Raw genomic sequence first — 56,681 nt, forward strand, 5'->3', positions numbered from 1 at the left:
AACGCGGTTCGCCGCCACCATTCATACCTTTCACAGCCCACTCGGGAGAGATATCTCTCCCGAGTGGGCTTTCCGTATTTATAACCAGTGCGTAACTAGGTAACTGGGTCGAGAAACAATGGCATGACCCGCGAAGTCAAACTGAACGAACTCACGGCGCTTCTTGAAACGGCGACGTATCCACTGTCGGTCGCGACTGCTCAGCAGGAGTTCGACGATGTACGACTCATGTATGCAGACGGTACTGGATCGGATCGATGACAAGCAGTTCGATTCTCCCGACGAGGCGCAATCGTCAATCTACAATACTATCCCGGTCGAAGGAGTCGGCGAGCCGGGCCAGTCAGAGGGTGAGGGCTGATCGAATTCGCTACGCTTAAACGACCGAGTTGACTACCACTATTCGCGCCAAGGTGGCAGAGTCTGGCCTAACGCAGCGGCCTGCAGAGCCGCCCATCGCCGGTTCAAATCCGGCCCTTGGCTTCTCGATCTCTCATACACCGATGTTTCCCGGTCAGTAACCTGAATTCACGCTCTTTTTCATGTGGAGATGACGTCACAGGAGTGCCCAAGACCAGTCGGGCACAGAACACGGGCCCCAATCAACGACTGTAGAAATGTACTAGCGGCTGTGATCCACATTCCCAGTTCAGTGTATTGAGGATCACTACGAAGCTACAGCCAACAGTATTGGACACCGGATTGATCGAGTGTTTCAGTCATCTCCGGTGGCATGCGCTTCGGGTGTCGCAGCAAGTTCCGGGATCAGCCGGTACCCAGTACCCGTCCCGACTGCAGCGGAGAACGCGATCGCCGTACCCAACTGTGCGACCGGGCCGAAGCCAGCGCTCGAAACCGCTGACACGACAAGAACTGTGAGCACGATTCCCACAAGACCGATCACCGCTTCGCGGACAGCGACGCGACGGAACCGGCGACGGCGGTCACTCGGTTGTGTTTGGAGGACCGGGAGCACATCGTGATATCGCGTCTGCACGAGGTAATTCGTCACTACAGCGAGCAGGCCAGCGATGAGCGTCCATGGTCCCCAGCCAATACCGAATGCCGGGTCAAAGTCGAGCGCAAATCCACTCGGCTCAGCTGGCTGTTGGCTTTCGGGTGTCGGCGGCACGGCCCCGCCGCCACTCACGGTTTCAGTCTCTTCCTGGCTGTCGATAGATGTGCCGGTTGGCTCGCCAGTCGATGTTTCGATGCCAGTACCACCGCTGCTTTCCCCAGCGGGTGCTTCAGTCGGTTCTCCAGTTGGCGTCACAGTTCCAGGCCTATCCGTACTCTCCTCGCCGGTGCCGCCATCGCTCGTATTAGTATCGCCACCACCACCTGTACCGGCGTCGTCGCTACCACCACTACCCGCATCTGTGCCGTCTCCATCGCCCGTGTTAGTGTCATTGCCGCCGCTACCTGTGTCAGTGTCATCACCGTTGCTGCCGCCCGTATCAGTGTCTGGCTCGGCATCCGGAACTTCCATCGTGTACGTCACTGTCTCGGAGAGGGACGATGGGCTGTCGGCGTCTGTCGCCACGGTGAACCCGAGTATTGCTTGCTCGCCCGGGGCAAGCGTAAGCGTGTTACTCACTTCATCGACCGACTCGCGTGTACCTGTGTCTGTGTTCCGGTAGATGTCCAACCACTCACTTTCGTGCTCGATCTGGATCGTCGCCGCTTCATCGCTACCGTTGATTCCCGCAAAACCAACGACAAACACGTCGTCGAATACGGTCTCGGTGCCGGAAAAAACGTCAACAGAAATAACAAGCTCGCCACTGCTGTCAAACGATGCGTAGCGGTCGCCGTTGGGCGTGTCAGCTGGAGCCAGCGCAACTCCGGTGTCCTCCGCCGGAGCGAGTTCATCAACGGGTTCTGAGAGCGGGACCGCGGCCGTGGACATGACTGTCCCGCAGACGACGAACACGAGTCCAAGGGCGAAGTACCATTTCATATCGTGGCATGTGAGACTGCATAACGCTACCGTGAGCCCGTCCGCCTACTGTTCAACAACAGACATCAGCTGGTACCGCTTGCTCCTGCTGTTCGTGCCGCAAAGACGATTGCATTGATCGAACTGATATCCTCTCCTTTGTTGCCGTTTCGAAGGTCAACGACAACTGTGAAGTCCTTGGAGTTGCCTGCGCTCAGGGAAACAGCATTATCACCGTCGCTGGAGCCATCGACGATTGTGTCTCCGTTGTACCGGATATCAAGCACGTCTCCGATGAGGTCGTTCGGGTCTGGCGTGATCGAACTGCTCCCCCCATCATCGTTCACCGAAACACTGAGTTCTTTGTCTGCGTTGTTTGTTATGCGAAGGACATCCCTAAATCGCGTTGTGGCCCGTTTATGTAGATCACTCTGCTGAATCTCAATCGTCCCGTTACTGTTGGAGCCGTCGGTAGTGATTAGATCAGTAGCATAGCTCTTGTCTGGATTTTGTTTAAAACTCACAAGCGCGCTTGCATCGTCACTAGTACTAAGCGTAACCGTCCGTGTCGCTTCAACTGAGGAGAATGCACCGGAGCCAAACGCGCCGCCGACAGTCGCACTGATTGTCCCGAGTCCGAGCAGGACACTTCGTCGATTTAGCCTCATCTGTTGTACTACAGAACGCTAGCCCACCAGTTACTATTGACGTGCCTGAGCGGGGTTAATGCCGTCCATTAACGCCTCAAGCACGGCTATAACCCCGCTCAAGCAGTACAATAGTAAGTCCCCGGAAACTGTTGTGGCTGGTACGGCACGACCATAACGTGCTGACTAACATATGAATCGCAGAAACGTACTTACGGGACTCGGCGGATTGGCAATCAGTGGTGGGGCGCTCTTCGGTACGGGCGCATTCACGAGCGTTACCGCGACGCGTTCAGTCGAAGTGAACGTTTTCGGTGCAGATAGTGGCACGGACGGGCTCGTAGACGGTGTAGACCAAACTACCGAAGACGATATCGCAGACACAATCACAAGCAACGCTGTCGATGTGCTTGTCGATACGTCGTCAAGTGACGTCTCAGTCAAAGGCCCTGACGGTAACTCCGCTACTGCAACAGACCTGTTCCCCGCTAACCCGGGGGCTTCAGACGGAGCAAACCCGGGCACAGATGGAACGTATGACAATGTGAGCCACGAGTACGTGAGCCTCGTTGCTAATGACGTGACAATCGTCTTTGGCGAAAATAACGGCCTCCCGCCGAACTCTACTCTCGGGTACACTGATCTATTTAAATTCGTGCCAAACGCTGACAGTAACAGTACGTTTGACGTTACGTTCGGGGGGGACAATGGCGGCAATGTGCTTACGCAGGTCGACGGAAAATCGGTTACCGATGGAGCAGTTATCTCAGTCTCCTCGAGTAGTTCTTCCGGTGCCGAAATCACGACAGAAACCTCGGCTAATAACGAAGACCTCGACATCAGCATTACAGAACAATAAAACTCAGACGTGAATCGCAGACTGGCTTTGACAACTCAGGAAGCTATTTAGCTCACTTCTACCTGTCAATGACTGCTATGATGTAGATATCGGGTAATTGCAGACAGCGCAGGTACCAGCTCCGGAGCGTCTTGCCACTGATGAACTGTAACATTGCCTCTATCTTAATTACTTACTGTAGCTAGTACACCGCGTCGCCTACTCACATCTTGGCACCCGACAGTATTCAACGCTCATAAGATCATAGACTCATCTGCTGTATTATCATAAATTCTATATATAAATATCTGCACCATCGTCTCTGAAGCTGTCAACACCATGCCCCGTCTGCTAACGGCCTAATATACATACAATTTTGTTACCATTGACATTCCAGAACGCTTTTACATATTATAAACTAATATGTCGACAATGGCAGTGGGTGGGAAGCAGCGCAACCAGACAGAGACTGGTAACGCGATTACACGGGACGAGGTGTTTGACTTACTCAGTAATCACCGCCGCCGATACGCATTACACGTAGCGAAGCAATCAGACGGTGACACAGAACTTTCGGATATTGCTGAACAGGTGGCGGCGTGGGAAAACGAGAAACCACAGAGTGAGATCACGTCCAGCGAGCGCCATCGCGTGTACACGTCAATGCAACAGACGCATCTGCCCGCGATGGACCGTGCGGGCGTGATCGAATACGACAATGGGACAGTCTCGCTGACCGAACAGGCAGCGGATCTTGACGTGTACATGGATGTCGTGCCGGAAGACTCCATCCCGTGGGGACAGTACTACCTCGGGTTGTCAGTTCTGTCGGGAGCTGTCGTTGGCGCTGCTGGGCTGGATGTGTTCCCAGCCAGTATTCCCGACCTCGCGTGGGCTGGTCTCGTCGTCATGCTGTTTCTCTGCTCCGGACTGTATCACGTCTGGCAGAGCCAGCAACTCCGTCTGGGAGCGGGCGAGACGCCCCCGGATGTTGAAACATGAGCAAGAAGTGGACTCGCCGGAGTGCACTTGCGCTGATCGGTAGCGGTGCCGGCCTCCTGACGTGGGGTACTGGTGGGTTCACAGACGTGACCGCTGACCGTCAGGTGAATATTAATACGACCCCTGACAGCCTGGATCATCCGCGGCTTGGAATTAACACCCTGGGCGACGGGGGTGGCCCCGGTCAGAGGGTGTCGTTGATAACGTTCCAGAACAACCTAGACGAAGAAATTGGAGTAAACCTGAATGCGGCCACAGTCGACAGTGATGATACCACTGAAGTGGCCGATCTGTTCAAAGGTGAAGGAATAGACCCTACTAATTACTTTGATGCGCCTGATAGCGTTGGGCCGGAAGAACAAGGGATAATCGAGGCAACACTTGACCTCCTCCCGGATGTGTCTATTGGTTCCGACCGCGAATATGACCTTCTGCTCGATTTTACTGCTGGAACTAAAAACGAAAACCAAACAATAACGCTAAGCCGAAAAGCGACAGTTACATACGAAGACCCACGAGTTTCGTACTGGGATTTTGAACAAATAGAGGGACAAACTGTCCCAGATCTCTGGAGCGGCAACGACGCCAGTCGTAAATACGTAGGGAAGATTGGCCCTTTCAGGTACGGCTATGAGCCAGACCCGGCAGACGGTGGTAATCGTGGCACCGTGCTCGATTTCCGTGGCGACAGATTCCGTTCCGGCGATGATGACGTTATTACGACATCTGACACCTCTAAGTTAGATTTCACCGACGACTTTTCACTTTCCGTCTGGATCAAACCGACTTCGATTCCGAATTTGTACGCGCGACTGTTCAGTAAATGGGATTCCCCTAGAAACAATCGAGAGTCTGACGCGGAGAAGGGATACCAGTTCTTCCTCGGTGAAACTGACGATAAATTTGATAACGAATTTGAAATCGGAATAGAAACCGGGCAGAGAAATGGCAAGACGACCAAAATAAAGACAGGTGCAACAGTAGATGAAGGCAAGTGGAACCATGTTGTCTGGACTCATACGTCGTCTAAGGAATCTGAAGATAGGGTATATGTAAATGGAGATCACGAAGGCAACGGATACAGTGGCAATCTGCCAGACCCGTATGGGTCCAATGAACCACTCCGGATAGGCAATGGGATTGGTGGTAATGACCGTCTCAGGTATCCGTTCAATGGTCTCATGGATGAGGCAAAAGCCTATGACACTGCACTGACCAGCGAGCAGGTAAAAAATCTCTACGAGACAAGCAAAGGCGGCGATGGCGGCAGCATAGGCGGCTAAGTCCCATGAGCGTATCTATCCGAAAATCACACTGTATGTAGTGCAACAAAACAATATGGCCAACAGCGACTCAAATGAAGCAGAAAACGATAGTGCATCAGTCCTGACGGGGCTGGTGACCACGCCGTACCGCAGGTTACCGGATATAAATGGTAAAAATAGATAACGTACTTTCAGCGTCTGTTCGCTCCGCCCTCAATCGCTGGTTTGTCCTGATATTACTCGTTACACTTACGCTAACGCTTGCTGGCGGCTACGTCACCTACGACAGCCATATCGACGGCGCGGAAACAGTTACTGAACAACAGACCGTCGGCACGTGGACGGTGGAAAGCGAGTTCGAACACGGGGCAACAGTGACGCGTGATACCGAGGTTTTCAGTTCGGGTGAGCAACTCAGCAACCGGTCGCTGTATTTTACGACGGCATCGCCCGAACTCGATGGCACGTACACGGTCTCACACGACAACACCGACGGGAACGCGGCAGTTACCTCGACGAACCTGTCGCTAGTGATCCGTGCGGTCGAGGAGCGAAACGGGAATCAGGTGGTCCACTGGCAGACACGCGACTCGCTCGACACGCTCGATGCTGTCGAGGTAGAAGACGGTGAAGCGGCAACCACCACAGTCAGCGTGGACATCCCGACAATCCTCAACCGTACCGAAGCGATACAGAACGATCTCGGGGCTGCCCCCGGACAAACCGAGGTTCTCCTCGTCGCCGACACAACTGTCGAGTCGTCAGTCGACGGAGAGACGTTCACCGACACTCGCACTGACCGCATCGAGATTGTGCCCGGACGGAGTGTCTACCGCGTCAGCACTACCACAGCGGGTGCGAGTCCCTACGACGCGACCGAGCAGGTGACCCGGACCATTGAGCCGACACGGCTGGAACTGTACGGGGGGCCTGTGCTCTGTATGCTCGGACTGCTCTGTATGGCTTTCCTCGGGACAGCACGCAGGCGTGGCTGGCTTGAAGTCACTGACCGTGAGCGAGCGCGCAACGAGTTCGAGCGTGCACGTGACGACTTTGATGAGTGGATCTCGACGGCACGAATCCCGGATACCGACGACCGGACACCTGTCCCGACGGACTCGCTGGTGGACCTCGTTGACATTGCTATCGATAGTGACAGGCGCGTCCTCGAAGATGGTGATCAGTATGCAGTCCTCGTCGACAGTGAAATCTACACGTACACGGCGCCACCGGCTGTCGACCCGCTTGCGTCACCAGCGACACGCAATACTGAGTCCGCTTCGGAAGACAGAGAAGGAGCGACGGCGTCGCTTTCAAGCCTGCTTTTCAACGACTCGGGCGAGGACGCTGATGCAACACACCCTGATGAAAACGAGATGTCTGATTCAAACGACGGGTGACGCCGTTGATCGGTCACTTTCTACAATCGCTGGTCGCCCCGGCATAGTTTGTGCTGCGTATGTCCCTCTGTGGCCACGACAGGTGTTAGATATTGATTTCGGGAGACACTGCTTGTGACTGTAATAAACGGTGGTCCGGAACGTGGTAGCCCATGATGACAGGGGGATCGCGCCGTCCCCTTCGACTCAGCAACACCGATTTATATTCTGCTGGTCTACATCGCGTAGCGACACATTGGCATGCTCCGAACGTATGTGACAAGAGGTCTGACAATCGGCGGGTTTGTGTTGGTTCTGGCACTCATCGTGGGTGCACTCGTCGGGCAGCCAGTGCTTTTGAGCTTCGTCGTGTCCGGAAGCATGTCGCCAACGATTCAGGAAGGCGACGGCTTCGTTGCGATTCCGGAGCAGGTTGCGGGCGACATTGAGCAGGGTGATGTCATCGTATTCCAGTCACAGGAGATTCGTGGTGGGGAGCTGACGACACACCGAGTTGTCGGCGAGACTGACCGGGGATACATCACCCGTGGGGATGCGAATCCGTTCACAGACCAGGACGGGGCCGAACCGCCCGTGACTGAAAGCCAGATCGTCGCGGTCGCCTGGCAACCTGGTGGACAGGTGGTGACAATCCCGAATTTCGGCACGGCCATCCTCGCCGGCCGCGTCGTCGTCACGAACATTCTAACTGCGGTCACGACGGTCCTTGGGGTTGAGCAGGCAGCCGAGTCCTGGCAGGCAGGATCAGTGATGCTGGTCTCCGGCGTGATACTGTTTGCAATAAGCATCGGCAGCGGGATCGTGAATAGGTCCTCGCGTGAACGGGCCCGTTCGCGTGGGCAGGATACCTTCGACCCGCGCTACGCCGCGCTCTTTCTGACTGCAATCATTATTGTGCCAGCCAACATCGCAATGGTCGCTCCGAGTTCGACCCACCAGATCCCAGCGGGTGAAATCGCAGCTGGGAACAACATCGCCCCCGGTGAACCGGTTGAAGCCACGCTTGTAGCTAACAACGAAGACGCATTGGTGACTATGCTCGTCGTGTTTAACGGGTCTGGTCGGACGACTATCGAGAACCGGTGGCTCGATGTGCCGGGTGGCGAAACGGACTCAACAGCGCTGTATGTACCTGCACCGCCACGAGGCGAACAGAAGGTTGTGACCGTCTCCGAGTACCGTTATATCGTTTTGCTGCCCCCTTCGGTCATTATCGCAATGCATGACATCCACCCATTGGTAGCATTAGGTGTGATTAATGCGGCGCTCACTGTTGCTGTGCTAGCATTCATTATTGGGTTGCTTGGGACAAGCAAACGACGTGTCCGCGACACTGACCGGGATATCCCGCTGTATTTGCGATTAAAGCGTAAATTGTTGTGACTAGGAATGGGATTGTTCAACGCAACGCAGCGTACTTGACGGCGCATCGTCCAAACACGTCGCAAACGGTAGTCGTGGTAGCTGTCGTTCCTCCGGGAAAATAGACCGCACAACAGGCCAATTTCGGCCGACAATACCACTGACCGCCTCGATTACTCTCTTTCGACAGGTATCGTGTGGACCTGCCGGAGCGGTTCGATGTGTGTTTTCGCCACCTCGTCCAGCGGAAAGGTCCCGTGGATATCGGCCGGAACTTGGCCGTGGACGAGACGCCCGAACGGCGCAGCGGCGGTGAGATACACCTGCTCGGCCAACCGAGCGACGGGGGCCGCGACATCGAGCCCTTCCAGCGCTTCCTTCACGGCCGCTTCGCCGACGTGGACGGACTCACCCTCGATCAGAATGAACGCGAACGGTGGGTCGTCGAACTGTGCCCGGAGAAACGCCTGAATCGCGTCGGATTCCCAGGGGACAGGCGTGATATCCGTGGCACAGCGGGTGATCGTCTCGGCAGCGCGCCGGAACAGGTCGGTACTGCCGTCGTAGACGAGAAGCGACTGAGTCACATCCACTGTAGGGGTTTGGACCGTTTGAACGTTGTGTCGTGTCACAACGGCTTATGCGTCTGCGCTCCGATGTTTCTGTATGGACGTACGGGACGAACAGACGGCCAGACTCCGCCGGCGACTCGAAACGGCACTGGAAAGCGCGCTTACCGATACTGTGTCGTGGACGGTCGCTACTGATGGCCCGGTCGTTGCTCGACTACCTGACCGCGAAATCGCGTTTGAACGGGCTGATGGTCCGGACGGCTACCGGTGGACGGTCGTGTTACGCGCGAATGGGTCGGTCGTGAGCAAGTTCGGGCAGTTCGAGACGATCGACAGCGCTGTCGAGAAGGTTGAGTCGCTTGTCCGGGCTGACGTTCGGTATACGGTTTGCTGTGACGGCTAGCTGTCACAGTTCTGAACCCAACCCGTGTGGCTAACTCGGCGGCTCCGTATCAGTCAGCAAACACCGCTTGGAGGCCAATCTCTATACGAACCCCGCACCAACAGACAGGCGTATGAGTCTGCTCAAGAACAAGCACCTCCTCAACGGGATCGTCTCACTAGTCGTCAGCGTCGGTATCACTGTCTGGCTGGCCGACGACGAAGATGCGCCGTGGAGCCTGACTGATATGGCTCTGGCCGTCGCTGTTTCGTCGTTCCTGTCCGGCTTTTTCACCAGTTACTTCGCTGACTGACAGTCAGGCGACCCTGTGAAGCGGGGGAACACCGATACCGCTCCGACCCGTCCTACTCGTATGGATGAACCAGAAGCCGTCGACGACTGGCCACACCGCCCGTTCTCGCCGGCTGAAGCCAGTGCCCTGCTGGATGACATCGACGGCGCTGTCGCGGTCTGGGTGATGCACTACGACAACGACGTTCGGTCGGCTGTCGTTCTCGATGATGCCCCCGAGGACGCAGTCATCGACATCGTCGTCGAGACCGACGCCGCATTCGAGATGTACAGTTACACGAGCGGCGTGTGGATGGACTACGGCACACAGCGAAAAGACGATCCGGATGCTCCGCCGATGGCAGGGACGCTCGACAGCTACGATGTTCTCGCTGGCGAATCTGAGACAGCCTGACCAGTGTGATGCATCTGCACCGCCGTTGCCGGGGCAAAACGGCCGTGCCACCCGCGTACCGATACACTCGAAAAGTAATCATTAAACGGCGCGGCGACTGACCCTCCTGATATGCAACGACGAGCCGCGGCGGCGTACTTCGCGTTCTTCCTCGTTATCAGTGTTGCTGCGTACGCCTACATCGGCGTCGCGGAGAGTCAGCGGCCGGCGGTGTCGCTCGACGCTGACGCCGAACTGACCAACGAGAGTGCATTCACTGTCGACGGAACGGAATACACAGCCACGAACATCCACATGTCCAGCGGCGGCGGTGGCGGCCACGGCGGCGGTGGCGGCAGTATGGCCGCTGACCTCTCGTGGACGAATGAATCGTCACAGTACACTGCGACGTTAGAGCACAACGCTACGACGACCTATCAGAACGACACCTACCGCGTGCACACCGACAGCAACGAGAGTACGGTGACCCTCGAAGAAGAACTCAACGTCAGTGGGCTCCTCGCCGAGGACTCCTCGGTCAAGAACACGCTAGCGACCCAGAACGGGACTGAGTACGTGGTCTACCGGTCGAACAATACGCAAGTCCCGCTGAGCGAGTGGCTCCCAGAGCCCGAGACGGTCTCGTTCACCACCGGCGACACCTACCCGTACGCGACCGACAGCGGGACGCAGGAGACCACGATCTCTGACGTGAGCGACAGTGGCGCGACGCTCGAATGGTTCGCCCCGCGCGAGAACACAATCGAACTTTCAGAGGGGGGAAATATCACGCTGAACGAGCAGCGGTTCTTCACGCACTTCCCCGACCACCACACCGTCCAGATCGTCCCGATTCAGCAGTACGGTCAGTATCAGGAGACACTCGACCAGCAGGACTACTTCCACGAGCGAAAGAACGGCATTTGGGGCATCTCGATCCTCTCGGGCATCGCTGCCGTACTGATGCTGGGGATGGCGTATATGCCCGTCCGCGGATAACAACGACGTCTGTTTTCGGCTTTTTCGGCGACTGACTTACGCGTCGGCTGCCCAGCTGATGTACGCCAGTCCGATACCGATCACACCCATCAGGACCGCCGCGATCATCTGTATAATCGCCGCGCTCATCGAGGCGTACGTCTGCCACGGCGTGCTGGCAATCGCCGCGAACGTGGCGACGACGAGCAATACACCGACGGTGACACCTAGTGGGCGCAACGGCTGCGAAAATACGCGCTGAACCGTACCGGTAGTTCCGTCCATACTGGTGACATTCGCTGTCTCTGTGGTAAATGAACCGGTCTCGGGCTATGCACTGTCGCGCCGCTTCTTTTGTGCATAGAATAGTGGGCCGGGAGAGAGTTGTACCGGAGCCAGATATGCTCACTCCGTTGCACGCGACTGGCAGGGTTCAACTCCCCCACAGCGTTACCACTATTCACTGTCGTTTTGCAGGGAAACGGGCCGGGAGGGAGTTGAACCCCCGACCATCTGGTTAAAAGCCAGACGCTCTGCCTAACTGAGCTACCGGCCCTCGCTATCTGCTCGGGGGAGCGGCGATTAAGGCCTTACGGTCCGTCGTCGAAGTACGACTCGATAGCCTCACTGATGACTTCCCCGGGGGACACTCCATCGAGTGCGGCCTGCCGGCGGAGCCGACAGTAGGCGTCGCGGTCGAGTTGCGTCCGCAACTCCCCCAGCGAGTACCCGTTCCTGGCGAGCGCTGCGTCCACGGACGCGCCGTCGTTGACACTGCTGGCAACGGATCGGATCTGGCGGACGGTGAGGTCGTGATCGAGGGCGGCCCACGCCAGCAGGAGGCGGGATTCGCCGGAGACTCTGGCGATGTGTTTGGCCGCTGTCGGCGCGATTTCTCCCTTGGCGACGTGAATACGGACGGACCGCGGGAGATCGTGCACGCGGGACCACTTGCGGATGAACGAGACCGACGCCTCCCCGCCGGCCCGTTCGGCAGCGGCCTTGTAGGACCCTTCACCGCGGACCAGAGCCGCACACGCGGCCGCGCCGCGCAGGATGAACACGTTATCGTCGGCGCCGGCAGTGTTCTCGGAGAACTTCTCGACCGTTCTGGCTGCGAGCTCGAGGCTCTCGGGGTCGTCGGGATCGAACTCGATGGCCTCCTCGGGTCGCTGGCCAGTGAGTGCTGGGTCCCCGCGGATAACCGGTTTACCGACCGGTGATTCACGGTCGGTCGATGGAACGTAATTGTCGGGCCCCTCAGGCATCGGTACGTGCTTGGGGAGCGCCGCACAAAAGTATCCCGTACAGGGGTGTCATACAGGCTATTGTAAGTCATTCCGGGATTTCGCCGACCCGGGCCGGCGCAATTAATACGCAGTCACAACAGTCTGTATCAGTCGTCGGAGGCGCTCTCGCGCTCTTCGCTCATGTGCTCCCAGATTTCTGTGCAACCGCAGCCGTCCTCGACGTTGTCGAGGTGGTCTGTGGTCGGCTCTTCGCGTTCGGCGTCGTCGTCGTGGGTCTGTTGTGCCTTCGTCATCGTTTCTGTCACAGCGGCGGCCTGCGTGGCCGCCACGTGGTGTCGTACTCCTTCATAATGGCCCCACTATCTTAAACACGGACTCTCCTGTAAGCTTGGCCCGCACTGCGACTTACAGGCAACATCTGTTTGTATCTCGTACAGAACCCAACAAATAGTGGGCTATTATACTCTGATGCAGTCACCGCATGACTGCGGTGGATTCGACCCGACCGCGGTGATACTTGCAACCGCCGATGCCCTCAGGTATCTCTGGAATCTAATGAGATGTAATGACGACCGACGTTCACCAGCTTGACGACGGGGCTTGGATTTCCGTCAACGACTCGCGGGAAGTGAACGTCTCGGACCTGTGGTTGTTGGCTCGAAGCGACTTCTGTGGGTGTGAGACGACGGATTTCCTCGCTGAGGGGTTCGTGAAAGTGGGGGTTGATTACCCGGATATTCAGGCGCGAATAGCCGGACAGTGTATCGCCTGCGGTGAAAGCGGCGTTACCGACTGGCTAACCGTCGGGCGCGTCGTAGACCCTAATTCCGGCGAGTTCTACGGTGTTGACCACGAAAGCGTCCATTTTCCGGAGAAGCGGACCCGGCTTGCCCACCCTGAGAAATAGGCAACAATTTCTTGTTTCGGGGAGTGGGGGAGACGGTTGACGGCAAAGTGTGTTGTATAAGTCTGTGAGACTTGTGAGAGAACACACTAGCTATGCCCAGTAAAGTCGAGAAATGGAAGGACGAGGTCTACGGTAACGAGATTCGGGAGCATCTGATGGAGTTCGCAGAAAAGGGCTGGGACGCCATCCCGGAGGACGAACACGACGCCTGGTTCGAGCGCTTCAAATGGTGGGGGCTGTACCACCAGCGCTCCGGCCAGGAGTCGTATTTCATGATGCGTATCGGGACGCCAAACGGCGTCATCAAGCCGGGCCAGCTCGAAGTCATCGGCGAAATCGCGAAGGAGTACGCGACCGGTCCCGTCGACAACCCCGAGTTCGGTGAGGCCTACTGTGACTGGACGACCCGCCAGTCCATTCAGCTCCACTGGATCAAGCTGGAGGACATCCCGGAAATCTTCGAGAAGCTCGAAGCCGTCGGTCTGGGAACCCAGCAGGCCTGTGGCGACTCCTGGCGGAACATCGTCGGCTGTCCCGTCGCCGGTAAGGACAAACACGAGCACGTCGACGCCTGGCCCGTCGCTGAGGATCTCCACGAGACGTTCAAGGGCAACGACGATTACTCGAACCTCCCGCGCAAGTGGAAGGTCGCCATCGCCGGCTGTGACGAGGGCTGTGGACAGGGCGACATCAACGACCTCGCCTTCGAGCCCGCTGAGAAGGATGGCGAACTCGGATTCAACGTCCGTATCGGCGGGGGTCTCTCTCGCAAGGAACCGCGCCTCGCCCGTGACATCGACGTGTGGGTCCCGCCGGAGCAGGCCGCTGATGTGGCCCACGGTATGTCTTCGCTCTTCCGTGACTACGGTGACCGCGAGGACCGCTTCAACGCTCGCATCAAGTTCCTCATGGACGAGTGGGGTCCGGAAAAGATGCGCTCGGTCCTGCAGGAGGAGTACGTCGACTTCGAACTCCCGACTGCTGGCGAGGACATGCGCGACCAGTACAGCTACAACACCGGGTCCCAGGACGGGCACAACGACCACGTCGGGATCCACGAGCAGAAGGACGGCAACTACTACATCGGCCTGAACGTGCTGGTCGGCCGCATGGGTGCCGATGACGTGCTGGAACTCGCGGAACTCGCCGACGAGTACGGCTCCGGCGAGGTCCGACTGACCCAGCGTCAGAACATCATCGTCACCGACGTGCCCGAGGAGAACCTTGACGAGTTCACCAGCGAACCCCTGCTGGAGAACTACTCCCCGGACCCGTCCCCGTTCATGCGCGGCTCCATCGCCTGCACGGGCACGGAGTACTGCTCGCTCTCGATCGTCGAGACGAAGAACCGCCAGGTGCGGTACGCCCGCTGGCTCAAGGACAACGTCGAACTGCCCGAGGACCACAAGGACTTCCACATCCACCTCTCGGGCTGTACGGCCTCCTGTGCCCAGCCCCAGATCGCCGACGTGTCCCTACGCGGGATGAAGACCCGCAAGGACGGCGAACCGGTCGAGGCGCTCGACATCGGCCTCGGCGGCGGCCTCGGCGACGACCCGCGCTTCGCTGACTGGGTGGAGATGCGCGTCCCGGCCGACGAAGTCCCCGGCGCGATCAAGAACCTCGTCAACAACTTCGAGGACGCCCGTGAGGGCGGCGAGACCTTCCGTGACTTCGTCGAGGACCGCGACGAGGAGACGCTGGCCGAGATGGTCGAACCAGAGGAAACGGACTACCACGACCCGTACATGCACAACACGAAGATGACGTGGTACCCCTACGCAGAGGACGACGACATGCAGTCCTCGCCCGCGCCGACCGACGGCTCCGGCGAGCCGCTCCCCTCTGACGACTAAGACGTACTGCTGGGCACTCTCGGTTCGACTTTGGCGAATCGTGTGGTTGCTCTCTGCTATCTTTCATACGCAGTGTTGGCCGGGAGCGCGCTCCGTCGCGCGACCCGGGGAAAGGCAGGTCTGCCTGAGAATCAGACATAACTTTAGCTGTCGTTGCTGTTGAGCATACCGCGAGCGAAGCGAGCGGTTTCACGCGAATCGCGTCGCGATTCGCGCTTTTTTCGCCCACGTTTTTTGACCGGGGTTGAGCGCTCGCCAGCGGCGAGCGCGAACCCCCGGTGAAAAAAGGTGGTTGGTAAGCCTTATTCGCGGCACTGGCGTACCTGTTGGTGGCAGCGGGAGGCCGGCTCCCGTGGCGCAAGCCATGAGGAAAGTCCCCCCACCTGTCGGACAGGTGACCGGGCGCAAGCCCGGGGCGGGAGACCGTCGGCTCTGGAACAGCAACGACACGTCGTCGCCGGACCGATGAGGTGTGCGAATCCCGAGCGAGGCTGGTCGTGCCCCACCAGACGGTGCGGCACGCGGCCAAAGCGAGGGAGAGCTAACCCACCGAGGGCAGTCGCGACCCGGTGACTCCGGGGCGCGCGTTCGTGGACCACAGTTGTGCTCCACACGTGGGCCGCAGACGCCCCACGCATTCCGTGGGCCGCTGACGCGCCCCACGCCTCCGGCGACGGACCGATGGAACGGCGAAACCTCACCGGTGCAAGGCCGCGTCGACAGGTAGTCCGGTGCCGCGCGCAAGCGCTGGACGTGGCCGCTCAGCCGAATGCTGGCCCGAACAGAAGGGGGCTTACTCCCCGCAGCCATACGAGCCTTCGAGCGGCGGGTCCGATGGTTACAAGCCCGCGCCGGCCACAGGCCAGAGTATGACCGCAGCCGACCTTATCGACGCAGTTCGTGACGACCAGCAGACGGAACTCTCTCGACTGGGCTCTTCGAAGACGCTGTACGCCGACACCCGCGGCGAGATGGAACCGGACGTGGTACTGGCGGCGGCGGCCGCCCGCGAGCAAGCGGCCCACGAGACGTTCGACGGCTGGGGCGACGACGACCACGACGACGCGGCTGCGCTGTTTGCCGACGCAGCCGCCGAGACGGCCGAGCGCCGTGACAGCCTCGACGCCGAGCCGGTCGACCGAACGCCGGCGATGCACGACGTACTCGACGACCTCGACGGGACCGTCGAGCGACTCGGCGGCTTCGTCGGCTGGACGCTCGTCGACAAGAAGGTCAAAGAGCAGTACACCGGCTTCTTCACCGGGCAGGCGGACCCACAGACCGCGAGTACGTTCCGCAGCGCCGGCAGCGACGTGGTGGACCTCCGCGACGAAGCCGCCGAACTGCTCGATGCCGCGTGCGAGAGCGACGACGACTGGGACGCCGCGGAGGCGGCTGCTATCGACGTTGTTTCGACAGCGTACGACGAGTACTTCGAGACGCTCGAAGACCTCGGCGTGAACCCGAAGCCGGTCTGCTAACGCCTCACGAACCACGCGGCTCAAGTCCGTCCAGCCCGACGTGTGAGTAATGAGCGACACCGACGGACCACTCTCTATTGACCGACCGGACGTCGACCGTGCGTTCCGCGTCGACGCCCCGTTCGAGCCGGCGGGCGACCAGCCCGAGGCCATCGAACAGCTCGCGTCGGGCTTCCGGCAGGGGATGGACCGACAGACCCTACTCGGTGTGACCGGCTCCGGGAAGACAAACACCGTTTCGTGGGTCGTCGAGGAGATCCAGCAACCGACCCTCGTCATCGCCCACAACAAGACGCTCGCGGCCCAGTTGTACGAAGAGTTCCGCGAGCTGTTCCCGGACAACGCCGTCGAGTACTTCGTCTCCTACTACGACTACTATCAGCCCGAAGCGTACGTCGAGCAGACGGACACGTTCATCGACAAGGACGCCTCGATCAACGACGAGATCGACCGGCTGCGCCACTCCGCGACGCGCTCGCTACTCACCCGCGACGATGTCATCGTCGTCGCGTCGGTGTCGGCCATCTACGGGCTCGGTGACCCGCGCAACTACATCGACATGTCCCTCTCGCTTGAGGTGGGCCAGGAGATCGAGCGCGACGAACTGCTCGGTCGGCTGGTCGACCTGAACTACGAGCGCAACGACGTGGACTTCACGCAGGGGACTTTTCGCGTGCGCGGGGACACGCTGGAGATCTACCCGATGTACGGCCGCTACGCCCTCCGCGTGGAGTTCTGGGGCGACGAGATCGACCGGATGTTGAAAGTCGACCCGCTGGAGGGCGAGGTCAAAAGCGAAGAGCCAGCCGCGCTGTTGCACCCGGCGGAGCACTACTCGATTCCGGAACAGCGGCTCCAGCGAGCTATCGACGAAATCGAGAAACTGCTGGACCAGCGAATCAGCTACTTCGAGCGCCAAGGAGACCATGTCGCCGCCCAGCGCATTGAGGAGCGGACCACGTTCGACATCGAAATGATGCAGGAGACGGGCTACTGCTCGGGCATCGAGAACTACTCGGTCCACCTCTCGGACCGCGAGACGGGCGAGGCCCCCTACACCCTGCTGGATTACTTCCCAGATGACTTCCTCACTGTCGTCGACGAGTCCCACCAGACGCTCCCCCAGATCCGTGGCCAGTTCGAGGGCGACAAGAGCCGCAAGGAGAGCCTCGTCGAGAACGGCTTCCGCCTGCCGACGGCCTTCGACAACCGCCCGCTCACCTTCGAGGAATTCGAGGAGAAGACCGATCAGACGCTGTACGTGAGCGCCACGCCCGGGGACTACGAGCGCGAACACAGCGACCAGGTCGTCGAGCAGATTGTCCGTCCGACCCACCTCGTCGACCCAGCCGTCGAAATCACGTCGGCGACGGGACAGGTCGAGGATCTGCTCGGACGCATCGACGACCGCGTCGAACGCGACGAGCGGGTACTTGTGACCACGCTCACGAAACGGATGGCTGAGGACCTCACGGAATACCTCGAAGAGTCCGGTGTGAACGTCGCCTACATGCACGACGAGACGGACACGCTGGAACGCCACGAACTCATCCGCTCTCTCCGACTGGGCGACATCGACGTACTGGTCGGTATCAACCTCCTTCGGGAGGGACTGGACATTCCGGAGGTGTCCCTCGTGGCGATTCTCGATGCTGATCAGGAGGGGTTCCTGCGGTCGGAGACGACGCTCGTCCAGACGATGGGGCGGGCCGCCCGGAACGTCAACGGCGAGGTCGTGCTGTACGCCGACGAGCGGAGCAACGCCATGCAGTCGGCCATTCAGGAGACCCAGCGCCGCCGGCGCATCCAGCAGCAGTACAACGAGGAACACGGCTTCGAACCGACCACCATTGAGAAGGAGGTCGGCGAGACGAACCTGCCCGGTAGCAAGACCGATACCGGCGGTATTTCCAGTGACGGAGCGAGCGACGCCGACGAAGCCGCTCGCCAGATCGAACAACTGGAAGAGCGGATGCAGGAGGCCGCGGACAATCTTGAGTTCGAACTGGCGGCGGACATCAGAGATCGCATCCGCGAACTGCGCGAGGAGTTCGATCTCGACGGCGGTGACGACAGCGACGGCGTGCCGGCACCTGGACCGGAGTTCTGACGGGCCGATTCGGACCGCCGGTCTGGGGAACCGATTTGTACCCTGAAATAAAATGGTACGTATCCCGATGCCAGCTCTGTCGGGAGAGACCATGCTCGACTCTATCCGTTCTCTGGGCAGCGGCGTCTCGCCGACCGGACTCGTCGTCGCCGGCCTCGGGTTTCTTCTGACCCGCTTCACGGTCACGCTGGCGGTCAGCGACGGCCCGATGGCGTTCGTCTTTGGCGGCGTGTTGCCGCTGGTACTCGGGCTGGGGTTGTCTGCGTTCGGTGTCGCCCTCGCCGTCGGTGAGTTCGAACGCGCTTTCGTTCGGACGGTCACGCTGTGGTGTCTTGCGGGGACCGGTGCGATGTTCGTCCTCGTTCTGGTGACGCTGGTTGGCAACGGTAGCATGGGGCCGCTGTCAACCGCGGGGAGTCGGTCGTACCTGTCGAACTTCCTCATTGGTGGCGGCGTCGGTGGGGCACTTACCGGTGTCTACGCCGGGCGGTCGAACCGGCAGCAACACGAACTCGAACAGCAGGCCGCCAGGCTAGATCTGGTCAACCGTATCCTTCGGGACAGGGTCCTGAACGCGCTGACGGTCATTCGAGGCCGGGTAGAGATTGCGGAGTCACGGGACAGTATCGGTCCGGCCGACGTTCTGTCGGTCATCGACGATCGCTCGGCCGGTGTCCAGCAGGTCGTCGAGAACATGAAACACATCACCCGTGGCGGGACTGATCTGTCGCTGGACGCCGTCCCCGTGGTCCCGTGCGTGGAGTCGGGTGTCGACGCCGTCCGCGAGACACACCCGTCGGCCGACTACGACCTGCGGGCCGACGTGCCTGCGGACCTTCGCGTGCAGGCTAACACGATGCTGGACAATCTTGTCGCGCACCTAGTCGAGAACGCGGTCGTCTACAATGACAGCGATAGCCCCCGCGTCGAGGTTGGGGTCACCGCCACTGAGGACACTGTCGCCATTAGCGTCAGCGACAACGGCCCGGGGCTGCCTGAGAGGCAACTCGACCTGCTTACCCGCGGTGAAATCGGGTCGTACGAGGACCGCTCGACCGGCTTCGGGCTGGACCTCGTTCGCTTGCTCGTCCAGAGCTACGGCGGGCGGACGGCGGCTACCGTCACGGGCGACGGAACGACAGTCACGCTGACACTGCCGCGCGTTTCGGCCGAAGACGGCGTCGTGAAGGCCACGTCCGACGACGTGCTGGGACTCTCGCCGCGCCGTCTGGGCCTGGCTGCCGGGGCGTCAATCATCGCCGCCGTCGTCATGGGCGTCCCGATACAGGTCCTCTCCGGTGGCGTCCCGGTCATTGGGGCGCTGTACGGCGTCCAGAACGCGCTGGTCGGCTGGCTCACACACGGGTTCCACAGCGTCGTCTTCGGGCTGGTGTATGCCGCGCTGGTCCGAACCGCGCCAGACCACCTCTCCGACCGACTCCAATACTACGGACTCGCCCTCGGCTGGTCACTCACGCTCTGGCTCGTGGCAGCCGGGTTCGTCATGCCGGTGTGGCTCTCGCTGGTCGGTATCGAGGCAAGTCTCCCGAATCTCAGCGCGGTGGCGCTTCTATCCCATCTCCTCTGGGGCGGCTCTCTGGCCGCACTCTACCGCTACGGCTGCCGTGTTTGGCCTCCATGACCCACGTGTGCGACTTGCGTCAGTCGCTGAATCCTGCTATCATCCACATTTGGACTAATACAACCAAAATTGTTTTACGCGCTACTGCAGTTGTATAGCGTGATGTCCCGCGTCTCGCTCCCACACGATGCGAAGGCCGGTCCCACCAAGCCGGAGGTCCGGGCCGTCCTCGCTAGCAAACTCGCTCTCACCGGGTCCGACCACTTCGCGGAGGTCGGTTCCTGTACCGGTGCCGTCACCATCACGGCGGCGCGCCGGGCCGGGCGGGTCACTGCGCTCGAACGCAAGGGGAACCGACTCGATGTGACTCGCAAGAATCTCGCCGCCAACGATATCGACGCTGACGTCGAGCTGCGCGAGGCCGAGGCCCCGGAGGGCTTGCCGGACGACGCCGACGCCCTGTTCCTCGGCGGATCACGCAACTACGAGGCCGTTCTCGATCACGCGGTCGAGACCGGCGTCGACCGAATCGTGATGAACGTCTCGCGGCTCGAAGTCGCCGGCGCGGCGACGGAGGCCTTCCGCGAGCGCGACATTCTGGAGGAGGTCGTCCAGTTCCAGGTGAGCCACGGTTACGAACTCGCCGGCGCGACGAGCTTCAATTCGGAGAACCCCGTCTATATGCTCGTCGGCAGCGCCAGCGAGGACGTTGCCGCCGACGGCGGGTCACCGTCCGAGACTGAAGCGACAAACGGAGGGGATCGATGACACTCTACGGCATCGGTCTCGGTCCCGGGCAGCCCGATCTGGTGACTGTTCGCGGGAAGCGCGCACTCGAATCGGCTGACGTGGTGTACTCGCCGGGACGGCTCTCGCGCTCGGTCGCGACCGAGCACGTCCCCGAGGAGCGTATCGGCGACCTCGACTTCCCGATGACACGTGACGAGGAGAAACTCCGGACAGCCTGGAAGGAAGCCGCCGCCGAGATCGCGCCGACCGCCCGCGACGGCGACGCCGCCTTCGTCACGTTGGGGGACCCGAACGTCTACTCGACCTTCGGCCACCTCCGGCGGACACTCGCTGCCTTCCACCCCGAGGTCGACCTCGAAGTGGTGCCCGGCGTCAGCGCCATGTCGGCGTTCGCGACGGCGCTGGGCGTCGAAATCACCGCCGGATCGAGCCTCGCACTCAGGGAAGCCGACCGCGGCGCGTCCCCGACCGGCCCCGACCGGATGATTCTGTTCAAGGTGACCGACGCGCCGGCCACTCACGAAGGGCTGGTCGAGGCCGGCTACGACGTGGTGTACGGCCGCCGGCTGTTCATGGAACAGGGCGAGACGGTCGTGACCGACGACCCGACCGAGATCGACGAGCGAGACTACTACACGCTGGCCTACGCCGAGAAGCCCGAGACGCGCGTCGAGCAGGCAACCGACGCCTTCCTCGAAGCGGCCGACGAGAGCGGCGTCGTGACCGACGGCGGCGAGCAGTCTATCGGTGAACTGGCGAGACAGGAACGCTCCGAAGCCGTTCTCTGCGGCGACGAGGTGAAGCATGACTGAACAACCGAGCGAGACGGACCCACAGACGGCAATCGACTCCGTCGCCGGGAACCGAGACAACCGCGTGTACGAGTACAGTGCCGGCGACGAGCAGGAGGGCATCCCCTTCGTCGGGGCCGGCCCGGGCAACCCTCGGCTGCTGACCGTCGCTGGCCGCGAACTGTTGGCCGACGCCGACCTCGTGGTCCACGCCGGGTCGCTCGTCAACAGCGAACTCTTAGAGGAGTACTGCGAGGACGCCGAAACGGTGTCCTCTATCGGCAAGGACCTCGAAGAGCTGATTCCGCTGATGCGGGACGCCTACGAGGCCGGCGACACCGTTGTCCGCCTTCACAGTGGCGACCCCGCGATTTACGGCGCGGCCCTAGAGCAGATGGACGCGCTCGAACACGAGGGCGTCCCAACCTACATCGTCCCCGGCGTCACCTCCGCGTTCGCCGCCAGCGCGACGATGCGAACCCAGCTGACCCTGAACGAGGTCGCGAACCACGTCGCCTTCACTCGCCCGCAGGGCAAGACGCTGGACGAGGACGAGGACCACATCTCCGAGTTCGTCGGCATGGGTGACGTGACGACTTGCATCTACCTGGGAACCCACGCCGTCAGCGAGACGATGGATCGGCTGCTCGAAGACGGCCACGACCCCGAAACCCCAGTAGCGGCCATCTACCACGCGTCCTGGCCCGATGAGGACGTAATCGAGGGGACGATTGCGACCATCGGCGAGAAGCTGGAGGACGCGGGCTATCGCGCTTCCGCGATGGTCGTCATCGGCGACGCCGTCGGTGGCGAGGACTACGAGCGGTCGTTCCTCTACGGTGACTGGGCGAACCGCGGGAGCGACGCGGATTCACAGGAGGCTGACGACTGATGAGCACTGACACAGACGACGACTCCGGTTCGCATGGTTGCAAAGCACCCGACTCAGACGGCGAAGTAGCCGAAAACATCGCCATCGTGGCCTTCGAGCGGAAGATGGACACGGCCGAGGACGTCGTCGACGGCATCGGCGACCGTTACGAATCCATCGACATCCTCGAATACCACGGCGACGTGTTCGAGGAGTACTGGGGCGAGTACGACTGCTTCATCGGATTGATGGCGAGCGGTATTGCGATGCGCAAGACCGCCCACCTGCTCGACGACAAGTGGGACGACCCAGCCATCTGTGTCGTCGACGAGGAACTCACGTGGGCCATCCCGATCACCGGTGGCCACCACGGCGCGAATCAGGTCGCCGACGACCTCGCAAGCATGGGCGCGGTGCCGGCGATGACGACCGCAAGCGAGGCCGCCGACAAGCAGGGCGTCGAGAAACAGGCCAAGGCGCTGGACGCGCACGTCGTCAACGGCGACTCGACCGTGGCGACAAACCTCGCCGTGCTGGACGACGAACTCGGCCCTATCGAGCGCCTCGACGGCCCGAAGGCCGTGCTGGTCGACGACGACGTGACGGTGCTCAAGCGGAACAAGGACGACGGCGTCGTGCTCGGTTGTGGCAGCGTCGCCGGCGCGGATGTCGAGCAGTTCCACGCGGCCTGGGAGCAGACACTCGACGAGGCTGACCTTGACCGCGACGACGTGGAGTTCGTCGCCACGGGCACCCGGAAAGCCGATGAAGAAGGAATGCTCGCCGCCGCGGAGGAGTGGGGCCTCGGCGTCGTTGCCTTCGAGAAGGAGACTCTAGAGGAGTTTGAAGGACCGACCCCCTCGCGGTCGAAGGAACTCATAGGGTGGCCGGGCATCGCCGAAGCGTCGGCCATCGCCGCCGGCAGCGAGCACGACCTGCTGGCCGAGAAGACCCGTTACGACGAGGCTGTGACCGTCGCTATCGGACGTTAAGCTCGCTTTTTGTCAGAATTCGGGTTTTCGTTTCGTCTTTTCGTCACCCAGCAGCTACTGAATTCTCCCTGGTAGTGCTTCGATAACTGTCTTGAGTTCACACCACTGTACAACTCTAAACTTATTTATTATGTGCGCTTGTGGTGACAAATGGCGCATGACAACACTACTCGAAGATAAGGTGGCGGTCGTTACGGGCGGCGCAAGCGGGTTCGGCCGGGCTATCTGCCGACGGTACGCGGAGCACGGCGCAGACGTTATTGTTGCGGACCGACAGGAAGACCCCCGCGAGGGCGGTGAACCGACCCACGAACTGGTCGAAGCTGAGACCGACCGGACGGCACATTTCGTCGAGTGTGACGTAACCAACCCCGACGATCTGGAGGTGGCCGTCGCCGCGGCCGAGGAACTGGGCGGTATCGATATCATGGTCAACAACGCCGGCATTTCGGAGATAGCGGACTTCTACGAGACCTCAGAGGAGGACTACGACCGGTTGATGGACGTGAACACGAAGGGCGTGTTCTTCGGCGCGCAGGCCGCGACCGAGGCGATGCGGGAGAACGGCGGCGGCACCGTAATCAACATGTCCAGCTCCGGGGGCATCCGCGGCACCGGTCTACTGGTCAACTACTGCACTTCGAAGGGCGCAGTCCGACTGTTCACCTACGCGCTCGCGGACCGCCTGAGCAACTACGACATCCGGGTCAACGCCATCCATCCGGGCTACAGCAAGACCCAGATGTTCAAGGACGAGCGCATCGACGACACGAAGAAGATGATGCTGAAGGAACTCATCCCCTCGGGCCGCTTCGGCGAACCCGAGGAGATCGCCGACGTGGCGACGTTCCTCGCCAGCGATATGGCCTCCTACGTCAACGGTGAGAGCGTTGTGGTCGACGGCGGGCTGACAAACACCTGACCGCGGGGTATCGACCTGTTTTGCGGTGCCATCCGCCGACGTGATACGGTTGACCAGCCACTGCTCTTGACGCTTCCTCGAACTCGAATACAACTGAACCACTCCCTCTCAACACGTACACTTGCACTAGTACAAGCACAATTGTTTTATGCGAAAGCGGTGTTGTACTCACCATGCGCCACAGTATCGAGATTCGAACGGCGGCTCTCGGAGACCCAGGATGAGCAGCGACGGACGCCAGTCGACAGCGGCCGCGGCCGAGGCGACGCGTCCAGCCGACTACGGGACGCTGTACGTGGTCGGCATCGGGCCGGGGCTCCCCCACGATATGACCCAGCGGGCGAAAGACGTCATCCAGACCGCTGACTGCATCATCGCCTCGAACCTCTATCAGGAGTTCCTCCGGAAGGACGGCACGCTCCCGCCCCAGTCGGCCGAACTCGACGGCGAAACCGACGACGGCGAAATTGCCGGCGAAGAGGGAGCCGTGCTGGAGCGACCCGACGGCAGCCGGCAGACGCTCATCCGGTCGTCGATGGGCAAACAGGTCGAACTCGCCCGCGAGGCGTTCGAGCGGGTCCGCGCCGGCGAGGACATCGCCCACGTCTCCGGCGGCGACCCGAACGTCTACGGGAAGTCCGACCTGCTGTTTACGATGGCCGACGCCGACGACGCCGACGACGTGCCCATCGAGATTGTCCCCGGCGTAACCGCGGCGCTGTCGGGGGCGGCGAACCTCGGCGCGCCGCTGTCGAACGATTTCTGTACGATTTCGCTGTCGGACAAGTGGCGCGGCTGGGACGAAATCGAGGAGAAACTCCGGGCGGCCGCGATCAGCGGCTTCGTCGTCGTCCTCTATAACTGCTGGCGCGACTACGAGCGGGCCGTCGATGTCCTCCGAGAGGAACGGGCGGACGACGTGCCCGCCGCTATCGTCAACGACTCCGGCCGCGGCGAGGCTGGGCGAAATCTCGACGACGAGACGGAGACTATCACCACGCTTGGCGACCTGCCCGAGCACGATGACAAGGTCGGCGGCATGGGCTCGTCCATCGTCGTCGGCACCCACGAGACCGAAGTCTGGCGCAACGACTACCAAGAGTTCCTCGTCACCCCGCGCGGCGGGCGTGACGTCGACGATTTCTGACAATGAGCACGGACAACACCACCGACGCAAGTACCGAGACAGAATCGAAATGCGGCGCAAGCGAGGCGCGTAGCGCCTCGGAGACAGAGAGCAAGGCGGAGACAGAGACCGATACCGCCTCCAAGTGCGGCGCGAGTACTGCGAGTTCGTCGACCGAAACAACGCCGGACACGAGCGACGACAGCGCCTCGAAGTGTGGCGCGTCCTCGTCGTCGTCTTCGTCCTCGTCCAGCAGTAGTTCCTGCGGGGCGTCATCGTCCAGTGAGTCGGACGAAGAGGAGGAAGTCGGCGCGACCGTTGACGACTTCGACGCCGAACCGGGCCAGCTCATCGCCGTCGGCCTCGGTCCCGGGCAGCCGGAGGGAATGACCGCCCGCGCCCGCTCCGCCCTGCTGGATGCCGAACACATCGTCGGCTACACGACCTACGTCGACCTGCTGCCCGACAAGATCACCGACGGAGCCGACGACATCTACGACACGCCGATGTGCGGCGAGGTGTCCCGGACGGAGGAGGCAATCGACCGCGCGCTGGCGGGCAACGACGTGGCCATCATCGGCAGTGGCGACCCGAACGTGTACGCGCTGGCCGGCCTCGCACTGGAGATCATCGAGTCCAAGGGCGCGACGGCGACGATGCTCGACTTCGATGTCGTTCCGGGCGTCCCGGCCGCCCAGTCCTGTGCGGCCCGCGTCGGCGCGCCGCTGGTCAACGACACCGTCTCCATCTCGCTGTCGGACCACCTCACCGATATGCCGACCATCGAGTCGCGACTCCACGCCGCCGCCAAGGAGGGCTTTACCATCACTATCTACAACCCGTGGAGCCGCAAGCGCCGGGACAACTACGAGAAGTGTTGTGAAATCCTGCTGGAACACCGTGACCCCAAAACGCCCGTCGGCGTCGTCCACGCCGCCGGCCGCGAGGACGAACAAGTCGAGATCGTCGAACTCGGTGAACTGCCCGAACTCGGCGAAACCGATCTCGTTGACATGACTACCACCCTGCTCGTGGGCAACGAGGACACCTACGTCTGGGACGACCGGATGGTGACCCCGCGGGGCTACGAGACCAAGTACGACTACTAATGTACCGCATCACTATCGACCGCGACGCCTGCGACGGGGTCTTCGCCTGCCTCGTCCGCGACGACCGTTTCGTCGAGGATAGCGAGGGACTCGCGGCCATCGAGACGGACGACCAGACGGCGATCGAAGCCACCTTCGACGACGACCGGCGGGACGACGCCGAGCAGGCCGCCGCGGCCTGTCCGCTGGACGCGATTCACGTCGAGTCCGTCGAGGAGGACGCGGGGGCCGTCGACGTACCGGCGACTGATGCCGAGGAGGTCCAGCTATGAGCGTCGAAACCGGCGCACCGAATGACATGCTCGCAGCGCACCCCGAGACGGCGTACTTCTGGGGGCGGGTCGCCGGTGATGGTGACTGTGAGGACGGCTGTATCACCGTCCGGACGAACGACGAGACGGCCGCCCGACGGCTCGCCTCCATCGCCGGGGCGGAGCGGGCCGACCGCCGCATCGTCGAGCGGGCGTACGCCCACGACACTTCGGTTACACGCAAAGAAGAGGAGTTCACGGTGCAGGTCGTCGGCGGCCTCGCTGACCGTGCCGGCGCCGCGCTTGGGCTCCCGTTCGACGGTGAGTCGGGCGGCTACCGCTTCGACGCGCTGGCCGACTACGACCGCCAGCTCCTCCGGGGCCTGCTTGAGGGCTGTGGCACGGTGTGTTTCAAGTCCGATGACGAGGCGGTCGGCATCTCTTTCGTCCACAGCGATGAGCGCCTCCTCCGGACGATTCAGACGCTGCTTGACCGCTGCCCGGTCGATGCGCCCTACGACGATCTCTCGGAGACGTCGTCGGGCTACTGGTTCGGCGTGGACGACGACGCGGCACCTGCCCTCGGCGACTGGCTGTACGAGGGGAGCGAAGAGACGGGGCTGTTCGCGCCGAGCCGGCGGCGCAAGCTCCGGGAAAGCATCGAACGAGTCCGATGAGCGAGGCTATCACTGCGCCCGATACGCTGGACGACGAAGCGGTGCTGCTGGTCGGCCACGGCTCTCGGCGCGAGAAGTCGAACGAACAGGTCCGCGATCTTGCGGTCGAACTGGAAGGCCGACTCGGTATCCCGGTCGACGCGGCCTTTCTCGAACTGGCCGAGCCGGCCATCGACGAGGCCATCGCGGGGCTGGCCAGAGCCGTCTCGCAGGTATCCGTGGTCCACCTCTCACTGTTTGCCGCCAGCCACGTCAAAAACGACGTGCCGCTGGCTGTTGAGCAGGCCCGCGAGGCCCACCCCGAACTGACCATCAACAACGGCGCACACCTGGGCGTCCACCCGGCCCTGCTGGACCTGCTGGACGACCGTGCGGCGGCCGTCGAGGCCGAACTCGGCGTCGACCGGGAGGAAGACGAAGTAGCCGCTGTCGTCTGTGCCCGTGGCTCCAGCGACCCGGACGCCAACGCCGACGTACACAAGCTCGCCCGGCTGCTGTACGAGGGCCGCGAGTTCTCGCGGGTCGAGGCGTCGTTCATCGGCGTTACCGAACCGCTGCTCGATGACACCCTGCACGACATCGCCAAGAGCCGGCCCGACGCCGTTGTCGTCATCCCGTACATGCTCGGTGACGGCGTGCTGACCGGACGAATCAAAGACGGCGCACACGAGTTCGACGAGGAATACCCCTACGTCGACGCCGCACCGGGCGAACCGCTCGGGACCGACACGCGCCTGCTGGACGTGCTTGGCGACCGCTGGCAGGAAGCGAGAACGGGGAGCGTCGAGATGTCCTGTGACACCTGCAAGTACAAGGTCGAACTCGACGGCTATGAGGAGGACCAGGGCGGCGCTCGCGCGATGCTCCGGGCGCTGACCCATCAGGCCGAACACGCCGACCGTGAGAACGTCGACGACGACCCGCACGTCCACGACGCCCCAGAGAAACACGTCGCGGTCTGTACGAACCAGACCTGCGCCCAGGACGGCGCGCCGGCGGTCCTCGAACGGCTCCGGCAGGCCGCCCGCGACAGCGACCAATGTGACGCCCGCATCACGCGGTCGTCGTGTCTCGGCCGCTGTGGCGAGGGGCCGATGGTCGCCGTCTACCCCGACGGCGTCTGGTACGGCGGCGTCGAGGACGAGGACGCCGCCGAGATTGTCTCCTCACATCTGGACCGCGGCCGCATCGTGAGCGAACTGGTCGATCAGACGCTCTGAAAACACACCGATTCAATACACATATGAGCTGCTACGAAATCGAGGCCCTCCGACTGGGCCTCATGAACGTTCTCGGTACCGAAGACGACCACGCGCGCCAGCACGCGGAACAGGAGCTGGAGGGCCACATGACCGGCCCGATAGAGGCCCTTGCGGGCGCGGAGACGCTCGCCGGGATCGAGCGCCACCTCGACGCCGCGCTCGTGGATCTCGAAGAGGAGATCGCCGCAACCCCTGAAGACGACCCCGAGTACGACTACCTCCGTGGTCGACTCGTCGCCGTACGAGACGCCGAGCGGGCGGTGTCGCGCATCACCATGCAGGGCGAGGATGTCCTCGCCGGGCTCGGAGAGGCCCACGACGTACTCCACGAGGCCTTCCCGGTCGATGAGTAGCCAGCGCGCCCCGACCGCCGACCTCGGGGACGTAGCGCCGGCCCGCTCGCGCCATCAGGGCCGCCGCTCGACGGTCACGCTAACCAATGGTATCGCGGTCGTCGGCACCGCTGACGGGGACCTGCGGGCGTTCGACGTGTCGGCGGACGCCGGTCCGCTACACCGGCGCTGGCAGTACAACACGGATGGCGAACCGAGCGTCGTCGCAGCGGAGCCCTTCGACGGCGGCCTCGTCGTTGGCGAACGTAGCGCCCGCGGCGAAATCCGCTGTCACGATGCTGATGGAGACCTGCGATGGCGGTACGAAACGAGGACGGATTTGGGCGAGGCTCAGCAGGACACCAGATTTCTGCTCCCCTTCGTCGCCAGCCTCGCCACCGACGGTGACCGCTGCTACGCCGCTGCCCGGCGATACGAACGCCGGACCGACGACGACGGGAACGACCTCCGCCACTTCGAGAGCGTCGTCTATGCCTTTTCGCCTGACGGCACTGTCGACTGGACCTACCGGACCGACGGCTCCCCCATCTCACTCGACGCCGACGGGAACCGCGTCGCCGTCGCGTACAACCGGTGTCCCGGCGACCACCAGCACGGCCTCGCCGTCCTCGACGCCGACGACGGCGATCCGCGCTGGATGTGGGATCCCGGAACCGACGGCCAGCGCCGCGTCGGCGACGTTGCACTGGTGGCTGACGGTGCTATCGTTTCCAGCCACGGAGACTACTGCGGCTACCGCCTCGACAGCGGCGGCCGGGAGCGCTGGCGCGTCCCGCTGGCGACACCGACCGACGTGGCCGGCGACACCGTCTACGCGTATCCGAACCACGCCCACGCGACGGACGAAGGCGCGGTGTTCGTCACCGGCAACACCTACCCCGAGGACGGCCGCGAGACGGACGCGCGGCATCCGAGCGAGCATACCGCTATCGGCGTCTCGCTCGATGGCGACCGCCGCTGGGACGCGCCTGTTGGTGGGTTCGCCAGCGGGCTGGGGACTGACGGCTCACTGCTGGCTGTTCCCGGCGCGCAGAACTTCCGGGACCGTGACGCCGACGACCACGCGCTTCGACTGTTCGATGTCGTCGATGGCCCTATCGATACGCTGGACACCGATGGCGTCGTGACGGCGGCCGCAGTCGATGATGGAACCGCTGTTGCCGTCGAGGAACCGGTCGTCTACCACGACGAGGGCCACGAGCGCGGCGCGTACCGGTTGCATCGGGTTGGGGTGAAGAGCGAGACGGCCCGCTCGCGTCCCTGACGTGGCGACGTAGTGACCTGAACCGGTAGCGAACCGTACTGACGATCTTTTGCATGGATGCGATGCCCCCGGTTTGGCTCCGGTTACTGTGTTATGTGGTGTCAAACTAACCGTTCGCTGGCCGTAGCGCCTCGGTACGGGAGCCCAATATGGCCAATGACACAGACGCGGACCACGAGGAGGCACCGGCGGACGCGGACTCCGATGCCGACGACAGCACCGTCGACGACCGCCCAACCGAGCGCGAGCGGGAGTTCGCGCAGATGCAACGCCGACTCAATGAGCGGGAGATGGGCCTCGACCAGCGGAGCGCGGAACTCGACCGGCGCGAGGAGAAGATCGACGCCCGCGAGGAAGAGCTTGACCGGCGAGAGACTGAACTCGACGAGCGGGAATACCAGCTTGACGAACGCGAAGCCACGCTCGACGACCGTGAGACCGACCTCGACGAGCGCGAGGCTGAACTGACGGAGTACGACGCACAGTTATCCGAGCGCGCCGCGGCACTCGACGAGCACGAGGAGACGCTGAACACCTACCTTTCGGGGCAGATGGCGGACGTAGAGGAGTCGGTCACGGAGACAATGCACGACGCGCTGGACCGGTACGAGGCGAACCGGTCGACCGGTCAGTTCGGCCCGACTGGCACGATGCTCGTCGGGCTGGCCGGCGTGGCGCTCGTCGTCGCCGGCATCGGGTTCGGCGCGCTGGCATCGGCCGGCACGGCCCCGTTCAGCGTCGGTGGGACGACAGCGAACCTCGCTCTCGCCGCTGTTGTCGGTATCGTCGGGCTGGCGCTGAATCTCGGGACTGTTGCCGGGAAAATCTGAGTCTCGCCGTCGTCAGTCCGCCGTCGCGGGATAGTCCAAGTCGTCTGTGGCCGGGGTATCGCTGTCCCCGAGCCAGGCGTGAACCCCTGCGATTGTGGCCCACAGCACTAGCTGGCCGAACACGACCGTCCAGCGGTAGGCCGCGACGAGCGCGGCGGGCACGTCGCCGTGGACCGGATTCGCTGGCGCGAGCGCGACTGGAACCGCAAGCAGCGCGAGCGGCAGCGCCATGGCCCCGAGTCGAACGGCGGTGTGGTGGCGTGCCGTCCGCTGATACGCGAGCCCGGCGAGCACTGCGACAAGCGCACCCAGTGCCATCAGGCCGGCGTACCAGGCGAGGCGCGTCTCCGTTCCGAGCGCCTGCTCGACGCCCGGTGGCTGTGGCGGCAAGACGAGCCACGGCGCGCCGGAGACGGTGAGAAAGCCGGCTCCCGCGAGCGCCAGTCGCTTCGTCGCGCCCGAACCGGGGATCGCGGGTTCGAGGAAGAAGTACACCATTCCGAAGGCCGCGACGCCGAACAGCAGACCCCAGAGGACGCCACCGCCGATGCTCGCGACGGTCGTCGTGAGTTCGGAGACGACGGGGCCGCCCCCGCCGTGGCTGTGTTCGAACGTCTCCAGCCCGGCGGTGAAGGCGTTCCCGACCGTCGCGACGAACAGGCCGTAGACCAGCCCGCCAGCCACGCCGGCCATCGCGCCGCGTTCGAGGTAGTCAGTCGCCATCAGTGGCAGGTGATGCCGGCGCTGTGCCGGAAGTTGTGCAGTGAGTCGTGCAACATCGGGTCCTGCACGAACAGCAGCGTGAAGCCAAGCGCAGCCACCAGCGCGACGGCGATGGCGATCTGCGGGCCGGTCAGCGACGCTCTGGCGCGTTCGATACGGTCGTGCACGCTATCCGCAACGTGTTTGGTGTCAGTGTCCTCCTGCATTGAAATCTCGTTTGTCTTAAGAACAAGTAAGATTGTAAAACTTCCGCCTGACACGGCTTCGGGGGTTATCGTTCGGTGGCGACGGCATCGACGCGGTCGGCAGTCAGTGCATCCAGCGGGACGACCGACGCGTCTGTTTCGTCTGCAACAAGGTCGAGCAAGCCAGCGCGGCCCGCGTCGCCAGCATTCACCACAACAGTCCGGTTGGCTTTCTCACCGAGGGTCTGCGCCGCGGTTCTGGTCGCCGCGACCGGACTCCCGTCGGCGGTGTTCGCCCGGCCGTCAGTCACGACAACGACGACGCCGGCGTCCGGGTCCGCCCGGTCGAGTACCTCGCGCGCGGCCGTCAGTCCATCCGGCAGCGGCGTCCGGTCGCCGGTCGGGAGGTCCTTCAGGTGCCGGGCCGCCAGCGAGACACTGTCGGTGGGCGGGAGCACCACGTCCGCGCCCTCGCCAGCGAAGGTGACGAACGCGACCTGATCGCGGGCCTGATAGGCGTCTTTCAGCAGTTCCAGCACGGTGCCCTTTGCGGCTTTCATCGCCGGGCGCATTGACGCGCTCGCGTCGACGGCGAACACGACCAGCGTTTCGGCGTCGCCTGCGCGAACGGACTTCCGGAGATCCCGTGACTCGACGCGGCCACTCCCACGGCTGGCCGCCGCTCGAACCGACGCCGCGGCGTCGACCTCGTCGTCGCGGCCGGCGCGCTCGGTTCGGACCGTTGCGCCGCGTTTCGTCCCCGTCGCGCTCGCACGGCCGCTTGCGCTCCCGCCATCCGTGTCGACCGACGGGGCGTCCACGTCAGGTGCGCCGCTGTCGCCGACTGCGGCACGGGACTGGCCCGGCAGTAGTGGGGTGGCGTTTTCCGGGTCCTCTGACCGGTCGGGTTCGCCCTCCTCGCCGTCGTCTATATCCTCGTCTTCACCCTCGCTGGCCTCTGCTTCCTGCCGCTTGCCGTCGCTGTCGGCCGAAGCGGGCGTCGGCTGCTCGCCGCGCTCGTCTGACTCGCCGTCGCCGTCCTCAGTGGATTGTTCTCTGTCGTCCGGTCGCTGTTCCTGCTGTTCGTTGCCATCGCTTGCCTCTCCATCACTTTCGCTATCTTCCGAGTCGCCACCGGCTGCTTCTTCCTCGCCGCCGTCTGCGTCGCTTTCCTCGTCATCGCGCTCTCCGTCTTCGACGGACTCCCTCTCCGACTCGTCCTCCCCCTCATCGAAGTGGTCGTCGAGCACGTCGTCTACGTCCGGCGCGTCCTCGAAGGGCCTGGAGGTGAGCCGGTGGGGCAGCGCGAACTCGGCGGCGCGTTCGATGTCCGATTCGAGGACTGTTGTCCGCCCGTCCAGCGCGGCAAACGTCCGGGCTGCCCGCGCTGTGGCGATGTCGCCGCGGTGGCCGTCGAGGCCGGCGTCCCGGCAGAGTTCGGCGATCTGTTCGCGGAACTCGCGGGCGAGGTCGACTTCCGGGAGCAGGTCGCGCGCGGTTCGCAGCCGCTCGCCCGGGCTGCGGTCTGGTTCGGTCTGTCTCTCCTCGTCGCCGCTTTCTCCGAGTGCTTGGTTGATGATGGCGACGCGGTCGTCTATGTCTTCGCAGGCGCTGACCTCGGTCTGGAGGGCGAAGCGGTCACGCAACTGCGGGCGCAGATCACCTTCTTCGGGGTTCATGGTCCCGACAAGCGTGAACTCGGCGGGGTGGGTGACAGTGACGCCGTCGCGCTCGACACGGTTCTGGCCGCTGGCGGCCGCGTCGAGCAACACGTCCACGAGGTGGTCGTCCAGTAGATTCACCTCGTCCACGTAGAGGATACCGCGGTTTGCACGGGCGAGCAGGCCGGGATCGAACTCGTGGTCGCCATCGAGCGCGTCGGCAACCGACAGCGTGCCGACGACCCGATCCCGCGTCGCACCGAGGGGGAGCGTCACGAGCGGAACCGAACGGGTTTCGACCGGCGGGTCTGAGCGTGTCCGGCAGTCCTCGCATTGCTCGTCGGGCCGGTTCGGTGGACAGCCGTAGGGGCAGTCCGCGACGGCGCGCTGCTCGGGCAGCAGATCGGCGAGTGCGCGTACCGCCGTCGACTTCGCCGTTCCCTTCTCGCCGCGGACCAGCAAGCCGTCCAGGTCGTCGTCCGTCGCGACGGCCAGCAACCCGTCCTTAAGATCGCGCTGGCCGACGACGGCCGCGAACGTCGGTCCCTGCGAAGCTTTTTTGCCCGCGCCGAATACAACCATACTTGTATTAGTGCAAACGGAGATTTAATAACGTTATGCCACAGCTAGGACTCTACACCGCGACGGAGAACGAACTCGGGGCCGTCCAGCGGGCCGCGGGCGAGGTCGACGCCGACCTCGTCGTGCGCTCGGAGAGCGACCTTGACGACGAGCCAGCGGTCGAGGCGTTCGTCGACGAACTGACCGACGCCGACGCCGTCGTCCTCTGGCTCCACGGGGCCGAGGACAGTATGCCCGGCTACGACCTCGCCGTCGAGCGGTTACGCGAGGCCGGTGTCCCGCTCGTGGTGAAAGCGACGGGCGACGCCTTCGCCTTCGAGGACACGTCGGTCCCCGACGAGCACCGCGAGACCGTCTACGACTACCTCGACAAGGGCGGGGCGAGCAACGTTGCCAACTGTGTCCGCTACCTCGTCGCGCAGTACGGCGACGCCGACCCCTCGTACGACGACCCGGTGACACTGCCGACGGAGGGCGTCTACCATCCTGATCATCCGGGGGCGAGCATCGAGGACCTGCGGGCGACGTTCGACCCGTCGAAACCGACGGTCGCCGTGTGGTTCTACGAATCGCACTGGACTCACGAGAACACCCGCTACGTCGACGCACAGGTCCGGGCCATCGAGGCACAGGGGGCGAACTCGCTCCCGATATTCTGCGAGCCGGCGACCGACGCCGAGGGCCAGTGGAACGCCGAGCAGGTCACAGAGGAGTGGCTGCTCGATGCTGACGGCAACCCGCTCGTCGATGCCGTCTGCTCGTCGTTCATGTTCTCGCTGTCGATGGACGAACGCGGCCGCAGCGCCGACGACGAGGGCCAGAGCGCGGAGGATGTGTTCCTCGACAAACTCGGCGTTCCAGTCATCCAGACCGTGACGACGATGCGCTCGCGCTCGCGCTACGACAGCAGCGACACGGGCGTGATGGGCTTCGAACTCGCGCTCTCAGTCGCGCTACCGGAGTTCGACGGCAACGTCATTACGCACCCCATCTCGGGCAAGGAGCGGACCGACGACGACGCCGGCATCGGGAGCGCGCCGAAACAGCACTTCCCAATCGATGACCGGATCGACCACGTCGCTCGGCTGGCGGTCAACTGGGCCGAACTGCGCCACACGCCCAACAACGAGAAGCAGGTCGCTGTCGTCCTGCACAACTACCCGCCGAGCGACGACGGCATCGGGACGGCATTCGGATTGGATTCGCCCGAGAGCACGGTGAATCTCTTGGAGGAGCTTGACGCTCGTGGCTACGACCTCGGTGACACGATGCCCGATAGCGGCCAGTCGCTTGTCGAGCGCTTGACCGCACAGCTCACCCTCGACGACCGCTGGGTCGCGCCCGAGGACGTACGCGAAATGAGTGTCGACACCATCTCGCCGACCCAGTACGGCGAGTGGTTCGACGCGCTCGACGACGACTTCCGGGAGAACGTCGTCGAGGAGTGGGGCGACCCGCCGGACCGCCCGTTCGCAATTCCCGGCGTGGAGTTCGGCAACGTCCTTGTGACGGTCCAGCCACCGCGTGGCTTCGGCATGGACCCCTCGAAGGTGTACCACGACTCGGACCTCCAGCCGCCCCACGACTACGTCGCGTTCTATCGCTGGCTCCGCAACAGCTACGAGACGGATGCCGTCGTCCACCTCGGGACCCACGGCAGTCTGGAGTGGCTGCCGGGCAAGACTGTCGGGCTGGACGGCGAGAGCGCACCGGACCAGCTGATCGACGACATCCCGAACGTCTACCCGTACATCGTCAACAACCCTGGCGAGGGAACGCAGGCGAAGCGACGGTCCTACGCCGCCATCGTGGACTACCTGACGCCGGTGATGGCCAACGCCGGCACGTACGACGATCTGGCCGACTTAGAGGAACTGGCCGACCGCTACCGCGAGGCCGGCATGGAGGACGCTCGCACTGACGACGGCGAACACATCGCCGAGCAGATCCGCCAGACGGTGGACGAACTCGACCTCGCCGTGGAACTCGGCATCGCTGGCGAGATCAACGAGAAGGCCGACGTTCGCGGTCCGGATGAAGCCGGGTCGACACTTGCAGAGGGTGCCGTGGACGGTGCGGAACTTGATATCGACACCCTCGTCGAACGCGTTCACGAGTACCTTACGGACGTGAAGACGACGCAGATCCGGAAGGGGTTGCACACGATGGGCGAACCGCCGGCCGACGACCGGCTGGTCGATTATCTGGTCGCCCTGACTCGCCTCGAGAACCCCGGCGCGCCGTCGCTGCGGGAGAGCGTCGCCGGCGTGCTCGGCGTCGACTACGACAAGCTCCGGAACGCGCCGGGCGAGTACGACGAGACGCTGGGGATGACCTACGCCGAGGCCGCCGACCACGTCCACGAGACAAGCAAGGACCTCGTCCGGACGCTGGCCGAGCACGACTTCGATGTGCCCGAGAGCGAACTCGAAGACAGCAGCTCGGAGGTGAACATGAATCTCCTCGTCGTGGATATTGAACCGCTCGGCGATGCGCGCGTGCGTTCGGGCGCACACGACGACCTGCGCGAGGCGCTGGCCTACATCTGTGAGGAGGCGGCCCCGCGGGTGGCCGGCGCGGCCGACGAGATTCCCCGTACCGCCGACGCGCTGGCCGGCGAGTACGTCCCGCCGGGCGGCTCCGGTGCGCCGACCCGCGGCGGCGTCGACCTGCTTCCCACAGCCAGAAACTTCTACACGCTGGACCCGCGCAAGGTCCCGGCGAAGACGGCGTGGGACGTGGGCAGCGAGGTCGCCGACGGCGTACTGGAGCGCCACGAAACCGACGAAGGCGAGTACCCCGAGGAGATCGGCGTCGTCGTCTGGGGCACACCGACTGTTCGGACTCGCGGCGAGACCATTGCACAGGTGCTCGCGCTGATGGGCGTCGAACCGGTCTGGTCCGACGCCGGCCGCGTTGAGGACGTGGAGCCGATTCCGCTTGAGGAACTCGGACGCCCTCGCATCGACGTGACGACGCGTGTCTCCGGCCTGTTCCGCGATGCGTTCCCGGCGGCTGCGGGGGTCGTCCACGACGCCGTCGACGCCGTTGTCGATCTCGACGAACCCCACGAGATGAACTACGTGAAGAAACACGTCGAGGAGGAGACCGACGACCTCGTCGCCGATGGCATGGACGAAGGCGACGCCGAGAGCGCCGCGAAACACCGCGTCTTTACGACCCGGCCCGGCGGATACGGAGCCGGGACGAACAAGGCTGTCGACGAGGGCAACTGGGACGACCGCTCTGACCTCGCCGACGTGTACGTCCAGTGGGGCGGCTACGCGATGGGGTCGCGCGGCCGGGTGAGCGACGCCCACGACGCCTTCGAGCGCCGTCTCTCCTCGGTCGACGCGACGGTCAAGATCGAGGACACCGCCGAACAAGACGAGTTCGACTCCTCGGACTGGTACGCCTTCCACGGCGGCTTCATCTCCGCAGTGACCGAGATTGCGGGCGAGGAACCGAACTCCTACGTCGGGGACTCCTCGGACCCGGACAACGTTGATGTCTACACCAACGAGGAGAAAGTCCGCAAGGCGATGCGCGCACGCGTACTCAACCCTTCGTGGCTCGACTCGATGGAAGAACACGGGTACAAGGGCGCTGGTGACCTCTCGACGACGGTCGATGTGGTGCTGGGCTGGGACGCGACGACCGACGTGGTCAGCGATACCCTCTGGGAGGACGTGGCCGAGCGCTACGCCTTCGACGAGGACCGTCAAGACTGGCTCCGGGACGTGAACCCCTGGGCGCTGGACTCGATCACCGACACGTTACTCGAAGCTATCGACCGCGGGCTCTGGGACGCTGACGACGAGACTCGGGACCGCCTGCGGGACCTGAATCTGGAAGTGGACGGTGACTTGGAGAGCCGAGCGACGGGGGGTCCGGAGCGAGGCTCTCCGAAGGAGCGAGCGGGGAGCAGTGCGACCCGCGAGCAGGACGAGGAGGTGACTTCAGATGACGACTAACACGGACGATGCGACAGACGGTGACGCGAACAGCGACGATGACTTTGAGGAGTACGCCGACCTCGGCGCGACCACCTCGAACGCGATGGACATCGCGGAGACGTCGATGGACCGCGTGCGCGAACTCGTCCCGGACGAGACGCTGGCCGACCGGATTCGCCAGAAGTCCGTCCACGCGACCGGCGACCCCGAGTTCCAGCACCTGGTCCGGTTCACCGGCACGGACGACGACGAACCGATTCGTACTGGGGCGCGCGCCGTCCTCGATGAACAGCCCATCGTCACCGACATCACGATGGTCAAGGCCGGCATCACCGGTCGCGGCCACGACTGCCCGGTCCAGAAGGCCATCGGTAACGGCGCGGAACTGGCCGCCGAAACCGGGATGACCCGGACGGCCGCGTCGGTGCTCGAACTCGACAAGCAGGGCGTCTACGACGGGGCCATCGCCGTCGTCGGGAACGCGCCGACGGCTGCACTCGCGTTGGCGGACTGTATCGAGGACGGCACGCGCCCGGCGGTGGTCGTCGCCACGCCGGTCGGCTTCGTCAAGGCCGCCGAGAGCCGGGAACGGCTCCGGGAGGTCGCCACCGAGCATGGTGTCCCGACCATCACGAACGTCGGCCGCCGCGGCGGGAGCGGGCTGGCCGCCGGGCTGACGAACGAACTGGTGCACGTGGCGTCGGACGTGCGCGAGGGTGTGGTCGATCTATGACCACACTCTCGGAACGAGCGAGCGGGGAGGAACGACCCGCGAGCCGTGAGGGAGGAGTTTCGCTGGATGGCTGACGACTACAATCTTGACTCCGGACCGGACCCGGCCGATATTGCGGCGAGCACGCCCGAGGACCCCGACGCGGACGGGCCGGTCCACGCCGTCGGCATTGGCCCGGGGAACCCTGACTTCCTGACGCCGTGCGGTGAGCAGGCGATCCGCGAGGCCGACGTCGTCGTCGGCTTCGAGACGGTGGTCGACTTCGTTGCCGACCGGACCGATGCGGACCTGCTGACCTGTGGCTACCGCGACGAACTTGACACGCTGGACGCTTTCGCCCAGCGCGTAGCCGACGGCGAGCGCGGGACCGCGGTCGCGATGGGCGACCCGAACCACTCGGGCTACCAGTTTGTCGGGAAGGTCCAGCGTGCCGTCGACCGCCCCGTCCGCGTCGTTCCGGGCATCTCCTCGCTGCAGATCGCCGCCAGCCGTGCCCGAACACCGATGGAGGACACGACCTTTGTCACGCTACACAAGAGCGGTGATCTCTCGGCAGATCTCGACCGGCTTCGGAGCGACGTGGGCGACCGACACCTGCTCGTCCTCCCGCGCCCGTTCGACCTGATGCCCGAGGACATCGCCTCCGAGCTGTTGGATGCCGGCGGCGATCCCGATCTGCCGGCGCTGGTCTACGAGCGCCTCACCCATGATGACGAGGCCCGGACCGCGACGACGCTCGGTGATCTCGCGGAGGATGCCGGCGGTGACAGCAGGGACGACACGCAGTTCTCAGACCTGTCCGTGTTCGTCGTCCGGCGGGAGTGATGCAGGTCCCCGCTCCAGTCTTGCTTAGCTAACTGCAGTTGTCTGTCCCTGCCGTCGCCTGTACTCGTTGATCAACCGGAACGCGAGCACGTATCCGATAGCGGCGAACACGACGGCCAGGATGACGTTCCCCGTCCACAGTCGGACCAGCACGTCACCACCCATCGACATTGACACACCGTCGAATGACAGCCCGGGTACCGGCCCCAGAATCCGGTTGCCGAGCCAGAAGCTCGTCGCGTACACGCCCCACTTGACCGGCGGATTGAGTATCAGCACCGAGGCAAACAGCGCGACCTTGCTGAGTTGTCTGAACAGGTACGCGAGGACGAGGAAGGCGATGAACCCAGTGCCAAGCGTCGGTAGTGCGGTGAGAAACACGCCGACGCTGAAGCTCATAGCGACCTCTCGCGGAGAGTGGTCTTCTATCAGCGCGGCCACTAGCTTCTCTTTGATCTGGTCCCGCGTCTGCGCTACTCGTCGGCGAACCATCTACGTGCCAGAACGTACCGTGGGTACAAATCGCTTCCTCTCGTTCGTCGCTCCCGGTTCTGCCGCTGCGACAGCCCTAATCGCCCTCGCCGTCGGTCGCCATCGGCCGGTTTGTGGCAGCCAGCGTCGCCTCGAAGGTCTGTGGGGTACGTGTGTCTGCCATCGTCCGTGCCGTCTCGACGGCGGTTGCAATGGCTTCGGTGACAAGCGGGTGGTCGTCCAGCGTGTCAGTGTAGGCGAGTCCGCCCCTGTCAAGGTCGAGTTTGGCGGGAATCTGTGTCTCCGTCGCGTCGCTCGGAGCGAGAAAGAGCGGTACGGCGACGGCGTGGTCGTGGGTGAGGTTGTACCTGACGCATTCGACGGCGGGGTTCTGGAGCAGATAGCACGGTTCGACCTCGCCGAAGGCCGAACGCTCGCGCAAGCGCTCGGCGTGGTACTCCGTCACCTGACGCTGATACGGCTTGCCGCTGGAGCCGAAGGCGACGAGTGCGACAGAGGAGTCGGCGGCCTCCGGGACTGCAGCAGCGGCGCGGTCCCGGAGCGCTTCGGTCAACAGCGGACTTCGGCCGACTGGTTCACAGTAGTGCATCTCGGCGTCAACCTCGTCGAGTACCGCCGGCACGTCCGTGACTGTCGCATGGTCGTGCGCGACGGTCATCGGCAGCGCGAACACGCGGTCGGCGTCGATGGCTACCAGTTCGTCGCGTAACTCCCGACGGGGTTCGTGGTCGTAGGTCAGCACCGTCACGTCGGTGGCTACTCCGCGCTCGCGCAGACGGCGAGCGTGTGTCTCGTAGGGCGTAGCGCGTGACGTGTCCCGACCGATGAGCAGGAGTGTGTCGTGTGGCATTGGTAGCTCCCAACGCTAAAACAAGTTGAGTTGTTTTAGCGAAAGTTGGCTTGCCTGAAGGTTGGCAGGAACCCACTAATACCTTTGGGTCCCCCGTCGTATCGGCTATCGACGGCCGTCTGTTCAGCGCATTGAAAAGCAGGTCGTATCGACGCTCGACTGCAATCCCAGTCGCCCTACGCCGGTTGATGCGTGTCGGCCTCGGGATGGTTACTCGCGGCGAGTTCGATCTAATTATCGCCGGCGTTACCCTGACCGGCGCAGTCGTGATACGCATTCTCGGAACAATGCTGCGGTAGCACTCGGCCCTCTTCGATCGGTTCGCGACAGCCAGCTTTTGAGCGGAGTAATGACAAAAACGAGAGGGCGGCCTACAGTTCGCTGTCGGGAACGACCACGACCTTCCCGAAGCCCTCGCGATCCTCGATTATCTCGTGTGCCCGCGCGATTTCACTCATCGGCAGCGTCTCGCGGACTCGCGGTTCCATCTCCCCTTGCCAGACCAAGTCCAGCACTTCGTCGGCCTGTCCCGGCGTGGCCATCGTCGAGCCGATGACCTGCAACTGGTTCCAGAAGATGCGGTTGATGTCTGTCTCCGGATTGCCGCCGGTGGTCGCGCCACAGGTGACGACCCGGCCGCCCTTGACGAGGCTCTTGAGCGAGTCCTGCCAGGTCTGTGCGCCGATGTGGTCGACGACCATGTCGACGCCGCGGCCGTCAGTCAGGTCCCGGATCTCGCCCGCGAAGTCCGTCTCCTCGTAGTTGATCGTGTGGTCCGCGCCCAGTTCCTCGGCGTAGTCGAGCTTCTCCTGACTGCTGGCGGTCGCGAACACCTCAGCGCCGGCGTGGTCGGCGATCTGGACGGCGGCGTGGCCCACGCCCCCGGAGGCACCGAGGACGAGGACGGACTCGCCGGCCTTCAGGTCGCCGCGGTCGCGCAGCATCCGCCAGGCGGTCTGGAACACCAGCGGCGACGCGGCGGCTGTCTCCCAGTCGACGCCCTCCGGGACCGGTGTGAGGTTCTCCGCCGGCACGGCGGCGTACTCGCTGTGGACGCCCCGGACGTGTTCGCCGATGATGTGGAAATCCGGCGCGAGTGTCTGGTCACCCTTTCGACTGAACTCGTCGCCCCCGCCGCTTTTGCCGGCGAGGACGGCGACGCGGTCGCCCGGTTCGAATCGCGAGACGCCGTCGCCGACCTCGTCGACGACACCCGCGGCGTCACTGCCCGGGATGTGTGGCATATCGAGGTCGATGCCGGGAAGCCCGCGCCGGGTCCAGATGTCGAGGTGGTTCAGCGCGGCCGCCTTCACGTCGATGACCACCTCGTCGCGGCCCGGTTCGGGGTCGGGAAACTCGCCATACTCGAGTACATCACGGTCGCCGTGACTGTCGAACTGAACGGCTTGCATCGTCATCACTTCCCGTGGCTTGGTTATAAACGCCAGCCTCCTGGAGGCTATTCTGGTCGTGGTTGGTCTACTCGGACCCCATCAATTTGTGTGCGTCTTTTCTATACTCTGTTTCTTTAGGGACTATTTGTTTACACAGTGGGCCGCATATTCTCGTTCCGCTCCTTTTTGCTATATTATACTCTTATATAGCGGGATATCGTTGAGTAATACGAGAATAAGACTGCCAAATTTCGATGAACTCGGGTATTTGGATGTACTTCTAGGTGCTATATATTTACCTTGGTTGGTGTGTGTTACTATTCACCACTGCTGGCTCGATGAGGAGCATACTTACCGCTTGAATCCGTTCCTTACGCCACCAATGGCACACACTTCAAACACACCCATCGGCCGCTCTCAGGTCGCTCCGACACGCGACTGCGTCGGTCCTCGCTGCAGGACAGTGGTGACCGACCGATGAATCTCTCACTTGTTATCGTCGCGACGATGACCGGCGTCGCTACCGGTGTCGTGTTCGGACTGCTGGATGTTCCAATTCCGGCCCCACCGAACCTCGCCGGTGTCATGGGAATCCTTGGAATCCTCGTCGGCTATCGCCTCATCGAGTACTTCGACGTTGGCGTCAGCCTGCTGTCGCTGCTGAAGGTCTGAGCAACGACACGGCTCTTTTCGAACCGAATCGTCTCACATTTCGCGCCCAGAACGGCGACGACGGCAGTGACTACACTACCGCCGTCAGTGGTCCGCGTGCTCGGTCCCGTTGTGCTGGTGAGTGTTTTCGTTCCCGCTGTGGTCGGTTTCGGCTTCCCCGTGGTCGTGATCGCGAGTGAGGCGGCCGTGGTACGTGTCGAGTGTCCGTTCGAGCAGCGCGGTCCGCGTCTCGTGGCCCTCGACGACCGGTTCGACCCACCGCGATTCAGTTCGCCAGTAGCCCATCACGTCCCCGGACGGCTCGATTACCTCCGCATCGAGGCCATCGACCCCCCAGTCGTCCGTGTACGCCTGGATGAACGAGACGACGACCGTTTCGATGCCGGCCGCGAGTTCGTGGCTGCGCGTGCTCTTGGTGACGTAGGTCAGCCTGATTCGGCTATCTTCGACGGCGAGGGAATCGATATCGACGAACCACTTCCGCAGATTGGACTCGAACGCGGCGAGTTCGGTGTCGGCTTCGATATCGGCTTCGTCGTCGCTACCGTCGTGGCTGTGTCCATCGCCGTGGTCGTGACCGCCGTCTGTGTGCGTGTGGCCGTTCGCCTCGTCGTGATGTGCCCTATCGTCTGCCTGTGCGGGCGTGTCACTTGCCTCGGGTGTTACCGTTGAGCCGCTGGCTCCGGTATTGCTCTGCTGGCCGTTCTGGGTGCCGCCGAGGCTGCTACAGCCAGCGCTGGTCACCGCAGCCAGCGCGAGGGTTCCGAGGAACCCACGCCGACTCCGTCGCTGGCTGGTGTCCCGCATGGCTCAGGTCCCCCGCCGCGTTGCAAGCAGCGCTGCGCCGACGAGCGCGAGCAGCGTGACGACGGCGGTGAACCCGGGTCCGGACGCGGCGCTCGTCTCCGACTCCGCGGTTGCAGTATCATCGGCCATCGTTCCCGCCGACCCGTCCTCGGTGTCTGGCGTGGCGGTCGCCGTGGCACCGCCGGATTCGCCGTTGCCGTCCGTTCCGGATTCGGCTCCCTGCTCGGCCGAAATCCAGACCGGGCTGGTCAGCGCCCGGTCGCCGTCCTCGTCGACGACGCGGAAGGCGACCCAGGCGTTCCCGTCGATGTCAACGTCGGTGCTCATGGTGTCGTTTGTGCCGTCGAGCGTGACGTTCGAGACGGTCGTGCCGTTCCGGATAACCTCGGCGTAGGCTAGTTCGTCGAGGTTCCGGACCGTTGCGGACGCCTCCACGGACGACCCGGCGGTCGTGTTCACGGTTTCGCCGGGCATCCTGTCGTCGACGGTGAAATCGACGGCTGGACCGTACGTCGCGTACGTGTGCCCGTCCTTCACTGACTGGGCCCACTTCTCGGGCGTGACGGTCCCCTCGACGTATGCCCGGGTGCGGGCGCTCCCGTATTTCGCCGGGAAGCACTGCGAACAGTGGTCGTCGCTGACACCGGTCGCCGTGATCTCGTAGCCGTTGTTCCAGAGGGTGAACAGCCCCTGAACGCTGGCAGCGTCGGACTCGCCGTACGGACCGTTGTACGCCTCGATGGCGTCGACCATCGGGAGGTACTCCTCGTGCTGGCCGGGCGCGCTGTCGAGGCTGACAAAGCGGTCACCCGGATGGTTGATCTGGAACACCGTCGCGTTGTGTCGGCTGCGGGACTCCTCGATGAACTCCACGAGGGTCCCGTCGGAGTCGATCATCTCCTCGCCGTGCAGCGGATAGGGGTTGAAGTGCCCGAGGTCACCGGTGGTGATCTCCTCACTCCGGACGAACATGATCTCGCGCTCCTGTGCCTGTGACTGCATCGACCCCCAGCCGCCGATGGCGTTGTGGTCGGAGATGAACACCGCATCGACGCCCGCCGATTTCTGGATGGCGACGAAGTTGTCGATAGGCGTCTTGCCGTCGAAGCTGACGCTGCTGTGGGCGTGGGGGTCGATGCCGACCCAGTCGCGTTCGCTGGGGTCCAGTTCCTCGGTGAACGTCGCGTTGACGCTGACTGCCTCGCCGGGCGTCACCGAGATGTTCTTCTCGACCGGTTCGGCGATGTAGCCGGTCCCGTGGTTGAACACCAGCGTGTAGTTACCGGGCGGGAGTTGGAACGAGGCCGTGCCGGCCGGCGTCGTTTCGGTGTAGACGGTCTGGATCGCGGTGTCGTCGTCGAGAACCGTAATCCGGGCGTCTGCGGGCCTGACCTCGCCCTCGTCGTCTATCGTCGCGGTGACGTTGACAGGGGCCGGCCCCTCCAGCGAGTCGAAGTCGGCGGTCGACGCTTCACCGCTGCTGACGGTGACGGATTTGGGCTCCGATGCCGCAAACCCGCTGGCATCGGCCGTTAGCGTGTACTCGCCGGCGGGGAGTTCGAGGTCGTACGTTCCCGTCTCCGAGCCGACGGTGTAGGTAAACGCACGGTCGCCCTTCGAGGCGGTGACTGTGGCCTGTGAGACGGACTCGTTGTCCGTGCTTTCGATGCTGCCGGTCACCGTCCCCGTCTCGGTTCCCTGCTGCTTGTTGTAGTACTCGCTGGTCGCGCTACTTGAACCGTCCTCGCCGACGAAGAAGGCGAACTCCGCCGACCGCGTTTCGCCGGGATCGAGGCGGTGTTCGAGCCACGGGTCAACCCAGGTCGTGGAACCCGTGTACGAGGTGAAGGAGCCGTTCCCGCCCCAGACACCGTAGCTCACGCGGTCACCGGTGAGCGCAGCCCAGGGCTGGTCGAGCGTGTCGGCACTCACCGGCGGCGAGCGCGTCTCCTCGACTGTCCCCGAACCGGGGAGCCAGGTCGACTGCCCCTCGGAACTCAGTGCGGCCCCGCTCTGGAGGCGCTCGGAATCGTTGACCGGGAGGCGCTGGTCGCCACCGTTCTCCATCGTGGTGTTAATCCAGATATGGCTGGAGTTGGCCGGCAGGGTGTACGTCGTCGTAATCGAGACGTTCGGATTCGTACTGACGTGACCAGTCGCGGTGACGACTGCTGCGCCGTTTGGCCCGGTGGCGTTCTGGCGCTCGAAGGATTCGTAGACGGGCCACGTCCCGAAGTTGTTGAACGCGAACTCGGCGACGCCGATCTGGTCGGTCGTCAGCCCGTACGCGTTGGCGTCGTAGATACCGCCCGGCAGCGTGCCGAAGGGACCGTTCGTCTCGGTGCCGATGGCGGCGGCGACTTCGCTGTTTTTCAGGACGATCGTCTCGTTCGCCGGCGTCTCGCCGCCCTTGACTCGCTCGCCGGTGACGGCGACCGGCTTGTCCGGTCGCTCGACGTGGCCCGACGAGGCCAGCCACTTCACCGTCCGGAAGAGGAACGGCCGCGTATCGGTCTGCTGGTGTTCGGCCTGCCACTCGTCGGTGAGATACGTCGTGACCGACTTCTGGCTGCCGAAGGCGACGACGCGGCCGTTGTTACCGATGTCCCACGTCGCGGCTGCACCGACGATGCGCTCGCCACGGGGGTACTCCTTCTCTGTCGTGGAGTAGGTGTACTCGTAGGTATCGCTGTCACCGTACAGCAACGGGGCTTGTGTCCCGTTTTCGGTATCGGTCACGTTGAGACTGACGCCGTCGTACTCCACGGTGTCGACGTTGTTCATTATGGGATGCTGGCCCGTGTTGTGGAGCACAACTCGCCACTCGTAGTCTTCGACTGTCTTGTTGGTCGGGTCCTGAATGTTCCGGAGCCACTTGTCGCTCTCGCCGTTGAAGTGGAGTCCGTACGGGTCGGTAATGTCGTTGAGCTTGCCGGCGTGGCCCTGCAGTGGTGAGGTCCACTCCCCGACGACGAACAGGCTGCCGCCGTTTCTGACGTACTCGTCGATCGCCTCCTGTTCGGCCTCGCTATAGGCTGTCTGGGGGACGGGAATGATGACTACGTCGTAGTCCGACAGCCCGTTCGCGGCCGAACTGTTCCACGAGGTTAGCCCGCCTGACGTCGACCGCTTCGTGTCGACGTCGTACCCGCGTTCGCTGAGTCGGTTTGCGAACTTCGTGAACGTCGAGCCCTGATGACTCCCGTCGATCAACACGTCGACCCCGGCACCGCTGTTGTTGAGATCGACTGAATTGTCAGGAACTGGACAACTACGGTCCAGCTGACAGGTCGCCCCACCACCCGAGGCCGTCTGTGTTGCTGTCTGACTGTTCGCCGTTGCCAGCTCGTTTTGTTCGCTCGGTGCAGCAGCGGCGCTTCCGAGGAAGCCGGTGCTGACAACCGACAAAACGAGTAGTACGCTGAGTAGTACTGGCCGTATGCGATTTCTATCCATCACTTCCTGTACAGTATTATGACTATATAGTTAAAATTTGTGATAGACGCACTGTTTCCGGAGACTGACCGTTCTCTGTAACGACCGTCCGACTTCGTCTCGGCTCTGCGAACCATGGCTCGGATTTCGACTCTGGGGATGGACCTACTCCTTGCTGTCCCCTGCTATCACACTGCTTGGCCAGTATAAGACGGCGTTGACGGACACACCTGATCTGTCGGCCACACATTCCGACACACTGATTTTGGTAGCGACGACAGCCCAACAGATTCCCACAGAATACTGCGGTCTGTCTACAGCGGGGCTGCCGTGTCACGACTGGGACGTACCAGCTTTTAAGACCTGGTGGGCGGAATTCCGAAGGTATGTCACGGAAAATCTTCTTCGATACGGACCCTGGTTGCGACGACGCGGTCATGCTGGCGATGGCGCTCGGTCACGATGCAATCGACGTTGTCGGTCTTTCGACTGTCTGTGGGAACACGACTATCGAGAACACGACCCGAAACGCCCACGCAATACTGGATATCGGGGGCTACGACGTTCCGGTATCCCGGGGCTGTGGCCGCCCGCTCGTCGACGACCTCACGACCGCCGAGTGGATTCACGGTGAGAACGGACTCCGCGGCGATATCCCCGACGCCGACGGCGATACACGGGACATCCACGGGGCCGACGCAATCATCGAAGCCGCTTACGAGTACGGGGACGAACTGACGATCGCGGCCGTCGGTCCGCTTCCGAATCTGGCACTCGCACTGGCCAAGGAGCCCCGGTTACCCGACCTCGTCGAGGACATCTATCTCATGGGCGGGGCGGCGATGACGACCGGGAACGTGACGCCGATGGCCGAGGCCAACTTCCACAACGACCCTGCGGCGGCCAGCCGCGTCCTGCAGGACGCCAACACGCGGATGGTCGGGCTGGATGTGACCAACCGCGCCACCGTCTCTTCCGAGTTCATCGAGGAGTTCCGCACGGCTGGTGGCGTCCGAGCGACCGTGGCTGAGTGGCTCGACTACCGGCCCGACTCCGGGACCTACCCGCTGGCCGACGCGCCGGCCATCCACGACGCCGCTGTCGTCGCCGACCTCATCGACGACTCGGTGCTCACCTTCGAGGAGTACTACCTCGAGGTCGACACGACCGGTGGCCCCTGCCACGGGGCCGTCATCTGCGACGAGCACGGCACGACCGACAACGACCCTAACAGTCGTGTCGCTGTTGACATCGATGTGGCCCGTTATCGGGATGTCCTTGAAACGGGGCTTCAGGCCTACGCGACACAGTAACAGCTGCTTGCTGTGCGGTTTTGCTAGTATAAATTCCTCTTAGAGCGATGTGAAACTACATCGAAACCAGACCACGGAAACACGACTGAACCGTTTTATCACGCGTGTCCGACTCCTCTACTGTGCCATTGCCGACTGGGTGAAATATGGCACAACTTCTGTTGCTCATTTTGCGCCAGAGTCCCGCACCAGCGTCTGTGTCGATCGATTGTCGGACGCTTATCGAGATCGATCCCGGCAAACATTTTATATAAAAGTTCAATCTAATGGGTACTGTGGCACGAAGCAACAAAGATGACGTAGAAACGCCTTCAGCGGACCGAACGGAGAACAGACCAGTCGACCGGCGGAAGTTCCTCTCGGCTACTGCTGCACTCGGGGCTGTGGGTCTCGCTGGCTGTTCTTCCAGTACCGAGGACGGGACTGAGCAGACCGACGAAGAATCCGAAGACGCTCAGGAGACCGCGACTTCATCTGGAACTGCCGAGACCGAATCTGAACCTGCAACGGGCGAGGTGACGCTCGTCCACGACACCCACGTCCACGGCAGTTATGGCGACCTCGAAGAGGCGGCGAACATCGCCACCTACTTCGATCTGATGAATCAGATTGCGGACAATAACGAACACTCGATAAAGGTTGGATCCGGGGACGATCTGGCCACCTCCATTCTCTCCGCACAGTTCGACGGGAAACACATTGTCGACGCGTTCAACGAAGGCGGGCTGGAGTTCGACACGTTCGGAAACCACGACTTTGACAGAGGGCCGGACGTTTTGCGGGACCGTATTATCGACAGCGAGTTCCAGTGGGTAAGCGCGAACGCCCGCAACACACAGACGGGCGACGTGTTCGGTGCTGAGCATGGAGCGAGCCAGTACGAACTCGTCGAGGCCGGCGACGTGACGGTCGGTATCACGGGCATAATCAACGTCGAAGCACCGACGATCACGACGATGGGTGAGACCACGGATGTCCCGGGCCTTGAGGAACCCGTCGACGAGGTCGTGACCGAAATGCGGGACGACGGTGCCGACCTCGTCGTCGTGCTGTCCCACGTGGCGAGCCCGGTTGCCGTCGAACTCGCGGAGGCTGTCAACGGGATCGACGCTATCGTCGGCGACCACGCCGCGAAGTTCTCCGAGGAGCCGCAAGTCGTGAACGACACGGTGCTTTCGTTTGTCGGGGACGAGTACGAGTACCTCGGCGAACTGACGCTCACCGTCGAAGATGGGGAGCGTACCGACCACAGCCTGACGGTGTACGACACCGCTGCTGCGGTTGAGGAGGACCGTGTCGAACCGCACCCAGACGTGCTCGAAGTCGCGCAGAACTACGAAAGCCAGCTTAGTGACGAACTCGACGTCGTCATCGGGGAGACAACCGTTCCGCTCGATGCCCGCGAGGACACTGTCCGTTCCGAGGAATCGAACTTCGGGAATTACATCGCCGATGCGCTCCGCAGCCACGGCAATGCGGACATCGCAATCCAAAACGGTGGTGGCATTCGGACTGACGAACTCTACCCTGAAGGCGACATCACGAGACGGATGGTCTACAGCGTTCTCCCGTTCGGAAACAACCAAGTGACCATCGAGGTTACCGGTGACACGCTGGTCGAGGCGCTGGAACTCAGTTCGACTGGCGGGGGCGGGTTCTTGCAAGTGAGCGGTATGCGGTACACCTACGACCCGGACAAATCGAAGGGCGACCGCGTCACTGAGGTAACGGTCGGCGGCGAGCCACTCGACACCGAAGCAACCTACACCGTCGCAACAAACGGCTTCACCGCCACCGGCGGCGACGGCTACACGATGTTCCAGGACGCTCCACGCATTATCGACGCGAACGAGGGCGAACTGCTGTCGGTCATCGTCGAGGACGCAATCAAGGAAGACGGAACGATTTCGCCGTCGGTCGAAGGCCGCATCACGACAGCGTAACACACAGATATGGACTCACTCGGGCCAATCGGTACTGTCTCGGCGCTAGCAGACGTTTTCTGGTCTGACGCTCCTCTCGGCGTTTCATCTCGCTCGTAGCTGGCGTGACACGGCCAAGCCACACCTCACGTGAGAAACATTGTCTCTTCGCTGTATCTCTGAACGGCCCTGACTACTGCTCTCCAAGTGTGAGCGTCATGTCGTCGAACTCCAGAAACGCAGTCTGGTAGCCGCGATGTCGCGCGATCTGCGGCGGGGCTCCGACCTCTAGCGTCATCTCGTCACCCATCGCGATAGCAGGGAACGGGGCACCGTAATGGTACCCCAGTTCGGGGTGAATGGCTGCCTTCAGTGGCTCGCGGACCTCTTCACCGGCGCTGGAAACAGTTGCTCGGAGGCCCATGAACGGGAGTGGATACTGGTTGTACGGTGTTCGAGCGGACACCGCGAGATACGGGCCCGAACTGTCGATTCCCGCCGGGGCCTTGCGCAGAACCTGTACCACAAATTTCGCGGCCCCACCCTCGACGATACCACCGTGATCTCCCGGTAGCGCCCTCACCCCCGGCAGCGATCCGTTGGGTTTCATGTTCGTCTCCATCGGTTCGAGCGCCCCCGCTTGCCCTGCCTCGTCGACGAACCGCTCGCGGATGTTGTTCGTGATGTCGGTTCTGAACAGCAGGTCGAACTCGGCGTCCACTGAGTCGGTGAATCGCCCGCGATACTCCCCTAACTGCCGCGCCGAAACCGGGTCAAACGAGAGTTGCACCGTGTACTCACCCTCGTCGGGAAACGCGACGTTGTCTCCGAAGTGGGGGCCCATCTGCTGGGACAGCATCGGCCACAGCGACTTCTCGGCCACACTGTCGCCGCTCGCGGCGTCTCGAACCTCGACTGGCGGGCTACCCAGCGGGATACGCTGGTTGTACTCCGGGTCCCACACGGTTGCCATAAGGTGCAGTCCCTGCCCATCGTTGATCCGTACGTAACTCTTCTCTTGGCCAGCCAGTACCCAGAAGTCGTGAAGCAGTGTATAGGACATCGCCACCATGTACGGCCCCACCTCGGTCATACCGACCATCCGCATCCCGTCCTGATGTGCCGGGATGTGTACCAATGGGCGTTCCTGCGCAGTAGCTGTCGGGAGCTCGTTCTCCCGCCCCGCTTTGGTTCCCTCGGGCGTTGCTTCGGTGCCGCCAGGTGCAGCCCCGGACGGAGTCTCAGTCTCGCCCGCGGCGTCGTCCCCCGTTGCACAGCCGGCGACACTCATCCCAAGTGCTACCCCGCTCATAGCGATGAAGTCACGGCGCGTAGGGTCTCTCCCGGGCCACATGGTCTGTATAGTGATTAGTCTCTCGGAAAGAATATAAAACCTTGTCAGGGACACACTATCGCCGTCGTTCGGGAGGGCTGTGGGTCCAGTCGGGTCACGACGGACGGGGGAACGAGCGCTTTGATCGGGGCGGGAGCAAGTAGTTCCCGCGTCGAACTGTGGTAATGTACTGCAGTATCCCGTTGTTGTTCTTCGTGCCGACGCCGCCGACATTCGCAACGTCAGTGCCGTTCATGGCGCTCCGGGTCTGAATAAAGTCCGCGATGCTCTCCTGGAGACTGAGGAAGTGGACACCGGTTCGGCCATCGTCTACTGTCGCGAAGTCGCGTCGGAGGAGCCGTGGGTCGCCGTTCTCGTCTCGCGCACGTGCGAGCTTCTGGGCGTGCCCGACCACGCCTTCCTCAAATGCGTCGTCACTGACTCGGTCACCGACGCCAGTCTCTGAGACGAGCGACGAATCACCGAGGTTGTCGCCGACACCCTCAACCAGATCCTCCGCTGCGTGCGTCGCCGAGAACATCTTTGCGACGCGCTGTTCCCGGGAATCTTGGTTGTACCACTGGTCCAGCTCTGTGCGTAGCAGTGAGAGGTGTTGCGTGGTGCCGCCCGCGAACGGACCCTCGGTGATCGTTACGCTGTTTTCTGTTGCCTGATTCTCTACAAACCCCGATTTGAAACCCATGAACAGCGGTGCATCTTTGGGGACCGCTCCGTCCGGAACGCCGTCCACGTCGTCGTGTTCCGCCGGGAGCCCCGGACCGATAAATCCCGTCCGCCGATCGACCAACTCGACTATCCCGTCTATGGTTTCGGTGACTTCGCTCCCGTTTGCGGTTTCCAACTCACCGAATAGCGCTTGCTTGGCCTCGAGCACCGCCGAAGCGCGGTCGCTTGCCAGATGAACGAGGAGATCCGGGGTATCGAACGACGGGTCCTCGAAAGGGGCTAGTGCCGCCGGCCGTGGCAGGTCAACCGACTCCGAAAGCGGTTCGTCGTATCGGTCGAAGTATGCTGGAGAGTAGCCGACAGTAAACAGCAGCCCGTCGGACGCCCACCGATACGTCTCCTCTAGCTCGCGAAACGCGTTCGCAGCCTGCTTCCGGTCTACGTCGTCGACCGGCCCGTCGCCAACATAGTTAGCCAGTAGCAACACGTGATGCCGAGCGAGCACCGGGTTCCCGTGCTTGTCGGTTCGAGAGAACTCGTTCCATGCGTGCTGTCGATTCGGTAGTTCAGCCGCTGATTCAGTGCCGTCTGGCCGGTCGGTATTACGGTTAGCCTCTCCCGTCTCCGTTGGCTGGCTCTCTAGATTGAGGCAGGCTGCGAGCCCTGCCGACCCTCCGACCGCGACGGCTGCGCGGAGCGCTTCCCGGCGGGTCAGGTTCCTGTCTCCGTCCGTCATCAACTACTGTCCGTTCGGACGAGTTCGGCATAAATATTTGCCTGACATCCAACAGGACGACCTTTTGCGGCCTGTCTCTGCTCGCTACGAGGCGTTTCCGCTACTGAGGCGATCAAAATAGACGGGTGACGCTCTCCAAGAAAACGTGCCGCTATTCGTAGACGTGGACGCTTCCGGTGGTGTTGTCCTCGATGTAGTCCCAGTCATACTCGACGCCCAGACCGGGGCCGTCAGGGACACTGACCGTTCCGTCGTCATCGACAGCGTCCATCAGGTCGGAGTAGCCGCCCTCGTACACCGGCGGCTGAGTGTTCTGGCAGTCCGGGTGGACAAGCGCCATTTCGTAGTAGTTGGAGTTGCGGCAGGCGGCGATGCAGTGGCGCTGGGCGGGACCAGGCGCGTGGAACTCCACGTCCAGTCCGAACGCCTCGGCCATGCGGGCCACCTTGATCGCGCCGGTGATGCCCGCGTCGTATTCGGGGTCGGCCCGGAGGAAGTCGGTCGCCTCGCTGGCGGCGAAGTCGGATTTGATTTCCAGTCCGCGGATGTGTTCGGTCTGGAGAATCGGCGTGTCGAGTTTCTGTGCCAGCTTCTTGTGGGCGTGTTGTGAGATGCCGCCGTCACGGAACGGGTCCTCGTACCAGAAGAAGTCCTGTTCATCGAGCGCCCGGCCCAGTTCCAGCGCGTCAGCAAATGTCTCCAGTTCGCAGGCCGGGTCGTGCATTAGGTCCATCTCGTCGCCGACTGCTTCGCCGACAGCGTGAACCGCTTCGACTTCGCGGTCAAGGCTCCGAGAGTCGTCGCCGCCGCCCCAGCCGTGAATCTTGAAGCCGCCGAAGCCCTCGTCGCGGCACTCCTCGGCGAAGTCGGCGAAGGCTTCGGGTGAGTCCAGCCCGCCCGCGTCGTCGCCGTGGTACGTCGACGCGTAGGTAGGAATACGCTCGCGGTAGGTCCCCAGCAGTTCGTGAATCGGCGCGTCGTAGTACTTGCCGGCGAAGTCCCACAGCGCGATGTCGATTGGGCCGATACCCATCCGGTCGTACTTCCGGAGCGCGCGCTTACATTCGGACCAGTGCTTTTCGCGTTTCAGCGGGTCCTTGCCGATGAGATACTGGGCGGTGATGTTGTACTGGGCGGCTGCCGGCGAGTTGCCGCCGACGTACTCGCCCGTAATTCCCTCATCAGTATGGATCTGGATGCCGAATAGTTTCCGCGTCGTTGTCTCGCCCGGCGCATAGACCAGATTGAAACCGTGCTTGTCGGTCCCCACGTCCTCGAGGGGGTACTCGAACTCTCGGCTTTCGATCTTCGTTATCGTTGGCGACATTTGTCTGATGTTCCGAGGTTGGGATATTAAAGCTATCCCGCGCCAAACGAACGACAGCACGCCGGGTGGCTGTTTGAACCTGTATCCGCTTCATCAAACGAAAGGCAGGGCGGAAACGGCGACGCCATCAGCCGTCGCCCAGCGCGTTGAGACGGCGAATCCCGGGCTCACCCAGCCGCACTGAACAGCCGATGTACAGCGGTTCGATGACTCGGGGGTAGTCGAACGACACCGCGTGCTCGTGAAGCACCTTCGGGTCGCCGGCTTCACCCTGCCACATATCGTGATGGGAGGGGAGCAACCGGGATAGCTGGAGCTGGTTCGCGGCTTCGATGACCTCGTTTTCGTCCATATACCACTTCGTTCTGACACCGCTGTCTGACTCAGGTTCGTAGATGGAACCGACGGTGCCAAACGCCAGCGCCCCCACGTCGATGTCGAACCGCTCGCCGACGTCGGAAAACGCCTCGGCAGGCCGGCTATCGCCGGCGTGGAAGAACGTCCCGGCGTCGTGCTCGATGACGTACCCCACCGGTTCGATGGCGTCGGGGTCGTTCGTCCCAGTAACGTGGACGGTGAAATCGCCGACAGCGAACTCGTCGCCGACGGCGATCTCGTTGCGCTGCTCGTCGGGCACCCGCATCTCACCGTCGTAGTCCGGGGACTCGTACGATGCCGACGGCGCATACAGATCCGCGCCGAGGTCCTCGACCAGCGGGCCGTACGACGGCGGATGCATATGATCGATGTGTTCGTGTGTGACGAGTGTGGCATCACACTGGGTCGCGTCCGCGGGGTCCATCGGCACCGGAATCATACGGATGAGGTTCGGCGGATCGCCAGTACCGAAGTAGGGGTCGATGTACAGCGTCGTCGACTGCGAGCGGAGTACGAACCCGTTACAGCCGAGATACCAGATCACGACGCCGTCGCCGGGGTCTGTCGCTTCTATCTCGTCGCGGACGAACCAGTTGTCCCACGTTGACTGAACCATGCGCCGAACTATGTCTGGCCGGGTCAAAAAATCTCGCACCGGATCAATCGAGCGTGACCGTCGACTCCGTCTTGGAGGCTTCGTAGACGGCCTTGATCGTGTTGATGTCGACGAGGCCGTGTTCCCCGTCGGCGTAGGGCTCAGTGCCGGTCAGCAGACAGTGGGCGAAGTACTCGAACTCCTCTTCCATCTGGTCGATCTGTTCGAAGTCGATGTCGACCGTCGTCCCCTCGTGAGACAGCTGGAGCGCGCGGTCGTCCCAGGGGTAGAAAGCCGGTTCGACGCGGACCTTGCCCTCAGTTCCGAGTACGGAGATGTGGCTGTCGAGATGTGCGTTCTGGCTGGCGGTACACACCGCGTACGCGTGGCCGGGGAAATCTAGCTGGAACGCCCCGTGTTCGTCGGGCACGTCGGCAAACTCCTCTTGCACCGATGCGACGGTTCCCCGGACGGCCACGGGGTCGGCATCCAGCAGGAATCGGCTCGTGTTCAGCGGATAGATGCCGATATCCATGACGGCACACCCACCGGACAGCTCCCCGTCCAGCCGCCACTGGTCGGGGTCGGGGACGAGTTCGAGAATGGGTTCGGTCATGTTGC

General features: G+C 62.8%; 53 protein-coding genes, 2 tRNA genes and 1 other RNA gene (1 of these 56 running past the window's edge). 36 read left to right on the forward strand and 20 right to left on the reverse strand.

Annotation, left to right across the window (positions count from 1 at the left end; genetic code table 11):
* Positions 1–217: 217 nt before the first annotated feature.
* A complete protein-coding gene (locus tag IEY38_RS21235; protein WP_229775264.1) occupies positions 218–361 on the forward strand; it encodes a hypothetical protein in 144 nt (47 codons plus the stop codon).
* Between the two features lie 46 nt (positions 362–407).
* Positions 408–483 (forward strand) — tRNA-Cys (locus IEY38_RS09710).
* A 232-nt stretch (positions 484–715) separates the two neighbouring features.
* On the opposite strand, the gene tafF is transcribed toward IEY38_RS09710, so the two are convergent.
* On the reverse strand, positions 716–1,960 hold the full coding sequence (tafF, locus tag IEY38_RS09715; protein WP_188977383.1) for a TafF family fimbrial protein: 1,245 nt from the start codon (positions 1,958–1,960) through the stop codon (positions 716–718).
* A gap of 65 nt (positions 1,961–2,025) precedes the next feature.
* Entirely contained in the window at positions 2,026–2,607 is a 582-nt protein-coding gene (gene tafE, locus IEY38_RS21930) for a TafE family fimbrial adapter protein (protein WP_049944027.1), read from the reverse strand.
* Positions 2,608–2,779: 172 nt separating this feature from the next.
* On the opposite strand from tafE, the gene tafA reads away from it, so the two are divergent.
* The 5 genes from tafA to IEY38_RS09745 all read left to right on the forward strand — a co-directional run bounded on the left by tafA (position 2,780) and on the right by IEY38_RS09745 (position 8,474).
* Positions 2,780–3,445: a fimbrial protein TafA gene (gene tafA / locus IEY38_RS09725; protein WP_005536473.1), complete on the forward strand. Its 666-nt coding sequence runs from the start codon at positions 2,780–2,782 to the stop codon at positions 3,443–3,445.
* 411 nt (positions 3,446–3,856) lie between these two features.
* Positions 3,857–4,426 (forward strand): DUF7344 domain-containing protein, encoded by a 570-nt coding sequence (locus IEY38_RS09730; RefSeq protein ID WP_188977385.1) that lies wholly within the window; start codon positions 3,857–3,859, stop codon positions 4,424–4,426.
* Positions 4,423–5,709, forward strand: coding sequence for a TafC family fimbrial protein (tafC, locus tag IEY38_RS09735; protein ID WP_188977387.1), 1,287 nt, complete (start codon positions 4,423–4,425; stop codon positions 5,707–5,709). The genes IEY38_RS09730 and tafC overlap by 4 nt, the downstream gene beginning before the upstream one ends.
* Positions 5,710–5,858: 149 nt before the next feature.
* Positions 5,859–7,091 (forward strand): DUF5305 domain-containing protein, encoded by a 1,233-nt coding sequence (locus IEY38_RS09740; RefSeq protein ID WP_188977389.1) that lies wholly within the window; start codon positions 5,859–5,861, stop codon positions 7,089–7,091.
* Positions 7,092–7,376: 285 nt separating this feature from the next.
* A complete protein-coding gene (locus tag IEY38_RS09745) occupies positions 7,377–8,474 on the forward strand; it encodes a signal peptidase I (RefSeq protein WP_229775265.1) in 1,098 nt (365 codons plus the stop codon).
* Positions 8,475–8,626: 152 nt separating this feature from the next.
* Here IEY38_RS09745 and IEY38_RS09750 read toward each other — a convergent pair whose 3' ends face one another.
* Complete coding sequence (locus tag IEY38_RS09750) at positions 8,627–9,040, reverse strand: hypothetical protein (protein ID WP_188977393.1); 414 nt, start codon at positions 9,038–9,040, stop codon at positions 8,627–8,629.
* 79 nt (positions 9,041–9,119) lie between these two features.
* Here IEY38_RS09750 and IEY38_RS09755 point away from each other — a divergent pair, with 79 nt between their 5' ends.
* The 4 genes from IEY38_RS09755 to IEY38_RS09770 all read left to right on the forward strand — a co-directional run bounded on the left by IEY38_RS09755 (position 9,120) and on the right by IEY38_RS09770 (position 11,091).
* Positions 9,120–9,428, forward strand: a complete 309-nt coding sequence (locus tag IEY38_RS09755) for a hypothetical protein (RefSeq protein ID WP_188977395.1) — start codon at positions 9,120–9,122, stop codon at positions 9,426–9,428.
* Between the two features lie 112 nt (positions 9,429–9,540).
* Positions 9,541–9,720 (forward strand): hypothetical protein, encoded by a 180-nt coding sequence (locus IEY38_RS09760; protein ID WP_188977397.1) that lies wholly within the window; start codon positions 9,541–9,543, stop codon positions 9,718–9,720.
* Between the two features lie 60 nt (positions 9,721–9,780).
* On the forward strand, positions 9,781–10,113 hold the full coding sequence (locus IEY38_RS09765; protein ID WP_188977399.1) for a hypothetical protein: 333 nt from the start codon (positions 9,781–9,783) through the stop codon (positions 10,111–10,113).
* Between the two features lie 111 nt (positions 10,114–10,224).
* Complete coding sequence (locus tag IEY38_RS09770) at positions 10,225–11,091, forward strand: hypothetical protein (protein ID WP_188977401.1); 867 nt, start codon at positions 10,225–10,227, stop codon at positions 11,089–11,091.
* Between the two features lie 36 nt (positions 11,092–11,127).
* On the opposite strand, the gene IEY38_RS09775 is transcribed toward IEY38_RS09770, so the two are convergent.
* From IEY38_RS09775 to IEY38_RS09790, 4 genes are all read right to left on the reverse strand, one after another.
* Positions 11,128–11,355, reverse strand: coding sequence for a hypothetical protein (locus IEY38_RS09775; protein WP_188977403.1), 228 nt, complete (start codon positions 11,353–11,355; stop codon positions 11,128–11,130).
* A 197-nt stretch (positions 11,356–11,552) separates the two neighbouring features.
* Positions 11,553–11,626: transfer RNA gene (locus IEY38_RS09780), tRNA-Lys, on the reverse strand.
* Positions 11,627–11,660: 34 nt separating this feature from the next.
* On the reverse strand, positions 11,661–12,338 hold the full coding sequence (locus IEY38_RS09785; protein ID WP_188977405.1) for a DUF7119 family protein: 678 nt from the start codon (positions 12,336–12,338) through the stop codon (positions 11,661–11,663).
* A 128-nt stretch (positions 12,339–12,466) separates the two neighbouring features.
* Positions 12,467–12,649 carry a hypothetical protein gene (locus IEY38_RS09790; protein ID WP_170097536.1) on the reverse strand — a complete coding sequence of 61 codons (183 nt, stop codon included), beginning with the start codon at positions 12,647–12,649 and terminating at the stop codon, positions 12,467–12,469.
* Between the two features lie 236 nt (positions 12,650–12,885).
* Here IEY38_RS09790 and IEY38_RS09795 point away from each other — a divergent pair, with 236 nt between their 5' ends.
* From IEY38_RS09795 to IEY38_RS09885, 19 genes are all read left to right on the forward strand, one after another.
* On the forward strand, positions 12,886–13,227 hold the full coding sequence (locus IEY38_RS09795) for a hypothetical protein (RefSeq protein ID WP_188977407.1): 342 nt from the start codon (positions 12,886–12,888) through the stop codon (positions 13,225–13,227).
* A gap of 92 nt (positions 13,228–13,319) precedes the next feature.
* Positions 13,320–15,083 (forward strand): nitrite/sulfite reductase, encoded by a 1,764-nt coding sequence (locus tag IEY38_RS09800; RefSeq protein ID WP_188977409.1) that lies wholly within the window; start codon positions 13,320–13,322, stop codon positions 15,081–15,083.
* A gap of 331 nt (positions 15,084–15,414) precedes the next feature.
* Positions 15,415–15,891: RNase P RNA component (gene rnpB, locus IEY38_RS09805), an RNA gene on the forward strand.
* 61 nt (positions 15,892–15,952) lie between these two features.
* Entirely contained in the window at positions 15,953–16,564 is a 612-nt protein-coding gene (locus tag IEY38_RS09810) for a rubrerythrin family protein (protein ID WP_188977410.1), read from the forward strand.
* A 49-nt stretch (positions 16,565–16,613) separates the two neighbouring features.
* Complete coding sequence (gene uvrB / locus IEY38_RS09815; protein ID WP_188977413.1) at positions 16,614–18,674, forward strand: excinuclease ABC subunit UvrB; 2,061 nt, start codon at positions 16,614–16,616, stop codon at positions 18,672–18,674.
* A 67-nt stretch (positions 18,675–18,741) separates the two neighbouring features.
* A complete protein-coding gene (locus tag IEY38_RS09820) occupies positions 18,742–20,316 on the forward strand; it encodes a sensor histidine kinase (protein ID WP_229775266.1) in 1,575 nt (524 codons plus the stop codon).
* Between the two features lie 102 nt (positions 20,317–20,418).
* Positions 20,419–21,024 carry a precorrin-6Y C5,15-methyltransferase (decarboxylating) subunit CbiT gene (gene cbiT / locus IEY38_RS09825; protein ID WP_188977415.1) on the forward strand — a complete coding sequence of 202 codons (606 nt, stop codon included), beginning with the start codon at positions 20,419–20,421 and terminating at the stop codon, positions 21,022–21,024.
* On the forward strand, positions 21,021–21,818 hold the full coding sequence (locus tag IEY38_RS09830) for a cobalt-factor II C(20)-methyltransferase (RefSeq protein ID WP_188977417.1): 798 nt from the start codon (positions 21,021–21,023) through the stop codon (positions 21,816–21,818). The genes cbiT and IEY38_RS09830 overlap by 4 nt, the downstream gene beginning before the upstream one ends.
* Positions 21,811–22,689 (forward strand): cobalt-precorrin-4/precorrin-4 C(11)-methyltransferase, encoded by an 879-nt coding sequence (locus IEY38_RS09835; protein WP_188977419.1) that lies wholly within the window; start codon positions 21,811–21,813, stop codon positions 22,687–22,689. The genes IEY38_RS09830 and IEY38_RS09835 overlap by 8 nt, the downstream gene beginning before the upstream one ends.
* The gene (gene cbiG, locus IEY38_RS09840; RefSeq protein ID WP_188977421.1) at positions 22,689–23,660 is read left to right on the forward strand and encodes a cobalt-precorrin 5A hydrolase; all 972 of its coding nucleotides are present in this window, start codon (positions 22,689–22,691) and stop codon (positions 23,658–23,660) included. The genes IEY38_RS09835 and cbiG overlap by 1 nt, the downstream gene beginning before the upstream one ends.
* Before the next feature lie 157 nt (positions 23,661–23,817).
* Positions 23,818–24,582 (forward strand): SDR family oxidoreductase, encoded by a 765-nt coding sequence (locus IEY38_RS09845; RefSeq protein WP_188977423.1) that lies wholly within the window; start codon positions 23,818–23,820, stop codon positions 24,580–24,582.
* A 220-nt stretch (positions 24,583–24,802) separates the two neighbouring features.
* Positions 24,803–25,729, forward strand: a complete 927-nt coding sequence (locus tag IEY38_RS09850; protein ID WP_188977425.1) for a precorrin-3B C(17)-methyltransferase — start codon at positions 24,803–24,805, stop codon at positions 25,727–25,729.
* Positions 25,730–25,731: 2 nt separating this feature from the next.
* Complete coding sequence (gene cobJ, locus IEY38_RS09855; RefSeq protein WP_188977427.1) at positions 25,732–26,817, forward strand: precorrin-3B C(17)-methyltransferase; 1,086 nt, start codon at positions 25,732–25,734, stop codon at positions 26,815–26,817.
* Complete coding sequence (locus tag IEY38_RS09860; protein WP_188977429.1) at positions 26,817–27,089, forward strand: ferredoxin; 273 nt, start codon at positions 26,817–26,819, stop codon at positions 27,087–27,089. The genes cobJ and IEY38_RS09860 overlap by 1 nt, the downstream gene beginning before the upstream one ends.
* Positions 27,086–27,745: a cobalamin biosynthesis protein gene (locus IEY38_RS09865; protein WP_188977431.1), complete on the forward strand. Its 660-nt coding sequence runs from the start codon at positions 27,086–27,088 to the stop codon at positions 27,743–27,745. Before IEY38_RS09860 ends, IEY38_RS09865 begins: the two co-directional genes overlap by 4 nt.
* Positions 27,742–28,965: a CbiX/SirB N-terminal domain-containing protein gene (locus IEY38_RS09870; RefSeq protein WP_188977433.1), complete on the forward strand. Its 1,224-nt coding sequence runs from the start codon at positions 27,742–27,744 to the stop codon at positions 28,963–28,965. Before IEY38_RS09865 ends, IEY38_RS09870 begins: the two co-directional genes overlap by 4 nt.
* Before the next feature lie 23 nt (positions 28,966–28,988).
* Positions 28,989–29,360, forward strand: a complete 372-nt coding sequence (locus tag IEY38_RS09875; protein ID WP_188977435.1) for a DUF3209 family protein — start codon at positions 28,989–28,991, stop codon at positions 29,358–29,360.
* Positions 29,353–30,624: a PQQ-like beta-propeller repeat protein gene (locus tag IEY38_RS09880; RefSeq protein ID WP_188977437.1), complete on the forward strand. Its 1,272-nt coding sequence runs from the start codon at positions 29,353–29,355 to the stop codon at positions 30,622–30,624. The genes IEY38_RS09875 and IEY38_RS09880 overlap by 8 nt, the downstream gene beginning before the upstream one ends.
* 149 nt (positions 30,625–30,773) lie before the next feature.
* On the forward strand, positions 30,774–31,454 hold the full coding sequence (locus IEY38_RS09885; protein WP_188977439.1) for an Rnase Y domain-containing protein: 681 nt from the start codon (positions 30,774–30,776) through the stop codon (positions 31,452–31,454).
* 12 nt (positions 31,455–31,466) lie between these two features.
* Here the strand turns inward: IEY38_RS09885 and IEY38_RS09890 are convergent, their stop codons facing one another.
* The 3 genes from IEY38_RS09890 to IEY38_RS09900 form a co-directional block, all read right to left on the reverse strand.
* Positions 31,467–32,177, reverse strand: coding sequence for a CbtA family protein (locus IEY38_RS09890; protein ID WP_188977441.1), 711 nt, complete (start codon positions 32,175–32,177; stop codon positions 31,467–31,469).
* On the reverse strand, positions 32,177–32,383 hold the full coding sequence (locus IEY38_RS09895) for a CbtB domain-containing protein (RefSeq protein WP_188977443.1): 207 nt from the start codon (positions 32,381–32,383) through the stop codon (positions 32,177–32,179). The genes IEY38_RS09890 and IEY38_RS09895 overlap by 1 nt, the downstream gene beginning before the upstream one ends.
* Before the next feature lie 65 nt (positions 32,384–32,448).
* Positions 32,449–34,605 carry a VWA domain-containing protein gene (locus IEY38_RS09900; protein WP_188977444.1) on the reverse strand — a complete coding sequence of 719 codons (2,157 nt, stop codon included), beginning with the start codon at positions 34,603–34,605 and terminating at the stop codon, positions 32,449–32,451.
* A 35-nt stretch (positions 34,606–34,640) separates the two neighbouring features.
* Between IEY38_RS09900 and cobN the strand changes: the two genes are divergently transcribed.
* The 3 genes from cobN to IEY38_RS09915 all read left to right on the forward strand — a co-directional run bounded on the left by cobN (position 34,641) and on the right by IEY38_RS09915 (position 40,119).
* Positions 34,641–38,579, forward strand: a complete 3,939-nt coding sequence (gene cobN / locus IEY38_RS09905) for a cobaltochelatase subunit CobN (RefSeq protein ID WP_188977447.1) — start codon at positions 34,641–34,643, stop codon at positions 38,577–38,579.
* Complete coding sequence (locus tag IEY38_RS09910) at positions 38,569–39,294, forward strand: precorrin-8X methylmutase (RefSeq protein WP_188977449.1); 726 nt, start codon at positions 38,569–38,571, stop codon at positions 39,292–39,294. The genes cobN and IEY38_RS09910 overlap by 11 nt, the downstream gene beginning before the upstream one ends.
* A 66-nt stretch (positions 39,295–39,360) precedes the next feature.
* Entirely contained in the window at positions 39,361–40,119 is a 759-nt protein-coding gene (locus tag IEY38_RS09915) for a cobalt-precorrin-7 (C(5))-methyltransferase (RefSeq protein WP_188977451.1), read from the forward strand.
* A gap of 24 nt (positions 40,120–40,143) precedes the next feature.
* On the opposite strand, the gene IEY38_RS09920 is transcribed toward IEY38_RS09915, so the two are convergent.
* From IEY38_RS09920 to IEY38_RS09930, 3 genes are all read right to left on the reverse strand, one after another.
* Positions 40,144–40,611, reverse strand: coding sequence for a DUF2062 domain-containing protein (locus IEY38_RS09920; RefSeq protein ID WP_188977453.1), 468 nt, complete (start codon positions 40,609–40,611; stop codon positions 40,144–40,146).
* Positions 40,612–40,687: 76 nt separating this feature from the next.
* Positions 40,688–41,461 (reverse strand): CbiX/SirB N-terminal domain-containing protein, encoded by a 774-nt coding sequence (locus tag IEY38_RS09925; RefSeq protein WP_188977455.1) that lies wholly within the window; start codon positions 41,459–41,461, stop codon positions 40,688–40,690.
* Between the two features lie 371 nt (positions 41,462–41,832).
* Positions 41,833–42,873 (reverse strand): zinc-binding dehydrogenase, encoded by a 1,041-nt coding sequence (locus IEY38_RS09930; protein WP_170097701.1) that lies wholly within the window; start codon positions 42,871–42,873, stop codon positions 41,833–41,835.
* A 459-nt stretch (positions 42,874–43,332) separates the two neighbouring features.
* Here IEY38_RS09930 and IEY38_RS09935 point away from each other — a divergent pair, with 459 nt between their 5' ends.
* Positions 43,333–43,527 (forward strand): XapX domain-containing protein, encoded by a 195-nt coding sequence (locus IEY38_RS09935; RefSeq protein ID WP_004518274.1) that lies wholly within the window; start codon positions 43,333–43,335, stop codon positions 43,525–43,527.
* Between the two features lie 84 nt (positions 43,528–43,611).
* Here IEY38_RS09935 and IEY38_RS09940 read toward each other — a convergent pair whose 3' ends face one another.
* Together IEY38_RS09940 and IEY38_RS09945 are read right to left on the reverse strand one after the other, a co-directional pair.
* Positions 43,612–44,334: a hypothetical protein gene (locus IEY38_RS09940; RefSeq protein ID WP_188977457.1), complete on the reverse strand. Its 723-nt coding sequence runs from the start codon at positions 44,332–44,334 to the stop codon at positions 43,612–43,614.
* A gap of 3 nt (positions 44,335–44,337) precedes the next feature.
* Positions 44,338–47,790 (reverse strand): CehA/McbA family metallohydrolase, encoded by a 3,453-nt coding sequence (locus IEY38_RS09945; protein ID WP_188977459.1) that lies wholly within the window; start codon positions 47,788–47,790, stop codon positions 44,338–44,340.
* A 365-nt stretch (positions 47,791–48,155) separates the two neighbouring features.
* On the opposite strand from IEY38_RS09945, the gene IEY38_RS09950 reads away from it, so the two are divergent.
* Positions 48,156–49,082 carry a nucleoside hydrolase gene (locus IEY38_RS09950; RefSeq protein WP_188977461.1) on the forward strand — a complete coding sequence of 309 codons (927 nt, stop codon included), beginning with the start codon at positions 48,156–48,158 and terminating at the stop codon, positions 49,080–49,082.
* Positions 49,083–49,348: 266 nt separating this feature from the next.
* Positions 49,349–51,025, forward strand: coding sequence for a bifunctional metallophosphatase/5'-nucleotidase (locus tag IEY38_RS09955; RefSeq protein WP_188977463.1), 1,677 nt, complete (start codon positions 49,349–49,351; stop codon positions 51,023–51,025).
* Between the two features lie 172 nt (positions 51,026–51,197).
* Here the strand turns inward: IEY38_RS09955 and IEY38_RS09960 are convergent, their stop codons facing one another.
* The 5 genes from IEY38_RS09960 to gfo6 form a co-directional block, all read right to left on the reverse strand.
* Complete coding sequence (locus tag IEY38_RS09960) at positions 51,198–52,316, reverse strand: iron transporter (protein WP_229775267.1); 1,119 nt, start codon at positions 52,314–52,316, stop codon at positions 51,198–51,200.
* 136 nt (positions 52,317–52,452) lie between these two features.
* Positions 52,453–53,760, reverse strand: coding sequence for a DUF7405 family protein (locus IEY38_RS09965; protein ID WP_188977465.1), 1,308 nt, complete (start codon positions 53,758–53,760; stop codon positions 52,453–52,455).
* A gap of 151 nt (positions 53,761–53,911) precedes the next feature.
* Entirely contained in the window at positions 53,912–55,087 is a 1,176-nt protein-coding gene (locus IEY38_RS09970) for a mandelate racemase family protein (protein WP_188977467.1), read from the reverse strand.
* 127 nt (positions 55,088–55,214) lie between these two features.
* Positions 55,215–56,081 (reverse strand): MBL fold metallo-hydrolase, encoded by an 867-nt coding sequence (locus tag IEY38_RS09975; RefSeq protein WP_188977469.1) that lies wholly within the window; start codon positions 56,079–56,081, stop codon positions 55,215–55,217.
* A 43-nt stretch (positions 56,082–56,124) separates the two neighbouring features.
* Positions 56,125–56,681, reverse strand: the 3' portion of a protein-coding gene (gfo6, locus tag IEY38_RS09980) for a D-xylose 1-dehydrogenase Gfo6 (protein WP_188977471.1). It continues 526 nt past the right edge of the window; only the last 557 of its 1,083 coding nucleotides appear in the window; its start codon lies beyond the right edge, outside the window; it ends in the stop codon at positions 56,125–56,127.

It is taken from the genome of Haloarcula sebkhae (genome assembly GCF_014647415.1).
GTDB lineage: Archaea > Halobacteriota > Halobacteria > Halobacteriales > Haloarculaceae > Haloarcula > Haloarcula sebkhae.

Excerpts from the sequence above, each read along its gene's own strand:
- IEY38_RS21235 (WP_229775264.1), top strand. The coding sequence starts at position 218 with ATGTACGACTCATGTATGCAGACGGTACTGGATCGGATCGATGACAAG.
- tafF (WP_188977383.1), bottom strand. The coding sequence starts at position 1,960 with ATGAAATGGTACTTCGCCCTTGGACTCGTGTTCGTCGTCTGCGGGACA.
- tafE (WP_049944027.1), bottom strand. The coding sequence starts at position 2,607 with ATGAGGCTAAATCGACGAAGTGTCCTGCTCGGACTCGGGACAATCAGT.
- tafA (WP_005536473.1), top strand. The coding sequence starts at position 2,780 with ATGAATCGCAGAAACGTACTTACGGGACTCGGCGGATTGGCAATCAGT.
- IEY38_RS09730 (WP_188977385.1), top strand. The coding sequence starts at position 3,857 with ATGGCAGTGGGTGGGAAGCAGCGCAACCAGACAGAGACTGGTAACGCG.
- tafC (WP_188977387.1), top strand. The coding sequence starts at position 4,423 with ATGAGCAAGAAGTGGACTCGCCGGAGTGCACTTGCGCTGATCGGTAGC.
- IEY38_RS09740 (WP_188977389.1), top strand. The coding sequence starts at position 5,859 with ATGGTAAAAATAGATAACGTACTTTCAGCGTCTGTTCGCTCCGCCCTC.
- IEY38_RS09755 (WP_188977395.1), top strand. The coding sequence starts at position 9,120 with ATGGACGTACGGGACGAACAGACGGCCAGACTCCGCCGGCGACTCGAA.
- IEY38_RS09760 (WP_188977397.1), top strand. The coding sequence starts at position 9,541 with ATGAGTCTGCTCAAGAACAAGCACCTCCTCAACGGGATCGTCTCACTA.
- IEY38_RS09765 (WP_188977399.1), top strand. The coding sequence starts at position 9,781 with ATGGATGAACCAGAAGCCGTCGACGACTGGCCACACCGCCCGTTCTCG.
- IEY38_RS09770 (WP_188977401.1), top strand. The coding sequence starts at position 10,225 with ATGCAACGACGAGCCGCGGCGGCGTACTTCGCGTTCTTCCTCGTTATC.
- IEY38_RS09775 (WP_188977403.1), bottom strand. The coding sequence starts at position 11,355 with ATGGACGGAACTACCGGTACGGTTCAGCGCGTATTTTCGCAGCCGTTG.
- IEY38_RS09785 (WP_188977405.1), bottom strand. The coding sequence starts at position 12,338 with ATGCCTGAGGGGCCCGACAATTACGTTCCATCGACCGACCGTGAATCA.
- IEY38_RS09795 (WP_188977407.1), top strand. The coding sequence starts at position 12,886 with ATGACGACCGACGTTCACCAGCTTGACGACGGGGCTTGGATTTCCGTC.
- IEY38_RS09800 (WP_188977409.1), top strand. The coding sequence starts at position 13,320 with ATGCCCAGTAAAGTCGAGAAATGGAAGGACGAGGTCTACGGTAACGAG.
- IEY38_RS09810 (WP_188977410.1), top strand. The coding sequence starts at position 15,953 with ATGACCGCAGCCGACCTTATCGACGCAGTTCGTGACGACCAGCAGACG.
- uvrB (WP_188977413.1), top strand. The coding sequence starts at position 16,614 with ATGAGCGACACCGACGGACCACTCTCTATTGACCGACCGGACGTCGAC.
- IEY38_RS09820 (WP_229775266.1), top strand. The coding sequence starts at position 18,742 with ATGCCAGCTCTGTCGGGAGAGACCATGCTCGACTCTATCCGTTCTCTG.
- cbiT (WP_188977415.1), top strand. The coding sequence starts at position 20,419 with ATGTCCCGCGTCTCGCTCCCACACGATGCGAAGGCCGGTCCCACCAAG.
- IEY38_RS09830 (WP_188977417.1), top strand. The coding sequence starts at position 21,021 with ATGACACTCTACGGCATCGGTCTCGGTCCCGGGCAGCCCGATCTGGTG.
- IEY38_RS09835 (WP_188977419.1), top strand. The coding sequence starts at position 21,811 with ATGACTGAACAACCGAGCGAGACGGACCCACAGACGGCAATCGACTCC.
- cbiG (WP_188977421.1), top strand. The coding sequence starts at position 22,689 with ATGAGCACTGACACAGACGACGACTCCGGTTCGCATGGTTGCAAAGCA.
- IEY38_RS09845 (WP_188977423.1), top strand. The coding sequence starts at position 23,818 with ATGACAACACTACTCGAAGATAAGGTGGCGGTCGTTACGGGCGGCGCA.
- IEY38_RS09850 (WP_188977425.1), top strand. The coding sequence starts at position 24,803 with ATGAGCAGCGACGGACGCCAGTCGACAGCGGCCGCGGCCGAGGCGACG.
- cobJ (WP_188977427.1), top strand. The coding sequence starts at position 25,732 with ATGAGCACGGACAACACCACCGACGCAAGTACCGAGACAGAATCGAAA.
- IEY38_RS09860 (WP_188977429.1), top strand. The coding sequence starts at position 26,817 with ATGTACCGCATCACTATCGACCGCGACGCCTGCGACGGGGTCTTCGCC.
- IEY38_RS09865 (WP_188977431.1), top strand. The coding sequence starts at position 27,086 with ATGAGCGTCGAAACCGGCGCACCGAATGACATGCTCGCAGCGCACCCC.
- IEY38_RS09870 (WP_188977433.1), top strand. The coding sequence starts at position 27,742 with ATGAGCGAGGCTATCACTGCGCCCGATACGCTGGACGACGAAGCGGTG.
- IEY38_RS09875 (WP_188977435.1), top strand. The coding sequence starts at position 28,989 with ATGAGCTGCTACGAAATCGAGGCCCTCCGACTGGGCCTCATGAACGTT.
- IEY38_RS09880 (WP_188977437.1), top strand. The coding sequence starts at position 29,353 with ATGAGTAGCCAGCGCGCCCCGACCGCCGACCTCGGGGACGTAGCGCCG.
- IEY38_RS09885 (WP_188977439.1), top strand. The coding sequence starts at position 30,774 with ATGGCCAATGACACAGACGCGGACCACGAGGAGGCACCGGCGGACGCG.
- IEY38_RS09890 (WP_188977441.1), bottom strand. The coding sequence starts at position 32,177 with ATGGCGACTGACTACCTCGAACGCGGCGCGATGGCCGGCGTGGCTGGC.
- IEY38_RS09895 (WP_188977443.1), bottom strand. The coding sequence starts at position 32,383 with ATGCAGGAGGACACTGACACCAAACACGTTGCGGATAGCGTGCACGAC.
- IEY38_RS09900 (WP_188977444.1), bottom strand. The coding sequence starts at position 34,605 with ATGGTTGTATTCGGCGCGGGCAAAAAAGCTTCGCAGGGACCGACGTTC.
- cobN (WP_188977447.1), top strand. The coding sequence starts at position 34,641 with ATGCCACAGCTAGGACTCTACACCGCGACGGAGAACGAACTCGGGGCC.
- IEY38_RS09910 (WP_188977449.1), top strand. The coding sequence starts at position 38,569 with ATGACGACTAACACGGACGATGCGACAGACGGTGACGCGAACAGCGAC.
- IEY38_RS09915 (WP_188977451.1), top strand. The coding sequence starts at position 39,361 with ATGGCTGACGACTACAATCTTGACTCCGGACCGGACCCGGCCGATATT.
- IEY38_RS09920 (WP_188977453.1), bottom strand. The coding sequence starts at position 40,611 with ATGGTTCGCCGACGAGTAGCGCAGACGCGGGACCAGATCAAAGAGAAG.
- IEY38_RS09925 (WP_188977455.1), bottom strand. The coding sequence starts at position 41,461 with ATGCCACACGACACACTCCTGCTCATCGGTCGGGACACGTCACGCGCT.
- IEY38_RS09930 (WP_170097701.1), bottom strand. The coding sequence starts at position 42,873 with ATGCAAGCCGTTCAGTTCGACAGTCACGGCGACCGTGATGTACTCGAG.
- IEY38_RS09935 (WP_004518274.1), top strand. The coding sequence starts at position 43,333 with ATGAATCTCTCACTTGTTATCGTCGCGACGATGACCGGCGTCGCTACC.
- IEY38_RS09940 (WP_188977457.1), bottom strand. The coding sequence starts at position 44,334 with ATGCGGGACACCAGCCAGCGACGGAGTCGGCGTGGGTTCCTCGGAACC.
- IEY38_RS09945 (WP_188977459.1), bottom strand. The coding sequence starts at position 47,790 with ATGGATAGAAATCGCATACGGCCAGTACTACTCAGCGTACTACTCGTT.
- IEY38_RS09950 (WP_188977461.1), top strand. The coding sequence starts at position 48,156 with ATGTCACGGAAAATCTTCTTCGATACGGACCCTGGTTGCGACGACGCG.
- IEY38_RS09955 (WP_188977463.1), top strand. The coding sequence starts at position 49,349 with ATGGGTACTGTGGCACGAAGCAACAAAGATGACGTAGAAACGCCTTCA.
- IEY38_RS09960 (WP_229775267.1), bottom strand. The coding sequence starts at position 52,316 with ATGAGCGGGGTAGCACTTGGGATGAGTGTCGCCGGCTGTGCAACGGGG.
- IEY38_RS09965 (WP_188977465.1), bottom strand. The coding sequence starts at position 53,760 with ATGACGGACGGAGACAGGAACCTGACCCGCCGGGAAGCGCTCCGCGCA.
- IEY38_RS09970 (WP_188977467.1), bottom strand. The coding sequence starts at position 55,087 with ATGTCGCCAACGATAACGAAGATCGAAAGCCGAGAGTTCGAGTACCCC.
- IEY38_RS09975 (WP_188977469.1), bottom strand. The coding sequence starts at position 56,081 with ATGGTTCAGTCAACGTGGGACAACTGGTTCGTCCGCGACGAGATAGAA.